This is a genomic window from Nitrosomonas mobilis, from assembly GCF_900103035.1.
Lineage (GTDB): Bacteria > Pseudomonadota > Gammaproteobacteria > Burkholderiales > Nitrosomonadaceae > Nitrosomonas > Nitrosomonas mobilis.
The window spans coordinates 1-57,671 of the sequence record NZ_FMWO01000030.1 but is presented as its reverse complement, the minus strand read 5'-3'; the positions used below and the strand labels follow the sequence as shown (position 1 = coordinate 57,671).

At 48.2% G+C, this 57,671-nt stretch carries 48 protein-coding genes, 3 pseudogenes and 1 riboswitch (1 of these 52 running past the window's edge); of the genes and pseudogenes, 21 read left to right on the top strand and 30 right to left on the bottom strand.

Annotated features, from left to right (window positions below):
* Positions 1–146 carry the 3' portion of a type IV pilin protein gene (locus tag NSMM_RS02585; protein WP_090284322.1) on the top strand. It extends 283 nt beyond the left edge of the window, so only the last 146 of its 429 coding nucleotides appear in the window; the start codon falls outside the window, past its left edge; the stop codon is at positions 144–146.
* A 333-nt stretch (positions 147–479) separates the two neighbouring features.
* Here NSMM_RS02585 and mgtA read toward each other — a convergent pair whose 3' ends face one another.
* From mgtA to NSMM_RS02555, 6 genes are all read right to left on the bottom strand, one after another.
* Positions 480–3,005, bottom strand: a complete 2,526-nt coding sequence (mgtA, locus tag NSMM_RS02580; protein ID WP_090284320.1) for a magnesium-translocating P-type ATPase — start codon at positions 3,003–3,005, stop codon at positions 480–482.
* A gap of 55 nt (positions 3,006–3,060) precedes the next feature.
* A complete protein-coding gene (gene sbcB / locus NSMM_RS02575; protein WP_245654653.1) occupies positions 3,061–4,527 on the bottom strand; it encodes an exodeoxyribonuclease I in 1,467 nt (488 codons plus the stop codon).
* 1 nt (position 4,528) lies between these two features.
* Positions 4,529–5,374 carry a methylenetetrahydrofolate reductase [NAD(P)H] gene (gene metF / locus NSMM_RS02570; protein WP_090284317.1) on the bottom strand — a complete coding sequence of 282 codons (846 nt, stop codon included), beginning with the start codon at positions 5,372–5,374 and terminating at the stop codon, positions 4,529–4,531.
* 68 nt (positions 5,375–5,442) lie between these two features.
* On the bottom strand, positions 5,443–6,879 hold the full coding sequence (gene ahcY, locus NSMM_RS02565; protein WP_090284315.1) for an adenosylhomocysteinase: 1,437 nt from the start codon (positions 6,877–6,879) through the stop codon (positions 5,443–5,445).
* Between the two features lie 17 nt (positions 6,880–6,896).
* A riboswitch (S-adenosyl-L-homocysteine riboswitch) is annotated at positions 6,897–6,979 on the bottom strand.
* Positions 6,980–7,007: 28 nt separating this feature from the next.
* Positions 7,008–8,171: a methionine adenosyltransferase gene (metK, locus tag NSMM_RS02560; RefSeq protein WP_090284313.1), complete on the bottom strand. Its 1,164-nt coding sequence runs from the start codon at positions 8,169–8,171 to the stop codon at positions 7,008–7,010.
* Positions 8,172–8,333: 162 nt separating this feature from the next.
* Entirely contained in the window at positions 8,334–9,116 is a 783-nt protein-coding gene (locus NSMM_RS02555; protein WP_218120983.1) for a class I SAM-dependent DNA methyltransferase, read from the bottom strand.
* A gap of 512 nt (positions 9,117–9,628) precedes the next feature.
* On the opposite strand from NSMM_RS02555, the gene NSMM_RS15495 reads away from it, so the two are divergent.
* Positions 9,629–9,799: a hypothetical protein gene (locus tag NSMM_RS15495; protein ID WP_176753828.1), complete on the top strand. Its 171-nt coding sequence runs from the start codon at positions 9,629–9,631 to the stop codon at positions 9,797–9,799.
* A gap of 75 nt (positions 9,800–9,874) precedes the next feature.
* Here the strand turns inward: NSMM_RS15495 and metG are convergent, their stop codons facing one another.
* Positions 9,875–12,004, bottom strand: coding sequence for a methionine--tRNA ligase (metG, locus tag NSMM_RS02545; protein ID WP_090284309.1), 2,130 nt, complete (start codon positions 12,002–12,004; stop codon positions 9,875–9,877).
* 131 nt (positions 12,005–12,135) lie between these two features.
* Between metG and apbC the strand changes: the two genes are divergently transcribed.
* Genes apbC through gatA form a run of 4 tightly spaced genes read left to right on the top strand, consistent with a single transcriptional unit; the run spans position 12,136 to position 15,633 of the window.
* Positions 12,136–13,224: an iron-sulfur cluster carrier protein ApbC gene (apbC, locus tag NSMM_RS02540; RefSeq protein WP_090284308.1), complete on the top strand. Its 1,089-nt coding sequence runs from the start codon at positions 12,136–12,138 to the stop codon at positions 13,222–13,224.
* 8 nt (positions 13,225–13,232) lie between these two features.
* On the top strand, positions 13,233–13,799 hold the full coding sequence (gene dcd, locus NSMM_RS02535; protein ID WP_090284306.1) for a dCTP deaminase: 567 nt from the start codon (positions 13,233–13,235) through the stop codon (positions 13,797–13,799).
* Between the two features lie 36 nt (positions 13,800–13,835).
* Positions 13,836–14,123, top strand: a complete 288-nt coding sequence (gatC, locus tag NSMM_RS02530; protein WP_090284304.1) for an Asp-tRNA(Asn)/Glu-tRNA(Gln) amidotransferase subunit GatC — start codon at positions 13,836–13,838, stop codon at positions 14,121–14,123.
* Between the two features lie 58 nt (positions 14,124–14,181).
* A complete protein-coding gene (gatA, locus tag NSMM_RS02525) occupies positions 14,182–15,633 on the top strand; it encodes an Asp-tRNA(Asn)/Glu-tRNA(Gln) amidotransferase subunit GatA (RefSeq protein WP_090284302.1) in 1,452 nt (483 codons plus the stop codon).
* A gap of 48 nt (positions 15,634–15,681) precedes the next feature.
* Here gatA and NSMM_RS02520 read toward each other — a convergent pair whose 3' ends face one another.
* On the bottom strand, positions 15,682–16,785 hold the full coding sequence (locus NSMM_RS02520; RefSeq protein WP_090284342.1) for an alkene reductase: 1,104 nt from the start codon (positions 16,783–16,785) through the stop codon (positions 15,682–15,684).
* A gap of 170 nt (positions 16,786–16,955) precedes the next feature.
* On the opposite strand from NSMM_RS02520, the gene gatB reads away from it, so the two are divergent.
* Positions 16,956–18,395, top strand: coding sequence for an Asp-tRNA(Asn)/Glu-tRNA(Gln) amidotransferase subunit GatB (gene gatB, locus NSMM_RS02515; RefSeq protein ID WP_090284300.1), 1,440 nt, complete (start codon positions 16,956–16,958; stop codon positions 18,393–18,395).
* Between the two features lie 50 nt (positions 18,396–18,445).
* Here the strand turns inward: gatB and NSMM_RS15025 are convergent, their stop codons facing one another.
* From NSMM_RS15025 to NSMM_RS02485, 6 genes are all read right to left on the bottom strand, one after another.
* A complete protein-coding gene (locus NSMM_RS15025; RefSeq protein WP_143001833.1) occupies positions 18,446–18,676 on the bottom strand; it encodes a hypothetical protein in 231 nt (76 codons plus the stop codon).
* A gap of 61 nt (positions 18,677–18,737) precedes the next feature.
* Positions 18,738–19,937 carry an ABC transporter permease gene (locus tag NSMM_RS02505; protein ID WP_090284296.1) on the bottom strand — a complete coding sequence of 400 codons (1,200 nt, stop codon included), beginning with the start codon at positions 19,935–19,937 and terminating at the stop codon, positions 18,738–18,740.
* Entirely contained in the window at positions 19,934–21,136 is a 1,203-nt protein-coding gene (locus NSMM_RS02500; protein ID WP_090284294.1) for an ABC transporter permease, read from the bottom strand. Before NSMM_RS02500 ends, NSMM_RS02505 begins: the two co-directional genes overlap by 4 nt.
* Positions 21,133–21,816 carry an ABC transporter ATP-binding protein gene (locus NSMM_RS02495; RefSeq protein ID WP_090284293.1) on the bottom strand — a complete coding sequence of 228 codons (684 nt, stop codon included), beginning with the start codon at positions 21,814–21,816 and terminating at the stop codon, positions 21,133–21,135. Before NSMM_RS02495 ends, NSMM_RS02500 begins: the two co-directional genes overlap by 4 nt.
* The gene (locus tag NSMM_RS02490; protein WP_090284291.1) at positions 21,813–22,970 is read right to left on the bottom strand and encodes an efflux RND transporter periplasmic adaptor subunit; all 1,158 of its coding nucleotides are present in this window, start codon (positions 22,968–22,970) and stop codon (positions 21,813–21,815) included. The genes NSMM_RS02495 and NSMM_RS02490 overlap by 4 nt, the downstream gene beginning before the upstream one ends.
* A 24-nt stretch (positions 22,971–22,994) precedes the next feature.
* Positions 22,995–23,546, bottom strand: a complete 552-nt coding sequence (locus NSMM_RS02485) for a DUF2062 domain-containing protein (protein ID WP_090284289.1) — start codon at positions 23,544–23,546, stop codon at positions 22,995–22,997.
* Between the two features lie 294 nt (positions 23,547–23,840).
* Between NSMM_RS02485 and NSMM_RS02480 the strand changes: the two genes are divergently transcribed.
* The 4 genes from NSMM_RS02480 (at position 23,841) to hrpA (ending at position 31,090) form a co-directional block, all read left to right on the top strand.
* A complete protein-coding gene (locus tag NSMM_RS02480; protein WP_245654652.1) occupies positions 23,841–25,541 on the top strand; it encodes a MutS-related protein in 1,701 nt (566 codons plus the stop codon).
* A gap of 162 nt (positions 25,542–25,703) precedes the next feature.
* Positions 25,704–26,807, top strand: coding sequence for a 3-deoxy-7-phosphoheptulonate synthase (locus tag NSMM_RS02475; protein WP_090284287.1), 1,104 nt, complete (start codon positions 25,704–25,706; stop codon positions 26,805–26,807).
* A 35-nt stretch (positions 26,808–26,842) separates the two neighbouring features.
* Positions 26,843–27,328, top strand: a complete 486-nt coding sequence (locus NSMM_RS02470; protein WP_090284285.1) for a hotdog fold thioesterase — start codon at positions 26,843–26,845, stop codon at positions 27,326–27,328.
* Positions 27,329–31,090: an ATP-dependent RNA helicase HrpA gene (hrpA, locus tag NSMM_RS02465; RefSeq protein WP_090284283.1), complete on the top strand. Its 3,762-nt coding sequence runs from the start codon at positions 27,329–27,331 to the stop codon at positions 31,088–31,090.
* 14 nt (positions 31,091–31,104) lie between these two features.
* Here hrpA and NSMM_RS02460 read toward each other — a convergent pair whose 3' ends face one another.
* The 5 genes from NSMM_RS02460 to NSMM_RS02440 form a co-directional block, all read right to left on the bottom strand.
* Positions 31,105–32,058, bottom strand: coding sequence for a polysaccharide deacetylase family protein (locus tag NSMM_RS02460; RefSeq protein WP_090284281.1), 954 nt, complete (start codon positions 32,056–32,058; stop codon positions 31,105–31,107).
* A gap of 31 nt (positions 32,059–32,089) precedes the next feature.
* Positions 32,090–32,863, bottom strand: a complete 774-nt coding sequence (locus tag NSMM_RS02455; RefSeq protein WP_176753827.1) for a class I SAM-dependent methyltransferase — start codon at positions 32,861–32,863, stop codon at positions 32,090–32,092.
* Positions 32,864–33,113: 250 nt separating this feature from the next.
* Positions 33,114–33,995 (bottom strand): ADP-polyphosphate phosphotransferase, encoded by an 882-nt coding sequence (locus NSMM_RS02450; protein WP_090284277.1) that lies wholly within the window; start codon positions 33,993–33,995, stop codon positions 33,114–33,116.
* 10 nt (positions 33,996–34,005) lie between these two features.
* Positions 34,006–35,175 (bottom strand): glycerol-3-phosphate dehydrogenase/oxidase, encoded by a 1,170-nt coding sequence (locus NSMM_RS02445; RefSeq protein WP_090284275.1) that lies wholly within the window; start codon positions 35,173–35,175, stop codon positions 34,006–34,008.
* Positions 35,172–35,924, bottom strand: coding sequence for a glycerophosphodiester phosphodiesterase family protein (locus NSMM_RS02440; RefSeq protein ID WP_090284273.1), 753 nt, complete (start codon positions 35,922–35,924; stop codon positions 35,172–35,174). The genes NSMM_RS02445 and NSMM_RS02440 overlap by 4 nt, the downstream gene beginning before the upstream one ends.
* 114 nt (positions 35,925–36,038) lie before the next feature.
* Here NSMM_RS02440 and NSMM_RS02435 point away from each other — a divergent pair, with 114 nt between their 5' ends.
* The 4 genes from NSMM_RS02435 (at position 36,039) to NSMM_RS02420 (ending at position 41,409) form a co-directional block, all read left to right on the top strand.
* On the top strand, positions 36,039–36,662 hold the full coding sequence (locus tag NSMM_RS02435; RefSeq protein ID WP_090284271.1) for a hypothetical protein: 624 nt from the start codon (positions 36,039–36,041) through the stop codon (positions 36,660–36,662).
* 194 nt (positions 36,663–36,856) lie between these two features.
* Complete coding sequence (locus tag NSMM_RS02430; protein WP_090284338.1) at positions 36,857–37,855, top strand: YecA family protein; 999 nt, start codon at positions 36,857–36,859, stop codon at positions 37,853–37,855.
* Positions 37,843–37,980: a helix-turn-helix domain-containing protein gene (locus tag NSMM_RS16840; protein ID WP_090284336.1), complete on the top strand. Its 138-nt coding sequence runs from the start codon at positions 37,843–37,845 to the stop codon at positions 37,978–37,980. Before NSMM_RS02430 ends, NSMM_RS16840 begins: the two co-directional genes overlap by 13 nt.
* Before the next feature lie 408 nt (positions 37,981–38,388).
* Positions 38,389–41,409, top strand: a complete 3,021-nt coding sequence (locus tag NSMM_RS02420; protein WP_090284269.1) for a hypothetical protein — start codon at positions 38,389–38,391, stop codon at positions 41,407–41,409.
* 209 nt (positions 41,410–41,618) lie between these two features.
* On the opposite strand, the pseudogene NSMM_RS16345 reads toward NSMM_RS02420, so the two are convergent.
* Positions 41,619–41,723 (bottom strand): annotated as a pseudogene (locus NSMM_RS16345) (endoribonuclease YicC domain-containing protein); the annotation flags it as partial.
* A gap of 420 nt (positions 41,724–42,143) precedes the next feature.
* Between NSMM_RS16345 and NSMM_RS02410 the strand changes: the two are divergent.
* Positions 42,144–43,058, top strand: a pseudogene (locus tag NSMM_RS02410) (baeRF3 domain-containing protein); the annotation flags it as partial.
* 275 nt (positions 43,059–43,333) lie between these two features.
* On the opposite strand, the pseudogene NSMM_RS16340 reads toward NSMM_RS02410, so the two are convergent.
* The 4 genes and pseudogenes from NSMM_RS16340 to NSMM_RS02390 all read right to left on the bottom strand — a co-directional run.
* Positions 43,334–43,605, bottom strand: a pseudogene (locus tag NSMM_RS16340) (integrase core domain-containing protein); the annotation flags it as partial.
* A gap of 37 nt (positions 43,606–43,642) precedes the next feature.
* A complete protein-coding gene (gene gap / locus NSMM_RS02400; protein WP_090284265.1) occupies positions 43,643–44,650 on the bottom strand; it encodes a type I glyceraldehyde-3-phosphate dehydrogenase in 1,008 nt (335 codons plus the stop codon).
* Positions 44,651–44,773: 123 nt separating this feature from the next.
* Positions 44,774–44,905, bottom strand: coding sequence for a hypothetical protein (locus tag NSMM_RS16725; RefSeq protein WP_281200867.1), 132 nt, complete (start codon positions 44,903–44,905; stop codon positions 44,774–44,776).
* Between the two features lie 124 nt (positions 44,906–45,029).
* Positions 45,030–45,437, bottom strand: coding sequence for a TraR/DksA family transcriptional regulator (locus NSMM_RS02390; protein ID WP_090284263.1), 408 nt, complete (start codon positions 45,435–45,437; stop codon positions 45,030–45,032).
* 126 nt (positions 45,438–45,563) lie between these two features.
* Between NSMM_RS02390 and NSMM_RS15490 the strand changes: the two genes are divergently transcribed.
* From NSMM_RS15490 to NSMM_RS02380, 3 genes are all read left to right on the top strand, one after another.
* Positions 45,564–45,704, top strand: a complete 141-nt coding sequence (locus NSMM_RS15490; RefSeq protein WP_176753825.1) for a hypothetical protein — start codon at positions 45,564–45,566, stop codon at positions 45,702–45,704.
* Positions 45,705–46,168: 464 nt separating this feature from the next.
* On the top strand, positions 46,169–47,803 hold the full coding sequence (locus tag NSMM_RS02385) for a FecR family protein (RefSeq protein ID WP_090284261.1): 1,635 nt from the start codon (positions 46,169–46,171) through the stop codon (positions 47,801–47,803).
* Entirely contained in the window at positions 47,800–50,652 is a 2,853-nt protein-coding gene (locus NSMM_RS02380; RefSeq protein ID WP_143001831.1) for an EAL domain-containing protein, read from the top strand. The genes NSMM_RS02385 and NSMM_RS02380 overlap by 4 nt, the downstream gene beginning before the upstream one ends.
* Positions 50,653–50,905: 253 nt before the next feature.
* On the opposite strand, the gene NSMM_RS02375 is transcribed toward NSMM_RS02380, so the two are convergent.
* The gene (locus NSMM_RS02375; RefSeq protein ID WP_090284257.1) at positions 50,906–52,195 is read right to left on the bottom strand and encodes a DUF2254 domain-containing protein; all 1,290 of its coding nucleotides are present in this window, start codon (positions 52,193–52,195) and stop codon (positions 50,906–50,908) included.
* 69 nt (positions 52,196–52,264) lie between these two features.
* On the bottom strand, positions 52,265–52,660 hold the full coding sequence (locus NSMM_RS02370) for a DUF6680 family protein (RefSeq protein WP_090284247.1): 396 nt from the start codon (positions 52,658–52,660) through the stop codon (positions 52,265–52,267).
* A gap of 143 nt (positions 52,661–52,803) precedes the next feature.
* Between NSMM_RS02370 and NSMM_RS02365 the strand changes: the two genes are divergently transcribed.
* A complete protein-coding gene (locus NSMM_RS02365) occupies positions 52,804–53,055 on the top strand; it encodes a phage integrase N-terminal SAM-like domain-containing protein (protein ID WP_245654651.1) in 252 nt (83 codons plus the stop codon).
* 116 nt (positions 53,056–53,171) lie between these two features.
* Here the strand turns inward: NSMM_RS02365 and NSMM_RS02360 are convergent, their stop codons facing one another.
* Both NSMM_RS02360 and NSMM_RS02355 read right to left on the bottom strand, forming a co-directional pair.
* Positions 53,172–53,579, bottom strand: coding sequence for a DCC1-like thiol-disulfide oxidoreductase family protein (locus NSMM_RS02360; RefSeq protein WP_090284242.1), 408 nt, complete (start codon positions 53,577–53,579; stop codon positions 53,172–53,174).
* A 94-nt stretch (positions 53,580–53,673) separates the two neighbouring features.
* Positions 53,674–54,501: a hypothetical protein gene (locus tag NSMM_RS02355; protein ID WP_090284240.1), complete on the bottom strand. Its 828-nt coding sequence runs from the start codon at positions 54,499–54,501 to the stop codon at positions 53,674–53,676.
* A gap of 329 nt (positions 54,502–54,830) precedes the next feature.
* Here NSMM_RS02355 and NSMM_RS02350 point away from each other — a divergent pair, with 329 nt between their 5' ends.
* Positions 54,831–55,376: a hypothetical protein gene (locus tag NSMM_RS02350; protein WP_090284238.1), complete on the top strand. Its 546-nt coding sequence runs from the start codon at positions 54,831–54,833 to the stop codon at positions 55,374–55,376.
* Here NSMM_RS02350 and NSMM_RS02345 read toward each other — a convergent pair.
* Positions 55,366–56,496, bottom strand: coding sequence for a damage-control phosphatase ARMT1 family protein (locus NSMM_RS02345; RefSeq protein ID WP_090284235.1), 1,131 nt, complete (start codon positions 56,494–56,496; stop codon positions 55,366–55,368). The genes NSMM_RS02350 and NSMM_RS02345 overlap by 11 nt on opposite strands.
* Positions 56,497–56,718: 222 nt before the next feature.
* On the bottom strand, positions 56,719–57,669 hold the full coding sequence (locus NSMM_RS02340) for an IS1595 family transposase (RefSeq protein ID WP_090284233.1): 951 nt from the start codon (positions 57,667–57,669) through the stop codon (positions 56,719–56,721).
* Positions 57,670–57,671 lie beyond the last annotated feature (2 nt).

The following is a 57,671-nucleotide window of genomic DNA, read 5'->3' as shown; positions in this document are numbered from 1 at the left end:
TTACGGCAGGCCCAGCACAAAATACCTATACCCTTGGCGCCGTACCAACAGGTGCAATGACAGGAGATGCATGTGGCACATTGACATTGACCCAAACCGGGGCAAGGGGCGCAGATGGAGTAGTCGCGAATTGCTGGCAGCGCTGATCAAATAAAATTTGAGCAAGTCTTTCCAAAATTTCTTTCTTTTTTCCTTTGATTGTTGCCAGTTTCTGCTGACAACAAATTTCGGTTTCTCGATAGCAATCATTTCTACCTGTAATTGCTGTTTTTTGTGTTATTTCCTGCATAGCGCAATAGTCAGGATGATTGCCTTTGCGTAGAGCACATCCTGTGGCAGACCAATGCCGCCTGGAAAATACACATCGATTTTAACCACAGAGGAGTCGCGCCGCCTACGCAGAGCGGCGTTGACTTTTTTAGCAGCACATACCCTCCGGCAACGATGATCTGGTTCGATTTATCCAGCCGCACGCGGCATCACTGATAGAACGTACGTTTCAGTACCTCGGCTGAACCGATGTAAGCTGCGACAATCATGCCCATCAATGCGAGAAACGGCCATGGCAATGGCGCGAAGCCAAAGAGCGTGCCGACAGGTGTATAAGGCAGCGTAATCGTGACAATGATCACCGCAAGCGTTGCCAGACCAAGCGGCAGTGATGGACGGCTACGCCAGAATGGACCACGAGTACGTAGTACCAGCACTACCATGGCTGCGGAGACGACTGATTCAACGAACCAGCCACTACGGAATAACTCTGGCGAGGCGTCCAGCAGAAAATACAGCACCCCAAAGGTAATGAAGTCGAACACTGAGCTCAGCAGGCCGAAGCGAAACATGAAACGGCGGATAAACTGGACATTCCAGCGCTGCGGACGTTGCACTGCTTCAGCGTCGACACGATCGGTGGCAATGGCCATCTCCGGCAGGTCGGTGATCAAGTTGGTGAGCAGGATCTGTTTGGGCAGCAGTGGCAGAAAAGGCAATAATAGTGAAGCGCCTGCCATGCTGAACATGTTGCCAAAATTGGCGCTGGTAGCCATGAACACATATTTCTGAGTGTTGGCAAACGTGCGGCGGCCTTCGCGCACGCCATCGGCCAGTACTGCCAGGTTGGACTCCAGCAGCACGATGTCGGCAGCCTCCTTGGCGACATCAGTAGCCTCTTGCACTGACAATCCTACGTCAGCAGCGTGCAGCGCGGGTGCATCGTTGATTCCGTCTCCCATATAGCCCACCACATGCCCCGCCTTGCGCAGGGCGCGAATAATGCGCTCTTTCTGGTTAGGTTCGACTTCGGCAAAAATATCGGTATCACTTGCCAGCTGTGGCAAGGCATCATCGCTTACCTGCATCAGGGCAGGTCCATTGACGATTTTTATTCCAGTCAGGCCGATCTGCCTGGCCACGGCCTGCGCTACCAGGGGACTGTCACCGGTGATGATCTTGAGTGTCACGCCTAGTTCCCGTAGTGATCCGATAGCGGTCGTTATCCCGGCCTTGGGCGGATCGGTGAACAGCAGAAAACCCATGAAAGTCATGCCTGCTTCATCGTTACGGGTAATGGCCGTCCGTTCTGGCAAGTATTTTACTGCCAGACCAAGCGTGCGTAACCCGCGAGCGCTGAATGTCATATAAAGTGATTCGATCGTCTGTCGCTGATTTTCGATTGGTACGATCTTGCCATCACGGGTTTCCACATGTGTGCAAACTGCCAGAACCTGGGTCAATGCGCCTTTGGTAATCATGACAGGTTGGGTATTTATATCCACTGCTGCCAGCACACTCAGACGTTTGCGGGTAAAATCGTACGGAATTTCATCTAGCCGGATAGCATTTGCTGTCGACTGACCAGCGAGGGTCACGATGGCCGCATCAAGGGGGTTGGTGAAGCCGGTTTGGAAAGTGGCGTTGATTCCAGCAAATCGTAATACTCGTTCGCTTGGCTGGCCTTCAATATCAAAGGTGCCCTCCAGCCGGACCTTACCTTCGGTCAGCGTGCCGGTTTTATCCGAGCACAGCACGTCCATGCTGCCGAAATTTTCAATTGACACCAATCGCTTGACAATCACTTTCCGTACCGCCATACGGCGTGCGCCGCGCGCCAGATTGATACTGATAATGGCAGGCAGTAGCTCCGGCGTCAGCCCCACGGCGAGTGCCAGCGCGAAGAGAAAGGAGTCCAGAACCGGACGTTGCAGATAAACATTTAGGCCAAAAATGATGATCACCAGAATCAGCGTTACCCGGACCAGCAGCATTCCGAACTGGCGCATACCGCGTTCAAAATCGGTCTCTTCCGGGCGGATCCTTAACCGGCCGGCGATGGCACCAAATTGGGTATTCCGTCCGGTACGCATTACCAGCGCACGACCGGTACCACTGACGACGTGCGTACCCTGAAATAAAACGTTGGTACGCCTTGCCAAGGGCGTATCCGCTGGCAAATCGCCGGGTGATTTCTCAATCGGAAATGTCTCACCGGTCAGCGTAGCTTCATTGACGAACAGGTCACGCGCTTCCAGGAGACGGCAATCTGCTGGAATGCTCGTCCCCGCAGACAGGATGACCACATCCCCCGGTACGATTCCCGAAAGAGGTATCGGCATGGTCACGCCATCGCGTAGCACATCCGTCAGCACTGCGACCATTTTCTGCAAACTGGCTACCGCAGAAGCAGCGCGGTATTCCTGCCAGAATCCGAGCATACTGCTTGCCATTACGATGGTAAGGATGATCATGGCATCAATCACATCATGCATCACGAGCGATAAAATAGCCGCTGCGATCAGGATTAATACAATGGGCGAACTAATCTGCCGCCACAACAGTGGCAAAATACGAGAGGTTTCCTCGCCCCTGAAAACATTGGTCTTGTCGCGCTGCAGACGGCGAGCTGCGTCGGCTTTGCTCAGCCCGTTTGGTGATGAGGCCATGTCCCGAATGACCTGTTCGACGCCGTTTGCCCACCAGGGTGTATCGGGTTTGTTTTGACTGGTCATCAGAAATGTCTCAAAGATTTACCCTAACCGATTCCGGGTTCAGGATACAAGTGTTTCACAAACAGATGTCAATTTCATTTTCCCGTGCCAGCATCGTGCCCCAGGCTTCCAGATCATCGAGTATTTTTTTGCTGGATGAAGATAATTCTCCCGGTAGTTGCTGGCGTAACTGTATCAGTAATGCCTGATAGCTTGGTAGCGTATGATGGTTTTCTGTTTTTTGCTCGTTAAGTTGCTGCTGACAATAAGCCCGCCAGCGTATTTTTTCCTCGTGCGACAGAGTGTGTGGCCAGTAGCGAGCGCGATAACGAAACAATAATTCTGGATAGCGGTCATCCTGAAATCTTTTGACGTAATCGGCAAGTCTGTCCGGTTGTGCTTCCCGCACACCAGGCAGCAGTGCACGATCATCATTGCTGATGAATCCGTCGTAAAGGGCGAGTTCGGCATCGCGGACAGCCTCAAAGCTACGATTGGTATAGATTTGCAGCACGCGCTGCATGAAATCCCGTTCTCCGGATAATAATTGTGCATGTTTCAGGCACTGATCAGTATCCAGTTTGATGCGACTGGCAGTCTGCTCATCGAGAATATTCTGTGGAGCCAGTGCAGGGCATTTGTTGAGCCTGATGGACTTTACCGGCAAGCGTGGAGCACCAAGTGGCAAATTCGCATTCGATGTGAACAGCCGCTCTGCCAATGTGGTCGTATCCATCATCAGGAATTCGGAGGGGTCGTGGCGCAGATCGTACACCAGAATACTGTTCATATTGTTGGTATCGGGCAGCATCGGCATGACGAGCGTGGTGCAACCGGTTTCAGCCGGATACATGCGAGAGGTATGAACCAGAGGCGTATGTGCTGTTACATCAATCAGTTTGGCCGCTTCACGTTTGTCACGTAGCCGCAATAGCCATTTATAGAGGCGTGGCTGTTGCGTCTTGATCAATTTCGCAAGGGCAATGGTCGCGCGCACATCAGAGAGTGCGTCATGCGCGCTGTCATGGATGAGCCCATTGGCTTTAGCTAGATCTTCCAGCCGGAAACTGGGTTTGCCGTTTTCATGATATGGCCAGCTGATCCCTTCCGGGCGTAATGCATAAGCCATACGCACCAGATCGATCAGATCCCAGCGTGAGTTACCCTGCTGCCATTCACGTGCGTAAGGATCATAAAAGTTGCGATAGAGTGCGTAGCGGGTTACTTCATCATCGAAGCGTAGCGTGTTGTAGCCAAGTGCGCAGGTTCCCGGTCGCACAAGTTGTTCATGAATGCGTGCGATGAATTCAGGTTCGATCAACCCTTGTGACTCGGTAAGCTGGGGGGTGATGCCAGTTAGCAGGCAAGCTTCCGGCTGTGGTAGACGGTCATGAGGTGGCTTGCAATAAATGACGAGTGGCTCATCAATTTCATTGAGCGCACTATCTGTGCGGATACCTGCAAACTGGGCTGGCCGGTCCCAGGCCGGATCTGCGCCAAAGGTTTCGTAATCGTGCCAGTAAAAAGTAAATTCTGATTGCAATTTATAATGATAGGCGTTGCCAGATCTTGGTCGATAGCACCGCAGAGTTGAGGGTGTAGAAATGCAGCCCGGGTGCGCCGGCTTCCAATAGACGGTTACACAATGCCGTGACGACATCGAGTCCAAAAGCTTGAATGGAAGCCGTGTCATCCCCAAAACCTTCCATCTTGCGACGGATCCAGCGTGGAATTTCCGCACCACAGCTGTCGGCAAAGCGGGTCAGCTGCGAAAAATTTCCAATTGGCATGATGCCCGGAACGACAGGAATATCGAGGTTGATTCTTTCACACATATCGATGAAATGAAAATAGGCATCGGCATTATAAAAAAATTGCGTGATGGCGGCACTCGCACCTGCTTCTACCTTGCGTCTGAAATTGGCAAAGTCTTCCTGTGCTGAACGCGTATGCGGATGATATTCCGGGTAGGCAGCAACCTCAATTTGAAATATGTCAGCAAACTCTTTGCGAATAAACGCTACCAGTTCGTTGGCGTACCGAAATTCACCGGCTTGCGCCATGCCGGAGGGCAGATCACCGCGTAATGCTACTAAATGAGTCACGCCATGTGTGCGATAGGTTTCAAGAATGTTACGAATATTCTCACGTGTCGATCCAATGCAGGAGAGATGAGGGGCAACCGGATAGCCTTCGGCCTGTATTTCCAGTACTGTTGCCAGGGTACGGTCACGTGTGGAGCCACCCGCACCAAAGGTAACTGAAAAAAATTTCGGACAAAATTGCGCAAGCTGAATTCTGGTCGCTCGAAGTTTCTGCTGTCCTTCTTCTGTCTGTGGCGGGAAAAATTCAAAACTAAAAGTGGGTGGGAATTTTTTTTGGGACTGCATGCGACGCCTTTATAAACAGACACCAGCGCCTGGATTATGCGCTGGTGTGGTTTCTACCAATAAAATTATCAGTAACGATAGGTTTCCGGTTTATAAGGGCCGTTCTTGTCCAGATTCAGATAGCTTGCCTGCTCGTCGGTCAATTCCGTTAAATTGACACCAAGTTTCTCCAAATGCAAGCGAGCAACTTTTTCATCCAGATGCTTAGGCAGCACATACACTTTTTGATGATAATTTTCCCCTCTGGTCCACAGTTCGATTTGTGCAAGAACCTGATTGGTAAAAGAATTTGACATGACAAACGAAGGATGCCCTGTTCCACACCCCAGATTCACCAGCCGCCCCTGCGCCAGCACAATGATGCGGCGACCAGAAGGAAAGATGACATGGTCAACTTGCGGTTTGATATTTTCCCATGTGTATTTCTGGACGGAAGCAATATCGATTTCCGAATCAAAGTGCCCAATATTGCAAACAATCGCCTGATTTTTCATCTTGATCATGTGATCATGGGCGATGACACGCAAATTACCCGTTGCGGTCACGAATATGTCGGCTTTATCACAGGCATCATTCATGGTCACCACGCGAAAGCCTTCCATCGCTGCTTGCAGGGCACAGATCGGATCGATTTCCGTGATCCATACGGTCGCACCCAGCCCGCGCAGTGACTGTGCACAGCCCTTACCAACATCACCGTAGCCGCAAACGATTGCTATTTTTCCGGCAATCATTACATCAGTCGCACGCTTGATACCATCAACCAAAGACTCGCGGCAGCCATACAGATTGTCAAACTTGGATTTAGTCACCGAATCATTGACATTGATCGCCGGGAAAGGCAACTCACCTTTTTTCTCCATCTCATAGAGACGATGCACGCCCGTGGTGGTTTCTTCAGTCACGCCTTGAATATTGGCGAGATTGCGTGAATACCAGCCAGGTTGATTTGCCAGTCGTTTTTTGATGGAGGCAAATAGCGCTTGCTCTTCTTCATTGGCAGGGTTCGCAATCACGGATGGATCCTTTTCTGCTCTGCTGCCCAGAATAAGCAGCAAGGTTGCGTCTCCACCATCATCCAGAATCATGTTGGCAGTGCGCGAGCCATCACTCGACCATTCAAAAATCTGGTGTGCATATTCCCAGTAGTCTTCCAGCGATTCACCCTTATAAGCAAAAACTGGAATATTCTGCGCAGCGATAGCGGCAGCGGCGTGATCCTGCGTGGAAAAAATATTGCATGAAGCCCAGCGAACTTCCGCACCTAACGCGGTCAGTGTTTCGATCAACACTGCCGTCTGTATCGTCATATGCAGCGAACCGGCAATTCGCGCCCCGGCCAATGGCTTCTGGCCGGCATATTGTTCACGTAATGCCATCAGACCCGGCATTTCAGTCTCCGCGATGGCTATTTCCTTGCTGCCCCACTCCGCCAGAGACAAATCAGCAACTTTGTAGTCAGTAAATTGGCTGTTAACGGGTTTTGTATTGATTACTGCACTCATTCCATATCTCCATCAATGATAAAAGAGCGCCGTTGTTACTTGAAGAATAATTCTGTACGAGCCTCACGTTAATAACACGCTGCAGCGCTCCTCGGTACAGGATAAAAATTGGCTGGATTAGTCAGGTATTAAATTCCGACATCGGCTCGCAATTGCTCGGCAAGGTCAGTTTTTTCCCAAGTAAAATCTGGCTCTTCGCGACCAAAATGACCATAGGCTGCTGTTTTGGCATAGATCGGGCGCAGCAAATCTAGCTCGTGAATGATGGCGCGCGGGCGCAGGTCAAAATGACGGCTTACCAGCTCCGCCAGTTTTTCATCGCTGATTTTGCCGGTGCCGAAAGTTTGCACCATTAGCGATACTGGTTTTGCCACTCCAATGGCATAAGCCACTTGAATTTCACATCTTTTTGCCAGCCCGGCAGCAACGATATTTTTGGCGACATAACGGCCGGCATAAGTCGCAGAACGATCCACTTTGGAAGGATCCTTGCCGGAAAATGCACCGCCACCATGATGCGCGGTACCGCCATAGGTATCGACGATGATTTTACGTCCTGTCAGGCCACAGTCGCCCATTGGACCACCAACGACAAACCTGCCGGTTGGATTGATGAGGTACTGAATCTGGTTGCTGAGCATTTTTGCTGGCAGTACCGGTTTGATGATTTCTTCGATGACGCCTTCCTTGAGATTGTCATGACTGATATCGGGGTCATGTTGGGTGGAAATCACAACGGTTTCAATTCCTTGTGGGACGCCATCTCTGTAACGCACTGATACCTGGGATTTGGCATCCGGCCGGAGCCAAGGCAGCTTGCCATTTTTTCGCACTTTTGCTTGTTGCTCAACTAAGCGATGCGCATAAAAAATCGGCATGGGCATCAACTGCGGTGTTTCATCACAGGCATAGCCAAACATCAGCCCCTGGTCTCCTGCTCCCTGCTCCATCTCTTTTTCCTTGCTGCGATTCACTCCTTGGGCAATATCGGGAGATTGCTTGTTGAACGCTGTTAATACCGCGCAGGTCGTAGCGTCAAAGCCGATCTCGGAGCTCGTATAGCCGATATTGCGTACGGTTTCCCTGGGAATGACGTTGTAATCAACAGTTGCATGAGTTGTTATTTCACCAGATAGAACAATCAGTCCGGTGCTGCACATGGTTTCACATGCAACCCGGGCATGAGGATCCTGCGTCAAAATTGCGTCAAGTACAGCATCCGATATCTGGTCAGCTACTTTGTCTGGATGGCCCTCGGATACGGATTCAGAAGTAAAAAGAAAGTCACTCATAATTTTGTTTTACTAAAACCTCATATAATTAATATGGATTAAGGGCAATAATTTTCCTTGATCATTAACTGCAACACTTGAAGCAATCAAAAATTTTGATCAGGAGTAGAAACGTTCATCAGCCTATACTGGAATTTTATGCTAAATGATAAGATTCAAAGTCTACAGCAAAGACTTTTCCGCCAGAAAGTCTAGCGGAACATCGTTGTTCTTCAATCCGGCAACAGCGTAATAGTACAGCGGCAGCCCTTCGGTCGACAGCCTATGTTGATAGCGTTCGATATGATAGATATGCAGATATTCGGAAAAAATCAGTTCGCGAATCAGCCTTGAAAATCCGGTTTTATCACTCTGATCCATGAATGTTTCTTTGATGTTAAAGGCAACCCAGCCGGTTTTTTCAATAATATTAAATGCATTAATAAAAGCTTTTGGGGGGATATCACCAAAACCCAACGCGGCAACAACTGTCATACAGTCAAGGCGCCAGGAGGAGATTTCCTCTTCTTTATCACTATCCAGATTGGTGAAGTCATTAACATAATAAGCATCATAAACATCGGGGCGATCACGAATCATCGCTTCGTATGCTTCATTAATAATGTCGACACCAACCAGTCGGGAAATACCTTGTTTTTTAAGTTCTTCCCCCATCATGCCATTTCCGGCCCCAAGATCGAGGACACGAAGCTCGCTGAGATTCCTTCTGGACTGATCCATCGTAGATTGTAAAATGGAAGCGACTTTACGCGGTGAGCTGCATTTCAACCTATCGTAAAACAATTGCTCATACAAACCCTGAATGCGGTAGATCTCGTGGTAATCATGAAAATGTATTTTTCTCGCTGGTCCTCCTGTTTCTTTCAGGTAAAAATAGGATTCGTCCTGCGCCAAGTCAAAATTATGATTTTTAGGAAACTGGATTCTGTGCTTTTTCTGAATCATTTAGTAGTTTAGTTTAAAAATATTATGTGGAAAGTAAAATGCCATGTTTTAAAGAGGTGTTTTTACAGGCCGGGGTATGAATGTTGCTGACCGTTTACCCCAAACTCGGAATGAGAGTTTCCGAAGCAGATGTCCATTTTAACATAGTCGGTATATCAGCACTCAGCATCAGGCAGCAGCCTAAAACCTGCGGTTTGCAGGGAAAGTTTGAAGATGATTCATGGTGTTTTCAGCAAAGACTTAATATTCAACTTGTAGGATATTTGTTTATTTGTGTTATACAATTCTATACTGCAACATGGTTTAGGGCGTTTCTAAAAAAACTGTATTTCATCTAATGCTTCGTTGCTCATAAAAAATATTACTTATCTGTCAGTTACATGCAGTGCTAAATATTTTTTGTCTGCACTGAGTCTTGCTCGGTTTCATCTGGAGAAAGTTTAGAAGAATGCCGAATTTTTTAGAGCTGCCCTTATTAATTTAAGGTAAATCTAACAAAGGAGCTTAACGTGATGAAATTATCAATATTTGCTGCCACTTTAGTAGCATTAACATTAACCGCTTGTGGAGGTGGTTCAAACATGGGTGATCCAACTGCAAGCAACAAAGACTGTGAGTTTGGCGTAGACGGTAACGGAAACTGCTTGAAAGAAGGGCAGGATCCAACTCAGCTTATGCACTAGTTTTTTGGAGTATCAGCAAGGCAGAAGATCATTCTTTCAGGTGGTCTTCTGCTTTCTGACTGCAGTCGAAATATTTTATTTCACCCGCATTCCCGGCTTAGCACCATCGTCTGGCGCAAGCAGATACAGCCCACTCTTCCCATTGTCGTCACTTGCTGCGAGCACCATCCCTTCCGACAGGCCAAATTTCATTTGGCGCGGAGTTAGATTAGCCACCATTACAGTCAATCTGCCTTCCAACTGCTCAGGTGTATAAGCCGATTTGATGCCGGCAAATACGGTGCGTCGCCCTGATCCGATATCCAGCGTCAATTTCAACAGTTTTTTCGCATCTTCTACCTGTTCGGCACGAATAATACGCGCAATACGTAAATCCACCTTGCTGAAATCTTCGATGGAAATGGTCTCGGCAATGGGGCTGCAGGTATTTTGCAGTTGTTCCTGCGATTGCTGTGCAGCAGCATGCCTGGTCTGGGAATGCGCGCCTGTATCAGGCTCAATAGTCTGTTGATTAGCCGCTACCAAAGCCCTAATTTGCTTGGGGTCAATACGTGTCATAAGGTGTTGATAGGGATTGATCCTGTGTTCAGCAGGTAACAGCATGCCGGATAATGCAGTTGCTGTGGTTTGTGCTTGCCAGTTGCATAATGGAGAATTAAGAAAGTGTTCGATTTTTTCCATCATCGCTGGCAGAACCGGTTTCAGATAGCCAGAGAGTAGATAAAACATCTGGATTCCCAGACTGCAGGCACGATGGAGCTCCTGGCTACGTGCACTATCCTTGGCGATTTCCCATGGTGCCAATTCATGAATCAATTCATTGACTTCATCTGCATATTTCATGATCTGGCGCATGGCTGCGGCAAAATCGCGCGCTTCAAATGCTGCTTCGATGAGATGGGGTTGCCAGTGACCGAAGTGCTGATCAACCATGACTTGCATTTTCTGGTGATTCTCTCCAGCCACTAATTCGCCGTTAAACTGCTTGTGAATGAAACCAGCGCAGCGGCTTGCGATATTGATGTATTTTCCGATCAGATCGGCATTGACGCGTGCGACAAAATCATCCAGATTGAGATCGATGTCTTCCATGGATCCGTTGAGCTTGGCAGCATAATAATAGCGTAACCATTCAGGATTCAGGCCTTGTTGCAAGTAGCTTTCCGCAGTAATGAACGTGCCACGCGACTTACTCATTTTTTCACCATTGACGGTGAGAAACCCATGCGCAAAAATTTGTGTCGGCGTGCGATAACCGGCATTCTTTAGCATCGCCGGCCAGAATAAGGCATGAAAATACAAAATATCCTTGCCAATGAAATGATAAAGCTCAGTAGTAGAATTTTCTTGCCAGTACTCGTCAAAATCCAGTCCCTGTTGCTGACAAAGATTTTTGAAGCTACCCATGTAACCCACTGGCGCATCCAGCCAGACATAAAAATATTTGCCGTTTTCACCCGGAATTTCAAAACCAAAATATGGTGCATCACGTGAAATATCCCAGTCGGAAAGCTTGTTTTCCCCAGCATCTCCCAACCATTCGCGCATTTTGTTGGCAGCTTCTGGTTGCAGATGGTCTGCTTCACGTGTCCATTGCCGCAAAAAATCAACACAGCGACTATCTGATAAATTGAAGAAGAAATGCCGGGATGCTTTTTTAACCGGAGTGGCACCCGAGATAGCGGAATATGGGTTCTTCAGTTCCGTGGGAGTATAAGCTGCACCACAGGCTTCACAAGAATCGCCATACTGATTGGCAGCGCTACATTTTGGGCATTCTCCTTTGACATAGCGATCCGGCAGAAAAATATTTTTGACCGGATCAAATAACTGATCGATGTCGCGTACACTGATCAGGCCTGCAGCCTTCAGCCGCTGGTAGATTGCTTCGGCGTATTCGCGTGTCTCAGGGGAGTGCGTGCTGTAATAATTGTCGAAGTGAATATGAAAGCCGGTAAAATCACGTAAGTGCTCACCGTGTACACGAGCGATCAAGGTTTCAGGCGTCACGCCTTCTTTCTCGGCGCGCAGCATGATCGGTGTGCCGTGGGTATCATCCGCACATACGTAATGCACGGTTTGCCCGCGCATCTTCTGGAAGCGTACCCAGATATCCGTCTGGATATATTCAACCAGATGGCCGAGATGAATGCTGCCGTTCGCATAAGGTAATGCGGAAGTTACGAGAATTTTACGTCTGGTCATAGCAGGCCGGTTTAGTTAGAATCGTCAGTCAGAAGCGTTATCATGCGGTGATTGTAACAAACAACTGAAAACAACATCGTCGCCCGATATTTGCTAACATCCATCATTTACTATATTTAGGAAAATCTGACTTGGTTATTACGCGTCCGCAAATCGAAACTGCGCTCAAGACAATCATCGACCCCGTCACCAACGAAGACTACATCACCAGTAAGGCGCTATGTGACATTCAAATCAAGCAAAATGATGTTACCGTTATGATTGAGCTGGGCTATCCGGCCAGAAGCGTGCTGGAAACAATAAGACAGCAAGTTAAACAAGCCTTGCAGGCCATTCCGGGTATTGGCGCCATATCTGTCCGGGTTGACATCAATATTGATGCACATAGTGCACAACGCAGCCTGAAACTGCTTCCAGGCGTCAAGAACATTATTGCGGTTGCTTCCGGCAAGGGAGGAGTCGGCAAATCGGCAACTGCAGTTAATCTTGCGTTGGCGCTTGCTGCCGAAGGTGCGACGGTCGGGCTGTTGGATGCTGATATTTACGGACCATCCCAGCCGCAAATGCTGGGGGTCACCGATCGTCCTGATTCGCCTGACGGAAAAACTATCGAGCCAATCCGGGTGCATGGTATTCAGATGATGTCGATTGGCCTTTTGATTGACGTTGAGACTCCAATGGTCTGGCGTGGTCCGATGGTTACGCAAGCGCTACAGCAGTTACTTAACGATACCCGTTGGCAGGATCTGGATTATCTGGTCATCGATCTGCCGCCCGGTACTGGCGACATTCAGCTCACGCTTGCGCAAAAAATACCGGTGACTGGAGCAGTCATTGTCACGACACCTCAAGACATCGCACTACTCGACGCGCGCAAGGGGCTGAAGATGTTTGAAAAGGTTGGTATTCCGATTCTGGGAATCGTTGAAAATATGAGCCTGCATACTTGCTCACAATGTGGTCACACCGAACCGATTTTTGGTACGGGTGGAGGCGAAAAAATGTGCCGGGATTACAACGTTGAATTGCTTGGCAGTCTGCCACTTGATATCAGAATCCGCGAGCATACCGATTCCGGCAAACCAACTGTGGCTGCGGAACCGGATAGCCAGATCAGTGAAATCTATCGGTTGATCGCACGCCGGGTTGCTGCCAGGATCTCACGGCTCACCAAGGATAACTCGGCGGTTTTCGCCCAGATTATCATGGAAGACGACTGAGAACCGGCATGACGATCAAGTCCGACAAATGGATTCGAAAAATGGCTGCCGAATTTGGCATGATCGAGCCATTCGAGCCTTACCAGATCAAGCAGAAGAATGGCTGCAGTATCGTTTCTTATGGTACGTCAAGCTATGGTTACGATATTCGCTGCTCGGACGAGTTTAAGCTGTTCACCAACCTCAATTCTACAATTGTCGATCCGAAATGCTTTGATTCAAACTCGTTCGTGGACGTCAAGGGCGATATCTGTATTATTCCGCCCAACTCGTTCGCCCTGGCGCGTACCGTAGAATATTTTCGTATTCCGCGCAACATTCTGACGATCTGCCTTGGTAAATCGACCTATGCACGTTGTGGCATCATCGTCAATGTCACGCCATTCGAGCCGGAATGGGAAGGTTATGTCACTCTGGAATTTTCCAATACTACTCCGCTGCCAGCTAAAATTTATGCCAACGAAGGTGTCGCACAGGTCATTTTTTTTGAATCTGATGAGGTTTGTGAAACATCCTACAAGGACCGTAGTGGTAAATACCAGTTTCAGCAGGGCGTTACCTTACCCAAAATATAGTCTTCAGAATGATCCTACAATCTTCAATTGAAAAAAATGACGCTATCCATTGATGACATCAAACGTACCGCTAAGCTTGCGCAGATTGAAACCAGCGAGCTGGAAGCGCAGCAGACACTGAAGCAGTTATCCGCCATTTTCGATCTGATCGCACAAATGCAGCAGGTCGACACGACTGGCGTTGATCCCATGAGCCATGCGCAGGACATGGTGCAACGCCTGCGGGAGGACCAGGTTACGGAAACCGACCAGCATCAGTTGTTTCAGTCCATTGCCCCCCAGGTTGAAGCAGACCTCTATCTGGTGCCTAAAGTAATTGAATAGTATTTGAGCCTCTAAGTTTTCTTTCCACAATATTATCCTGATTTATTGATCGACCACCATGCTCAATGCCAGTCTCAAGCAATTATCCGCATTACTCGCTGCACAAAAAATTTCCAGTGCCGAGTTGACTCAGATTTTTATAGATCGTACCAAAGCCCTCAATCCGAAACTCAATGCTTTTATTACGCTGGATGAGGAAAAAAGCTTGACTCGGGCAAAACAAGCAGACGAAATGCTGGCTTCTGGGCGGAGCACGCCGCTCACCGGCATACCGATCGCCCAAAAGGATATTTTTTGCGCTCAGGGCTGGCTGACTACCTGCGGTTCAAAAATGCTGTCCAACTTTGTATCTCCCTACGATGCGACCGTGGTGGCGCGACTTAATCAGGCGGGCATGGTAAATCTGGGTAAGACCAACATGGACGAATTTGCGATGGGCTCTAGTAACGAGACTTCTTATTACGGGCCAGTCAAAAACCCCTGGGATGTTGCTGCTGTGCCCGGCGGCAGTTCTGGAGGTTCTGCCAGTGCAGTTGCTGCCAGAATGGCCCCTGCAGCTACAGGTTCGGATACCGGAGGTTCTATTCGTCAACCAGCCGCATTTTGTGGCATCAGTGGTATCAAACCTACTTATGGTTTGGTCTCGCGTTACGGCATGATCGCATTTGCCTCCAGCTTCGATCAGGGTGGCCCGATGGCGAAATCAGCGGAAGATCTGGCACTGTTGTTGAACGCTATGGTCGGATTTGATGAGCGTGATTCGACCAGCTTGCAACGTGAACCAGAAGATTACACCCGTGCGCTTGAGAAACCTGTCAATCAGTTACGTATTGGGTTGCCACGGGAGTTTTTCAGCGAGGGGCTGAGCGCCGATGTCGCCCGTGCCATCGAAGCGGCCTTTGCAGAATATCGCAAGCTGGGCGTAACATTCGTAGATATTTCCCTACCAGTCAGCAATCTTGCCATACCGGTCTATTATGTTCTGGCACCTGCCGAAGCCTCAAGCAACCTTTCGCGTTTTGATGGCGTGCGTTATGGTCATCGTGCAGCCGAATACCGTGATCTTGAGGACATGTACAGTAAAACCCGTTCGCAGGGATTTGGCGCGGAAGTCAAGCGCCGAATCCTGATCGGTACGTATGTGTTGTCACATGGTTACTATGATGCCTATTACTTGAAAGCACAAAAATTGCGTCGCCTGATCGCCAATGATTTTCAGGAAGCATTCAAGCAATGTGATCTGATCATGGGACCAACTTCACCCGCTGTCGCTTTCGATCTTGGTGAAAAAAATGACGACCCCATCCAGATGTACCTGTCGGATATTTACACCAGTGGCGTCAATCTGGCCGGATTGCCTGGTATGTCGATTCCTGTCGGGTTTGGTGAGAAGAACCGGCCAGTGGGACTGCATATAGTTGGCAACTATTTCCAGGAGTCCCTCATGATGAATGTCGCGCATGCCTATCAGCAGGTGACTGACTGGCATCAGCGCGAGCCTGCTATCTAAGTCCCCATCTTTTTTTCATAATAGGCCGCCGATCTTGCCTCTGGTCACTTATTCCAGTGCAGGGTAATCGGTGTAACCGTGTGCATCGCCTCCATAAAAAGTGGCGGGATCAGGCAGGTTTAGCACGGTATTTTCACGCAAGCGTCGTGGCAGATCGGGATTGGCAATGAATGACCTGCCAAAAGCTACGGCATCTGCCTGATTACCAGCAACCGCATCGATTGCCATGGTTCGGTCATAGCCATTGTTGACTATCCACGTGCCGGGAAATGATCCGCGCATGGCAGCATAATCAAACGGTTGTGGATTGCGCTCGCCCCCTGTTTCACCTTCAATGACGTGGACAAAAGCAATCTCCAATTCCGCAAGACGTGCCACTACTCGATTGAATAAGGTCTGAGGGTTGCTGTCAGCAATATCGCCAAATGAAGTCAATGGCGACAGTCGTACACCGACTCGATCAGCACCTATCGCATCGGCTGCGGCCTCACAGACTTCTGACAATAACCGGATACGATTTTCGATATTGCCACCATATGCATCATTCCGCTGATTGGTACGATCACGCAAGAATTGATCCAGTAAATAGCCGTTGGCCGCATGAATTTCGACACCATCGAATCCGGCTTCTTTGGCATTGTTCGCTGCTTGTCGATACGTTTCAACTAAAGTTGGAATTTCACTCAAAGCCAGCGCTCGCGGCATGGAAACATCGACAAACCCTCCTGCGGCAAAAACCTGGGCATTGGCACGAATTGCCGAGGGCGCAACCGGCGCCTGACCATTAGGTTGCAATGAAGTATGGGAAATACGGCCTACATGCCACAGTTGCAGTACAATTCGCCCCCCCTTGGCATGAACAGCGGCGGTTATTCTCTTCCAACCAGCGATTTGCTCGGAGGAATGAATTCCTGGTGTGGCACTATATCCCTGCCCCTCGGGGCAAATCTGCGTGGCCTCGCTGATGATCAGACCAGCGGTCGCGCGCTGGGCATAATATTTGGCCATAAGATCGGTAGGCACATTGTCGGCACCGGCACGATTACGGGTCAGCGGCGCCATTATTACGCGGCTGGGTAATTCTATTGCACCCACACGTATTGGTGTAAACAATACTTCATCATTCTGATTAATGATATTTTGATCTTTCATGAATATCCCTTCGAGTTTTCCAAGATTGGCTTTTCTATTTTTTCGTTTGAAAATAGGAATGAAATACTGTACGCTCGCAGCCACTTAACATTTCATATGCTACATGCACGCCAGGTTATTACCGATATTCGCAGGTAGGTAAAAAAGAAATAAATAAGGATACAAATAATATGCAATGGGAAATTGTCATCGGTCTTGAAGTACATACGCAGCTTTCAACTCAGTCCAAAATTTTTTCAGGGGCTTCCATTGCATACGGCGCACCACCCAATACTCAGGCCTGCGCGGTAGATTTGGCGCTGCCAGGCGTACTGCCAGTGCTGAACAGGAGTGCGGTCGAGCTGGCAATACGCTTTGGACTCGCAATTAATGCCAGAATCAATTCGCCGTCCATTTTTGCACGCAAAAATTATTTTTATCCGGATTTACCGAAAGGCTATCAAATCAGCCAGCTCGATTATCCCATTGTCGAGGGAGGGCACGTCAAAGTTTTATTGGCTGATGGTGAAAAAACTATTCGGCTGACACGCGCGCATCTGGAAGAAGATGCCGGTAAATCGCTGCATGAGGATTTCCACGGCATGACCGGGATCGATCTGAACCGTGCAGGCACACCTTTGCTGGAAATCGTTTCCGAGCCAGATATGCGCAGCAGCGCCGAAGCTGTTGTCTATGCCAAATCTCTGCATTCTCTGGTACGCTGGATAGGTATCTGCGATGGCAATATGCAGGAAGGCTCGTTCCGTTGTGATGCCAACGTCTCGGTACGGCCGAAAGGAACGGAAAAGCTCGGTACCCGTTGTGAAATTAAGAACCTCAACTCTTTCCGCTTTCTGGAGAAAGCGATCGATTACGAAGTTGCCAGGCAAATCGATATTCTGGAAGATGGTGGACGCATCATTCAGGAAACGCGGTTATATGATTCGACAAAGGATGAGACTCGTAGTATGCGCAGCAAGGAAGAGGCACATGACTACCGCTATTTTCCTGATCCGGATCTATTGCCGGTAATCATTCCTGATGAATGGATCAACCGTATTCGACAGGAATTGCCAGAATTGCCTGAAGCTCGACACAATCGTTACTGCCAGGAGTTGGGGTTATCTGATTATGACGCGGCTGTGTTGACTGGCAATCGCGAAATTTCCAATTATTTCGAACAGGTTCTTGCTGCATTACCCGATCAAAGCAAGCTTTGTGCAAACTGGGTGATGGGAGAAGTCAGTAAGCGACTGAATCAGGAGAGCATCGAGATCAGCGAGTGTCCAGTCGGCAGCCAGCAATTGGCGGGTTTATTGATGCGTGTAGCCGATGGTACGCTCTCTGGCAAGATTGCCAGAACCGTTTTTGACGATTTATGGGAAGGCAGTGGCAATAGTGCAGACGAGATTATCGCTGCCAAGGGATTGAGCCAGATATCCGACAATACACTAATCGAAAAAATGATCGACGATGTTTTGGTGGCACATCCCCAGCTGGTAACGGATTTCCGTGCCGGCAAGGAAAAGGCTTTCAATGCACTGGTTGGCCAGATCATGAAACTGTCCAAAGGCCAGGCAAACCCTGTACAGGTGAATGTTGTTCTCAGGAACAAACTCGAAAACCAATAAATCCTAGCCATGGCTTTTTAGCGGCCTGGCTATTGGTTTCTGTGAAACCTTTATTTTGCTGCGCAAAACCACTTGCCACCATCACTACCATCCCTGGATTTGTGGTGATTACGACTTTTATATCCAATATAGAACGGCTGGCTATCGATCCGGCCACCATCGATAAACTTACTGAACAAACTTTCAATCCAGATCAACAAAATATCAGTTTTTCGCGGCATCTTGTTCTGATGGCATTGTTCTATTAGCAGCTTATCGCGAGCGTATTGCTTCTGTTTCATTTTTATAAAATTCTTGAGCTTAAATTTCTAGATATGCCCTTTAGAAACTCCCTTGAGAACTTTATTCATTTCGCAGCGCATCCACTGGATTCAGTCTTGCCGCACGTATCGCGGGCACGATCCCGGCGGCAAGGCCGATAAAGCCGGATAAAATCAGTGCGGTGAGTACATATAACCAGTGAATACTGACAGGCAGGTCACTTACCAGCCACTTTATGAGAGATGCCAGCAGTGTGCCAAAGCTTAGGCCAATCGCGCCGCCAACTGTGGCGAGCAGGGTGGATTCCAGCAGGAATATCAGTCGAATACGCACGGGAGTAGCACCAAGGGCGTTGAGCAGACCGATTTCGGCAACCCGTTCCGTCACTGCGATATGCATGAGTGTAATCATGCCGACTGCGCCAACCAGCAAGGAAATCCCACCCAGCGCCGCCACGGCGAAGGTTAAAACATTCAGCACAGTAGAGAGGGTACTCAACATCTGCTGTTGCGGGGTCAATGTGAAATCTTCCCGCCCATGGCGTTTGATCAGAATTTGTTTGATGTCGGAGATAACTTTATTCAGTTCAGCATCCGGTGGATAAACTATCTGGATTTCCATCACACCTTCGCGGTTGAATACTTCCAGTGCGCGAGCAGTGGGTATATAAACCGTATCATCGAGATCAAAACCCAATACCTGGCCCTTGGGTGCCATTACGCCGATGACGCGAAAACGAGCGCCGCCAACCTGTAATACCGAGCCGAGCGGGTTGATCGTGCCATAAAGCTCCTCGTGAACTTTCGCTCCCAGCACGGCAAAGGCACGCGGCGTGCGTGGATCATCCTCCGGCAGGAATGCACCGATGGCGACCTGCATATTGAAAGCCTTATCGAAGTCCGGTCCTTGTCCGTAAACCGTCACCCGCCGACTGCGGCCGTTGGCGCGTATTTCTGCGTTACCAGTCACGGTGGCATTGGTATAGACCGCATAATGTGATGTCTGTAGCGCCAGCGAGTCTTCAATCGTCAGCAAGCGAGCGCTGCCAATTGCGCCCGCCGGCGAACCCCTGGCATCGGTTTTTCCAGGATTGATATTCAGAATATTGGTACCAAATTGGGTAAATTCGGCCAGGACAAACCGCTGGATACCTTCTCCAATCGCAGTCAACAAAATGACTGCGGCCATTCCGATGGCTATGCCAGAAGTAGATAGCAGCGTGCGCAGTGGATTGCTGATCAGGGCATTCCAGGCATAGCGAAAGGTATCGAGCAAACTCATCGTTTATTGAGCGCCTGAACTGGGTCCAGTCTGGCTGCTCGTGCTGCAGGCAGTAATCCGGCAAGCGTACCGACCAGAATTGCAACGGCAATACCTGCAAAATTTGCCCAGATCGGTGGCCATGCAGGTAATTGCGGGTAAGCGATGCGCAGCAACAGGCTGCCGGCCTGTCCAAGCGCAAAACCCAGGATGGCCCCTGCAACCGACAACAGGATAGCTTCGGTCAGAAAAACTAGCCTGATGGTCAGGGCAGGCGTGCCGATTGCCTTGAGCAGACCAATTTCCCCTGTGCGTTGACTGACAGCTACTAGCATCACGTTCATTACCAGTATTCCTGCTACCAGCAGGCTGATGATGGCAATGCCGGCCACACCCAATGTCAGCGCGTGCAAAATTCGGTCGAATGTTGCCAGTACCGCATCCTGAGTAATGACGGTCACATCGTCCTCACCATTATGGCGACGAACAATAGTTTCGTGGATGGCCGCCTTGGTTGCTTCGATTTCACTGCGATGCCGGGCTTCAACCATCAGTCTGAAAAGTGAGTGAGTATTGAATAAGGCCTGTGCGTGCTGTACTGGAATAATGACAATTTCATCACTATTGAATCCCATTGATTCACCCTGCATCGCGAGGATGCCTGCTACCAGAAAGCGCCGATCACCCAGTCGAACACGTTGCCCCAAAGCATTGCCATCCGGAAAAAAATCTTGTGCCAGCTTGTCGCCCAATATAATTTGTGCGCTGTTCTCGAAAATGCCCGCGATAATATTGCCCTGTACCAGCCGCATATGCCGGATCGGCAGTATTTCAGCGCTACTGCCGAGTACGGTGACTTCACGTAATACGCCAGCGGCAGAAAGTTCCGCTACGCCAACATTGAGTGGTGCATAGCGTCTTACTTGGGGCAGCCGTCCGACCCAGCGGGCATCATCCAGTGTGAGATCCCGCGGTGTTTGACCAAGTGCGGCGCCTGGAAAACCACCAGCGGTTTCAGCGCGCCCGGGCAATACAATGATCAGATTGGTCCCGATTGATGAGAACTGATTAATGACATAACGGCGCGCACCATCGCCCAGTGCTGTCAGTACGATCACGGCAGCGACGCCCAGCGCCATTGCCAGCATGATCAGCATAGAGCGAGTAGGGTAGCTGCGCAGGGTTTTTACGGCAAATAGCAAGGTATCTTGCGCTCTCATTGCTTTTCATTTCGTGTATCACTTTCGATCCGACCATCACGCATGCCAATTTTGCGCTGCGCGCGCAGACCGAGTTCACGATCATGGGTGACAATGAGAAGTGTAGTGCCGCCTTGATGCAGCGCCTCCAGTAAGGCCATTACTTCCGCGCCGATTCGATGGTCGAGATTGCCTGTGGGCTCATCCGCGAGGATAGCGGTCGGACGCATGATGGTCGCCCGGGCAATCGCCACGCGCTGACGCTGCCCGCCTGATAGCTCGGCTGGGCGATGCTGCGCACGGTCACTAAGATTAAACGATTGCAGCGTCTCCAGGACGCGGGTTTTGCGTTCACTGAGCGGTATGCCGCTCAGAGTCAGGGGCAACTCAATATTTTCGGCGGCAGTCATGCGCGGGACCAGATGAAACGACTGAAAAACAAAACCGATTTTTTCCCGACGAACTTTCGCCTGCTCGGTTTCACTCAAATCTGTGACATTTTTCCCATTCAGCAGGTATTGCCCGCTATCTGGACGGTCTAGTAGACCGATAACGTTTAATAGCGTTGATTTTCCCGAGCCAGATGGCCCCATGATGGAAACATATTCGCCCGGCAGTATCGTCAGATCAACCTGATCCAATGCACGAACCGCCTGTTCCCCCATGTAAAAAATTCGACTGATAGCTGCTAATTGAATCATGGCTGTAAAGGTTTGGCGATTATCCGGGTGCCAGCGGTAACGGTCCCATCATCTGCTTCCAGTAATACCTGATCGCCTTCACTGAGTCCTTCAAGAATCTCTGTGTATACCCAATTGGCCAGTCCTGTTATCAGCTTGCGCTCTTCCAGTCGGTTATCTGTTCCAACCACCAGCACCTTGTTGCCCTGACGAATCACCCGGGTAGGAATGCGTAACACCGCTTCATGGCGTTGCGTGATGACTTCGACATCAGCACTGTAGCCAACCAATAGCATGATGTTGGTATCCAGATCGATAAATTCGGCTTCGACCTCTACGGTACGTGCCTGTTTTTCGATTTCAGTCACGTAAGGGGCAATTCGGCGCACTTTCCCTGCGAACGTTTTCTGCGTGATGGCATCAAGCGTGATACGCGCGGGTTGTCCCACTTGTATTTTGGGCGCATCAACCTCATCCATCGGGGCGCTGACATATAAACAGGAATCATCAATCAGATCGATAGCCGGAGGAGTAGGGATGCCTTGCGGTGACGGGGTAACGTATTCGCCAAGCTCTCCCGTCACTTGCGCAATAATCCCTGCAAATGGCGCGACCAGAACCGTGCGTTCCAGATTGGCGGAAATCACCGACATTTGTGCTTGCGCACGGCTGACATCGGCTGCAGCTGCTGCACAGGCTGCCTGGCGTGATTCGGCTGCCGCTCGCGTATCGTCAGCGTGTTGCGGGCTGACAAATCCTTTTGTAACCAGTTGCTGGGTTCTCCTGAATTCCCGCTCTGCATTCTTGGCCAGAATACAGGCTTCCTGCTTTCTGTTTTTGGCAGTTATATGTTGCTGCTTTGCCAATTCATATTGCGCCTCCAGATCAGTATTCCACAGCTTCAGCAAAACCTGTCCTGGCACAACCCGGTCGCCCTCTCTGGCCGGTAAACTGATGATCTGCCCGCCTGCGGCTGGGGATAATCTTGATCTTCGGCAAGGCTTAACCGTGCCTGCGCGTGTATTGACCACAGTGGCTTCAACTACACCGCGTTTCACTGCTGCCAGTTCGACTTCCTGCTGATCTTCCGGCCATATTGCCCAGCCTGCGTAAACCAGTGTGGCGGCAAATAGCAGTATGACTGCTGTACGTGTTATTTTTTTAATGCGAAACATTGATAATCCGTATATCTTGCGGTTTCATTTCTGTTGGCGGGCGCGCTTGCGCCGAGCATGAATAATATAGATGCGCCACGCAACTCTGACCAGCATATAACCACACATTGCCAGCAAGGATGCGAGCAGCACCAAACCGGTAATCAGGGGTTTGCCATAGGTTGTCAGATATTCCGTCAGGATGGGTAACCATTCAGAAATATTTTTATCCAGCAGGGCCGGATCAAGCATTTGCAGGTTGTCAAGTTCGCTGCCGGTTACCCATCTACCCAGCGTAAAAGCCAGTAGATACAACGGTACGATAGTTAAGGGGTTGGAATAGAGAGTAACAAAAGCAGCAAGTGGCAAGTTAACTTTAAACAATACGGAAAATAATGTTGCGAAGAAGAATTGTACCGGATTGCTGCCCGGAATCAGGCCGGCAAATAGCCCGGCAGCTACGCCACCCGCTACCGAGCGACGATGTAAGTGCCAGAGGTTGGGGTGATGTAGCAAAGTGCCAAAGCATCTGACAAAACGATTTTGTCGGATGCTTTCGTGAGAAGGTAGGTGTTTTTTAAGAAATTTACGCGGCACGGAGAAATAGTTGGTGTTGTGGTGTCTAGGAAAAATTAGGTTGGGAAATTTCTGCTATCGCGCAGTTGTCCGATAAAAACCGGTAAAATCAGTATAAGAGTGCCCTTAAAAATTCAGAGTTCTAAGCAAGACCAGACGCGAATAAAAAATGTTTATGCAGCATACAATTTATATATGTAAGGAAACATTTTTTGTGAGCAACGAGGTATTTATTGTGACGAAATATAGATTTTTAGAGATTCTCATAAGCTGATCTGCGGGTGTAAACAAAATAAATCAAGGATACAAATTATCATGGCTTTCTGCGAACCAAAGCAATACGTGCCATCCAGCAATGATACACAGCCACCCAGTGAAATGTTTATTTGGCGGGCAAGTTTCATTTTGTCTCCTGACAAGCGACCAGCGCAAGTGCGTGATTCGCAGCCAAGTCTGGAGGATTATGGTGTGGTGGATACGCGAACCTTTGCGGCTATTGAAGCAGATGCCTTGTTTGCGGAGATCAATTATGCCAAAACACATATTGGACAATGTGTGCTTTATCGGTCACTGGCCAGACCAGTCATCGATACCGGCATGTTACAAACCAAGCAGCAGGCGCTAAGAGAAATAGCGGAAAATCCAGATTTACGCCAAAAACTGGAGCACTATCTTGTTTCCATGGCAGCGAATGAGGCTTCGCTTTATCATTTTCTTTATGGTGAATTTGCGGGTGGGCTGACTACGGATAAGCCGAAGGAAAGCACTGATAAACTGGAATTTGGTGGATATGGTTATCGCCAATTTATCGATGCAACCCAATTTGCGGTGGATCTGACAGAAGACGCAAAGGACCTGCCAATGCCAGAAAGCATGTACTTACGCGAATTGATGCAAGCCATACATGAATTCGGGGAATCTCGAACCTTTGCCCTGATGCGCGGACCAATTTACGTTTCTGATGGAAAATTTCTAACCGGAGATGAAAAACCACGTTTGCAGCCCATCGCACGTTTTCGTCCTTCCATACTCAAGTGGCTGCCGATTTCGGTTACGCTCGCCATCGTGCTGGGACTACTCTATTTCTTTCAGACAATGTTGGTTGAGCTGGGCGCCAGTTATATAGGTTATGGACTTCTGGTGCTTGCTATTCCGGTTTTGCCTATCATTGTGCAAGCCGTAAGTGCAACCGATCGTGATCATATTATTTATCCATTACAAAAGATATTTCGTAAAAGCAGGGAATTGGCAAAATCGATGGAGGCGCTGGGGATGCTCGATGAGTTGTTGGCTTTACACACACATGCTCAAACTTCGACTGGCAGTATGGTATTGCCGCATATAAAGGCGGATGGCCATCATCAATTGACTGCGAGCAATGCACGCAACCCTTTGCTGGCACGCACCCACTCTGACTACGTACCGAACGATATCCGACTAGATGCAACTCACCGCCTGCTGATCGTAACTGGACCAAATAGTGGCGGCAAAACTGCTTATTGCAAAACTGTGGCACAGATTCAGTTGCTGGGTCAGGCCGGGGCCTATGTGCCTGCTACCGAGGCGAGTCTGGTACCAGCCGAGCATATTTACTATCAGGTTCCCGATCCTGGTCAGTTGGATGAAGGAATGGGACGGTTTGCGCATGAACTGAAACAAACTCGCGAAATTTTCTTCAATTCGACACCACGCAGCCTGGCGATACTGGATGAACTGGCGGAAGGAACGACTTTTGAAGAAAAAATGACGCTGTCGGAATACGTGCTGAAAGGATTTCATCAATTGGGAGCGACCACTATTCTGGTCACACACAACCATGAGTTGTGTGAGCGCCTGCAGAAAGAGAATATTGGCGATTATCTGCAGGTTGAGTTCGGCGAGCAAGGGCCAACTCATCGATTGATACCGGGCGTGTCGCAGGTCAGTCATGCCGATCGGATTGCTAGTGCGTTGGGGTTCAGCAAAGAAGATGTCGAAAAACATCTGGCCTCATTAGAAGGCGAGGCTGCGAAGTGACCGGGAATTATTAGTCGTTACGGCTGCCTGAAGTGGGAAGATAGCGGTAAAATTGCATGTTGAGTACATCTAAATCATGAAACGATTAATGACAAGCCGCTATTACTGCCACGCCTTCTTATTCCAAATAGCTGTGGTCAATCAAAAAATCAGGGAATTGTTGTGAAATATCAGACTGACGATCTGCGCATCATTGGTATGCACGAGTTGACACCACCAGTAGAGCTGCACCGTGAATATCCACTCAACGAACAGGCAACGGAGGTTGTTTTTCAGGCACGACAGGCGTGCCACCGTATTTTGCGTGGTGAGGATGACCGGTTGCTGGTCGTCTGTGGCCCGTGCTCGATCCATGATGTGGATGCTGCGCTGGAGTATGCCTCGCGTCTGAATCATCTCCGCCATGAACTCAAGGATCAGCTGGAAATCATCATGCGCGTTTATTTTGAAAAGCCGCGCACCACCATCGGTTGGAAAGGATTGATCAATGATCCTGATCTTGATAACAGTTTCCATATCAACAAGGGTTTGCGGCTTGCCCGCAAACTGTTGCTGGATTTGAATAATATCGGCGTGCCTGCTGCTACCGAATTTCTGGACCTGATCAGCCCGCAATATGTTGCTGATCTGATCAGCTGGGCGGCAATTGGTGCGCGTACCACCGAAAGCCAGGGACACCGTGAGCTGGCATCCGGAGTTTCCTGCCCAGTCGGATTCAAGAATGGTACTTTTGGTAATTTGAATATTGCTATTGACGCCATTCGGGCGGCATCTCATCCGCATAATTTTCTATCGGTAACCAAAGCAGGGCATACCGCGATTTTTGCAACTCGGGGGAATGAAGATTGCCATATTATTTTGCGCGGTGGACAAGCGCCCAATTACGATGCCGAAAGCGTTGCCATGGCGATGGAAGCGTTAATTAATGCACATTTGCCGCCTTATCTGATGGTGGATTGCAGTCACGCTAACAGTTATAAGGATTATCGGCGTCAGCCAGAAGTGGCGGCCGATATTGCCCGCCAGATTGGGCAAGGCAACCCAGCCATTGTCGGCATCATGATCGAAAGTCATTTACAGGCAGGGAGGCAGGACATCGCTGATAAAAAACTGGAAGAGCTCATATATGGGCAGAGTATTACCGATGGCTGCATTGGTTTTGATGCCACTGAACAAGTGCTGTATCGACTGGCCGAAGCGGTGACGCAGCGACGCCAGCATTCTGATAACACTAGCAGTGCATCTGCCAGTAATTTTGTTGTATAACCGTAAGATTAGCTTTCATACAGGGATAACCATGCATGACAGAGAATAGCACTATCTGGTTCAAGGATTACACACTCGAATATCTGGAAGGGCTGCGTAACGCTAACATGGGCGTGCATATTGGCATTCACTTTACCGAAATCGGTCCAGATTTTCTAATAGCAAACATGCCGGTTGATCATCGGACAACGCAGCCATTCGGCATCCTGCATGGTGGCGCCAGCTGTGTCCTGTCTGAAACACTAGGCAGTGTTGCTGCGTGGATGACAATTGACCCTGAAATTCATCGGGCAGTCGGCATTGAGATCAATGCCAATCATGTTCGTGCAGTCACGCAAGGCAATGTCATCGGAATCTGCAAACCGTTGCATGTCGGTAAACGCACTCAAGTCTGGCAAACTGATATTAGTGAAATTGCTACTGGTAAGCGTGTCGCCATTTCCAGATTAACTGTGGCCATTATCGAGCAAGGCTCGCTGAGCACTCAAAAAGAAGCGGTGCATTTAAAAAATAGTGAATGAATGGCCGACAGGTTTTCTGGCCAGACAAGTTTGAACATTTCCCTGCAATCCTCTCCCGCGTTCCACTACCCCCCGGAATTACCTGTCGTAGCTCGACGCGAGGAAATCAGCCGCGCGATTCTGAATCATCAGGTCGTCATTGTTTGCGGCGAAACTGGCTCCGGTAAAACGACACAGCTCCCTAAAATCTGTCTGGAGCTGGGATTTGGCCAGAACGGACTGATTGGTCATACCCAGCCACGCCGACTTGCTGCCAGAACCGTGGCTGCTCGTATTGCCTCCGAGCTCAATAGCCCATTAGGCGCATTGGTGGGTTACAAAGTCCGCTTTTCCGATCAGACCGGCCCGCAGACCCGTATCAAACTGATGACGGATGGCATCTTGCTGGCAGAAACGCAGCAGGATGCCTTATTACAGGCCTATGAAACCATCATCATCGATGAGGCGCATGAGCGTAGCCTCAATATTGATTTTCTGCTTGGTTATCTGCAGCAATTGCTTCCGCAGCGCTCGGAACTCAAAGTGATCATTACCTCGGCAACCATCGATGCGCAGCGCTTTTCCACACATTTTCATCAGGCGCCGGTAATCGAGGTTTCCGGCAGACTTTACCCGGTAGAAATTGTGTATCGCCCGTTCAATCTTGAGCCTGAGGATAGGCGTGATTTGCCGGAAGCGATACGTGATGTGGTCGGTGAAGCCTGCAGAATGGGGGAGGGGGATATTCTCGTTTTTCTACCTGGCGAGCGGGAAATTCGTGAAACTGCTGAATGTCTGCGCAAACATCATTTTGGTTTATCGGGCATCAAACATAGCATTGAGATACTGCCGCTGTTCTCCCGACTTTCTCATAGTGAACAGGTGCGGATTTTCTCAACGGGTGGGCAGCGGCGGGTTGTGCTTGCCACCAATGTTGCCGAGACATCATTGACCGTCCCGGGAATTCGTTTTGTGGTTGATTCTGGGCTCGCGCGTCTCAATCGTTACAGCTATCGCAACAAAGTTGAACAGCTGCTGGTAGAAAAAATTTCGCAGGCATCTGCCAATCAACGTGCCGGTCGTTGCGGACGGGTAATGAATGGTACCTGTTTTCGTCTCTATTCAGCAGAGGATTTTGCTGCCCGCCCACCATTTACCGATCCGGAAATTCTGCGTTCTTCGCTGGCGGGAGTGATTCTGCGCATGCAATCTCTGAGAATCGGTGAGGTGGAGAGTTTTCCGTTCATTCAGCCGCCAGCGCCGCGCATGATCGCTGATGGCTACCAGTTGTTAACCGAGCTGGGAGCAATTGATCAAGACAGAAGCCTGACATCCATTGGCCAGCAGTTGGCCAGATTGCCGCTGGATCCCAAAATCGGACGGATGATTATTGCCGCCCGGCAGGAAAACTGCTTAAGTGAAATGCTCATTATCACTTCAGCATTGAGTGTGCAGGATCCACGTGATCGTCCCTTTGAGCACCAACAAGCAGCCGACCGAGCACATTTGCCATTTCGAGATGAGCGCTCAGATTTTATGGGATTGCTGAAATTATGGGATTTCTTCGATGCACTACTCAAGCATAAAAAATCCAATAAAAAGCTGATTGCGCAGTGCCAGGCGAGCTTTATTTCCTACCGGAGAATGCGTGAATGGCGGGAAATTCATGGTCAACTAACCATTTCGCTGCGGGAAATGGGGTGGCGGCCAAATCAGACCCCAGCTGGCTATGATGAAATACACCGAGCGTTGCTGGCAGGATTGCTGGGTAATATCGGTTTCAAATCCGAGACGAATGGGGACTACTTGGGCGCACGTGGTATCAAATTTACTGTTTTCCCGGGTTCTGTGCTTCGTAAAAATAAAGCTAAATGGATTGTTGCTGCTGAACTGACAGAAACTACGCGGCTTTATGCACGCTGCGTTGCTACGATCGACCCATCGTGGCTGGAAAGAATTGCTGGTCAATTGTGTAAAAAACATCACTTTGATCCCCACTGGGAGAAAAAACGCGCACAGGTAATGGTGTTCGAGCGCGTCACACTCAATGGTCTTACCATTGTGACACAACGCCGGGTTGGCTATGGCGCGATCGATCCTAGACATGCTCGTGAAATCTTTATCCGTGAGGCACTGGTTGTGGGAGAATTTAATGGGTATGCGCCATTCCTGCAGCACAATCAGAAACTGATCGAGGAAATCAAGGGGCTGGAAAGTAAAGCCAGGCGGCAGGATATATTGGTAGATGACACCCAGATTACTGATTTCTACGCAGAGCGCATTCCGGCGGGAATTTACAGCGGTCAATTGTTCGATAAATGGTATAAACAGGCAGAAAGAGATCGACCGGGATTATTACTGCTTACCCGACAAGAGCTGATGCGGACTGCAGTTAATGTTGAAGCAGAGGTGCAATTTCCTGAATCGCTGGTCATAGAATCGCATAACTTGCCACTGCGTTACCGGTTTGACCCAGGGCACCCACTGGATGGCATGACGGTCAGCATTCCAATTGCCTTGTTGAATAAATTTTCTGATGATCAATTCGACTGGCTGGTACCAGGCATGATTCGTGAAAAAATTACCTGGTATCTTAAATTGCTGCCGAAAACCGTTCGTCGCCATTTGATTCCATTGCCGGATTCTGTGACACAATTTTTACTGTCAAGTGACAAACAAGCTGCTAACACTGCACTGACGGCAAGCCTTGCTGATTTTATCTATACTAAAACGGCTATCAGAATTTCACGAGACAGCTGGGAAGATAAGTCACTACCGGCACATTTGCAGATGAATTTCAGCGTGGTGGACGACGTTGGTAACGAATTGGTTGCGGGAAAAAACTTAAGGGAGCTGCAGGCGCAGTTTGGACAAGCCGCACAGCAGGTCTTTGCGCAAACCGCAAACGCAGAGGAAAGTCAGATTGAACGCGATGGCATCACACAATGGGACTTTGAATCATTACCTGCCACGGTTAAGTTTGAACGTGCTGGCGTACCAGTTACGGCTTATCCCGCATTGGTGGACCAGCAGGACAATGTAGCCATTCGTTTGTTCGATACGCGGGAAGCCGCCTGGACCAGCATGCGAGCAGGTGTTCTCAGATTGCTGAAACTTGCACTAAAAAAACAGATCAAGTTATTGGAAAAATATCTGGCAGCGAGACAGCAAACTTTGATGCTGCAACTTGGCAACCTGGTAGCAAAGGAAGTTCTGGGACAGGACATACTGGATGCCATATTAATGTGTGCGTTGTTGGGAGAGGACTCCATACCTTGTACTCGGGAAGAATTTTTTACTCAGGTGGAACGAGCAGGATTACGGTTAGGGACAGTCGCCAATGAACGAATGGAAATACTGGATGCAGTTGCTACAAATTATCAGGTTTGTAAACAGAAGCTTCCTGCTGTTAATGCCGAAATACACGATAGTGTGCTTGCACAGCTTCATCAACTCATTTATCCCGGATTTCTCTGTAAAACATCCTGGTATTACCTGCAGCAATATCCTCGCTACCTGAAAGCCATAGCGATACGTATCGATAAATACCATAAAAATTCAGCCAGAGACCGGGAACACGAGGCAATCATCAGTGCTTTGTGGCAGCAATACAGTCGGTGTCTGCAAAAACATCAACAAGCCGGTGCCCATGATCCTAATCTGGAAACATTTCGCTGGAAAATTGAAGAATTACGCGTTTCCCTGTTTGCACAGGAATTAAAGACACCCGAACCGGTCTCGGTCAAACGGCTGCAAAAATTGTGGGAGGCAGTACGGGTATGAATGATTCGAAAAAACTATACGGTTTGAATTTGCTGATAACTATTGCGCACCATGCGCAATACATATGCCCATTCTTTCTGGTCCCACGGGGTAAAGCGCGGTAGCTGAAACAGATCATCGCCATGACGTGCAGTTCCCCATGCGGTGGAAACTGCCGCTTCAAATCCCAGCTGATTGAGCATTTCTACATGTATCGACAGGTAATCCCTGCCAGGTTTACCGTTCGGGTAAGCAAAGAAACGTATGGGCGTACCAGTAATCGCTTCCAGGCGCGCCTTACCTTCGCCTATTTCAGTGCGAGCGGTGGTTTCATCTGTCGAAGCAAGTATCGGATGATTGACGGTATGCCCTCCAATTTCCATACCATGGTCATGCAGCAATTTAACCTGAGCACTTGTCATCATTAGGTCGTCCGGCAACTCTGCCGCAATTGTCTGTGCCAATTTGTCTACTTTTGATTGCCGAGTGGTTGGTTCCAAATACTTAAGCTGGTCAATGACACTGAAAAGTACCTGGCGACGTTGCTCAAGGGTAGCAACGGTATATTGTTCCAGCCCGATTTCCCGCAAATCGATCGTATCTCCCCTGGCACGCCGGAAAGATTCAATTACCGTATCGTTCCACATCCTGCCACCATCAAGAAAGCCAGTCGCAATAAAAAAAGTAGCGGTAACACCATATTTCTGCAGCAAAGGTAATGCAATTTCAGCATTGTCCGCATAGCCATCATCAAAAGTAATGCAGACCGCGCGTGCGGGCAGGGTAGCTGCTCGTAAATGTGCAACGGCTTCAGAAAGAGAGAGTACATTGAAGTTACGGGTTAAGTAGCATAACTGCTGATCAAAGCTGCTGATATCACCTCTCCCACCCAAAAAATGATCTGCTTCCGGCAGCACCCGATGGTAAATCACAATGGAAAGTTTTGCCCGCTTGCCGGCCGGCAAGCATAATGACGCGATAGTTTTCATGAGATTGGGGAAAATGGAGATTCTTGACGGATTATGCCTGACCGCGTTTGGCGCGAAGTATCAGTGCGTGACTAAATAATACCCCGACTCCCGGTATATGTCGGAATATCCATCTGCTTTCTGCTGTCTCAAGCAGATATTGATACCGGCTCCAGCGGGCGGGTAGCATCGGTAGCCAGAATAATGTTATCTCCGTGAGATGACGCGTTTGCATGATTTGCTTGAGATTAGCGAATGATTCATAGCGCAGATGATGGGGGCGCCTGCCGAGCCAGCGAACAAAACGTTCCCAGGCATGGGGAAGGCACTTGCCGTTTAACGCATCAATCCATATTTCCCCCCCCGGTTTGATGCAGGCAACTAGCTGCGCAATTACGTCATCAGATTGGCTAAGTGCCTGTGTTACACCAAAGCATAATGCACCGTCAAATCTCTCTGGTTTAACCGGTAATTTCGTGACATCCGCTGCACACCAGTGAATTAAATCACCAGTATTTTTCGTGCAGGCTTTTTGTAATGCCGGTAATGAATAGTCCATTCCGATCACCTGCATTCCCTGATCGGCCAAGTGTCTGGAATAAGTGCCTGCACCACAGCCTGCATCAAGCCATAATCCACTTTTGCCATATGAATTTTGTTTCCATAAGCGTACGAAATACCGCAGCCTTGTCTCTAGTCCGGTTGGCGACCAACCGGCTACACCTGCATCATCATCCGATTTGGCAGCGAATTTCTCGAATCTTTTACGCCAGGATTCTTCGAATGGGGATCTGGGGGAAGGATTAGCCATTTTTTGTATCGTCAAATATTCATCTGCCAGACGAAGATAATACCAGTTGAGAGAGTTTTGCAATTCTTGGTGATTTTCTTAACGGCAGAATCATGACCAATGCTAAACCAATTTCAGCATTACCGGAAATAAAGCTGCCTCTTCTTCCGCAAGAGGAATGTCTCTATTTACAAAGTAAAGGCTTTTCTTTGTGTTCCGGGTCATCTCCAAGGTCCGTCGAAACGCCGATGTTATTTCTATGATCTATTCAATTCGCAGGCACACTTCATTTGTCGCTTTTCAAATAAGTCTGCATGCGCGCCAGCTCGGCGCGGCGTACATCTGAAGATTGAGGAAAATCCATCTTCAGGCTTTGCAGGGTTTCGAGCAGGATTGAGGACACAATCAGGCGCGTGTTGCGCTTGTCATCAGCGGGCACGATGAACCATGGAGCGATTTCTGTGCTCGTCGTGCCTATACATTCTCCATAGGCATGCTGATAATCATCCCATTTACGGCGCGCTTCGATATCAGCACCGGTAATTTTCCAGTTTTTCGAAGGTTCATCGATGCGGGCAAGTAGACGTTTACGCTGTTCTTTCTTCGACAGATGCAGAAAAAACTTGATGATACGCGTGCCATTGCGGTGCAGGTAATTTTCCAGATTGACAATATCGCTGAAACGCTCCTGCCAGATATGTTTGGGATCAACGAATTCAGCCGGAATACGCTGTTGTTCGAGAAGTTGAGGTTGGATGCGCACCACGACGACTTCTTCATAATAGGAGCGGTCAAAAATACCGATGCGACCACGTTCCGGTAGCGATTTGTTGGCACGCCACAGAAAATCGTGTTCCAGCGCCTCAGGACCGGGTGCCAGAAAGCTGAGGACCTGACAGCCTTGCGGATTGATACCAGACATGACGTGCTTGATGGCGCTGCCTTTACCAGCGGAATCCATTCCCTGAAAAATCAGTAATACTGCATAACGGTCATGTGCATACAGCACTTCCTGCAATGCACCGATCTTCTGGCGAGATTCATCCAGCAGCGTCAGGTAACTTTCCTTCGACTGATAGAAAGCTGGTACTTCAGTTCGCCATTGTGACAGATCAATTTTGCTATTCGGGTTGACCAGGAATTTGCTGGTATCAATTGTAACTCTCATAGCGCTCTTTTTATTGAAGTTCAAGAGATAATTGAGAAACATCCGCTTTGGCGATTCGTGCTGGCAGTGATGGTTTAATCAGACGCATGACTTTCTGGGCGGTGGCACGGCTGGTAGTCAGTTTTCCGCCATAAATACCGACGACACGCGGATTTAACGACCGGTCACCCTGCAAGTGTATTTCGCGCGAGCGCCGAAAAATTGCACTGCTATCGGCAGGTAAAACGCGCAAACCGGCAAAACGAGACAGCACTGACACGCTGTGTCGCGGGAAGTAGTGCTGGAAACAATCCAGCAAATAACGTTCTTCTATTGCCAATGGTGCAGTGTTATCCGGTGTGCCGTGATAGATGGTTTCGGTAGTACCAAGCAGAATATGGTGCTTCCATGGCAGAGCGAAGATCGCCCGTTGGTCCTGGGGGGATTCCATATAGTAGCAGCCCTGTTTTAGTTCACCATCCAGCACCAGATGCGTGCCTTGTACCAGCTCGACCGGAAAAGGCGCAAGCCTTGGTGAGACTCGTTCTGCAACCTGTTCAACCCAGGGGCCGGCAGCATTGATTAATACACTTGCACTACAGGCGTGAATTTGTCCGTTCTGCCTGAATTCGATGTCGCACTGATCATCGGCAATGACTGCCTGTGTGAATTCAGCCGGACAGATAAGCATGGCGCCAAGTGACTGTGCGGATTGCATGATGGCCTGTGTAAGTGCCTGATCATCGGTTTGCGCATCCCAGTACCGGAAAACATGCTGTAAGCCGTCGGTAGACAGACCATCGAGCGTACCCCATTGCTTGCGGGCGACGGAAGAAAAACCGGAGCCAGTGCCGAATCTTGCAAGCAATGCATATAGACTCAAGCCGAGGCGCAGCATCCATGGGCTACGGGTAGTATGGCGATATACCGGAATATGAAATGGCTGCAACTTGACGAGGGAGGGCGCTAGACGTAACAGATCAGCACGTTCTCTGAGACTTTCAGCAACGAGCTTAAAATGACCACTCTCAAGATAGCGCAGCCCGCCGTGTACCAACTTGCTTGAGCGGCTGGAAGTACCTGCTGCCAACGCGGTTTTTTCCAGAAGCAGAACACTGTATCCCTGTGCAGCAGCAGCCTGTGCAACTGCTACGCCTTGGATACCGCCGCCAATGATGGCTATGTCGTAATATCGATTCATGTTTGATCACGCTTTGAGGATGCTTTACCAAGCATGGCGCCGATATCATCGGTTTCAATCAGCGTGAATCCCGCGTTGGCATGGCGAGCAGCTTCTATCGGGTCGTTGATGCTGTAAATGACCCATTGCCATGGCCCTCTCCACATTTCCTCAATTGTTGCGGCCAGTTTACTGACATCACAAAAAAGAAAATCAGGAGACAGGCGGGACGCAATTACCTGAGTTGTTTCGTCGCGCTGCTCAATCACCCAGCCAATTTTTGGCATACCCATTTTGCGAATCAGTATGAGTGCTTCCGAGTCGAATGAAATCATGGTGCACTGCGATCTCACCGGGTAAACCTCATCAAAAATTGCTGTTACGGTTCGCTGCAATCCAAAGCGCACAATACTCTCTACTTTGATTTCAACAAATGCAAAAACTTGTGGATGGTTTGCCAGATATAAGCAGAAGTCTGCCAGACGAGAAATGGGTTCAGACTTGTTTGCAAACGGCGATAAAGTTGGATAGGGTACTGCCAGGTTTTCAATTTCAGCATTACTTAGCAGCGTCAAATTGATATCCTGGCCGATCAATCGTTGCAGATGGTCGTCATGGCATAAAAAAGGAGTCAGGCTATTGCTGAGCTGGATATCGATTTCAACATGGCGCACACCTGTGCAGATCGCCGCCTCAATTCCTGCCAACGAATTTTCCGGATACAATGCGGGGTAACCCCGATGGGCGATAAAAGTAGGTTTGATCGTCATAAAAGTAATGAATAATTATCTGATATCACTAAAGTCTACTCCTGCTTTCGCAGGAACGCGACTTGTCATATGCCCGAATCAGGAGAACCCTGACTGGATATAACTGGAGATAATATGCGTAGACCCCTAATCAGTTTTTCCCTGCTATTACCATGTTTGCTGGTGGCCATCCTCTTTGTACCGTACACCATGAATCTCATCGCGCATGCCTGGTTTGGTGATAAACAATTTAACTCACTCGTCATGACAAAACTGCCGGTGGATGGCTCGGTTGTGAGTCTGCCTGCCGAAATCAAGCAATATGAGCCCTTCACTATTACCCTGCAGCTGGATACGGACAAACTCGCGCAACGTATTAACAGGATTGTGGATAAATCACCTGCCGGGGTATCAATACAGCACATAGAAGGGAGAGTGTATCCAGAAATGCAGGCAGAGCTGACGACAGCACTGCTGTCATTTGAGCCACATGGCCCACAGCCACAGATTTATACCAGCTATGATGAAACCAGCTGGGCGTGGAGCGTTACACCAAATGAATCCGGACGCCACACAATATCGATAAAACTGCATCTTCAAACGGAAAATGAGGGTCAAACAGGAGCAAAAATTGTCGATCTTGCTGAAATCCAGATTTTTGCACAGAAGAACCCGGCAGAATGGATGCGGCGTTATGGTAACTGGCTAATCGTGATACTACTGATAGCAGCCGGCTTCTGGTGGAAATTCAGAAGATGAGAGCATTTCCGTTTTTGAAAATATGATTTGATTTTATTCAATATTTTGGTTTTGCTCGTTAAATAACAGGCGATATCTTAATAGACTCAATAAATTAGCGTATGAATGCCCGTCAAAAACGCCGCCTTGCCCACCAAACTGCCCATCACTTGCCCTTGGCTATTAACCAATCTTAGCAGTTAGCATTGGAAAAAATGAAACCTGGCCGGAACGATCCTTGCCCCTGTGGCAGTGATAAAAAATACAAACATTGTTGTATTGACAGCGTTTCAAAACAGCACGCTGAAGTGTTCGATGAGATTGCACAAATCGTGGCAATGAACCCCAATCTGACCCTTGATGAACTCAACTTGGTTGCTGAGCAGCAGATGCACGAGCGTAATACTCAGCCTGACCCCGATTTTTGTGGCCTTTCGTCAACCCAAATGGCCAACTGGCTGTATGCGCCGTTCAATGAATTGGCTTGGGTAACAATCAGCATACCGGACAACTTATCAAGCAGTCCCGTCATGCGTTATTTAGCGTTAATTCTTGATGAAGCCATGCAGCAGGAGGGTTCATTTAAAGCAACCAGTGGAGGTAACTTACCGGCAAAGCTGGTGAAACAAGCCTGTGATTTGTTGCCTGAATTTGCGGTGGCTGAATATGAGACTATGCCCAGCATCAGTGAGTATATGGGCAGTAATGAGGATAGATTTAACGCACTGCACTACACCCGTATCCTGGCGGAAATTGCCGGCATTATTTGCCACAGAAGTGGCCGTTTTCATATTAAAAAAGAGGCGCAAAAGCAGTTTCAAACTCATGGCGTTAAAGCCTTTTTCCTGCCCATGTTAGATGCGGCAATTACCAAGTATAACTGGGGTTACCTCGATGGCTGGGAAGACGATGTTGATTTACGCACATACTGGCTGTTTATGCTATGGCGACTGCAAAGCCATAGCTCAGTTGATCAATTGATTGAAGAGGTTGCTACCGCATTCCCTGATTTAGTTCGCCAGTACCCAAGTAGCGAATACCGTACACCGCAAGAGCAACTCGGCATGCGCATTGAGTCACGCTTTATAGAACGTTTTTTACAGTTCTGGGGATTTGTTACGGTTGATCCGAGGCGGATGTTTGCTGGAGAGCGTGTACCGAGGAAGGTAGACATACAGCCGCTGCTGATGCAAACCTTCCGATTCGGAATTTAACGGGCGCTACTCTGTTTGCTCTAATTTTCTGGATACCAAAAAAGGTAAACCTGGAAGCGCTGGATAAACTGTGCGAGTTATTTAACTGTCCGCTGAGCGATTTGCTTGAGCACATTCCTGATTAAAAATATTACAAAGGAATGTTATGAAGTTTAACAAAGATTCTCGCGTCAAAATCCCCACCATTTTGTATTTAATGCGTTTGAGACAGAGCCCTATATAAGGCAGAAGTCATACGGCATCGTGCTCCATGGCGCAACATCAATGAAGTGGAATTTGCCACCCTGAAGTGGGTTTGACTGGTTAAACAATGGCAGGCTGCTGGAGCTGATTGAAAATATCCCACCAACAAAATTGAAGTGGCATATTATTGCTAATTGGGGGAGTCAGCTGATAACGCTTACTCAAACTAAAAAATCTCCGGAAAAACCGGGCCAAGCTCACTACATTGATTTTGTTATGCTTGGTGGATTAATGGTCGTCTGATCACGCCGCCGTGCCCAATATCTGGCGATACTCAGGAGCTATACAAAATGATGCCTCCAATAAAAGAGCCTGACCTAGCCCTCGCGGGAGTGGCTTTGCTCGTTATGTTTACATTTTTGATGTGGCATGACAGCCCAATCAAGAACTCACGCCCTCTTGATCCATACGTCCAACATCAAGACCCACGTATTACCGGGTACGGTTATGAAAGCTGGCTATGGCAGGATCCTTTCGAGTACGATTTAAATTCTTGTACACAAGGTGATCAATCTTCTACTACATGCGTTAGTGACAAAGCAGAAGATATGCAAAATGGAGAAACAGTCAAAAAAGATTACGTAACAATATTGGCTCCGGTGTTAAAAGCTCCCAATACATTGGAAAATAAGGAAATTAGAACCAGGTATCGTTACGCAGTCATTGCAGGACTAATAGAATCAGGCTATCGCCCTCGCGAACCAAACCGTTTGCATTTCTTCTCTAGTCAAAAGAATAGTAGCGGTAATCAAAAGAATGTTAGTGGTAATGAATATGATGCGCGCTGGGAACGTTTCTATAAGGAATCTAAACCAGATATTGTTGTTGTCTGGATGAATAGCGAGATATTTACTAATAAGGATAAGCTCACTTATGTGTCAGAGAATCTACGAAAATTTATAGATAAAAGTAATAAGGTCTATATTTATGATCTGAACAACATCATTTATCAGAAGCAGATAAAAGCACCAGTAGCATTCATTAATAATATCTCTTTTGTCCCATATCTCAACAGCGACGAAGCACTTGGAGCACTTACTGAAAATCTAACTCAAAATCTAGCTAAGGAACTCAATCTACGTAATATCTTCAGATCATCTGAAGTCGGTATTATTACAGAACAAGGTTCAGAAGATGCACGCAATTTGGCGAACAACTTCCTTGAACATATAAGTAAGCATTTCGTCGAGCGCTCCTCTTGCCATATACCTGTTATGAATGCGCGGTTACCTGTTATGAATGCGCAGCCACCTGTTATGAATGCGCAGCCACCTCCTTGTAAAATAAGCGAAATAATAAGCGAAATAAAAAACGTTTTCTATCTAAAAGGTCTGGATGCCAACCAGACAATAATTGATAAACAAGATAAAAATGGGGATTATCAAGCAGCCAGCAAACAAGCTGAACGCCGTGCTGTTATCGATCTACATAATCCATCGCCATTACCCGTTGGCCCAAGTCAAGTGGATTACTTGCATCGATTGGCAAAGGAAATTAAAAATTCTCATAATGACATAAATATAGACAAGCGCGATAGCGGGATAAAGGCTGTAGGCATTTTTGGCAGCGATTTTAATGACAAACTGCGAATCCTTGAAGCATTGCGGGCAAAAATGCCTGAGATTCTGGTTTTTACAACCGATCTGGATGCGCAAATGTTTTCTCCGCAGCATTGGCAAGCGGTCAGAAACCTAGTGGTCGCCTCACACTTCAATCTGCGGCTTGGTCCAAAATATCAGGAACATTTTCCGGGCTTTCGGGATAGCCAACAGACCAACATTTTTTACCATACTATCAAGCTCTTCAAGGATGATGTTAAAAACGATGACAAAAAACCTGAACCTAAAATTTTTGAAATCGGTCGTAACGGTCCTGTTCTTCTGGCGCAAGAGAAAGATGAGCAGAAGAAAGATGACGAAAGTTCTATTGACCCTCTCGATAATGCTCAGGAACAAGCCACAGAGCAACTAGGGCTGCTGGGTGGGATTACCCTTGTTCTTATCTTTTTTCTTTGGCAAGTACGTCCCAATTCCAATTATTTAATTGGATGGTTGTTCTTTGGTTCGCTCATAATATTTCCCATCGCTTACGCTGCTACTATAGATACGTTAGGAGAGCCGCTCAGTTTTAAGGATGGCATCAGTCTTTGGCCTACCGTATTCATACAAATCATTGCGACCTTGCTGGCATGCGCATTTATCTTTTCTACGAAACGTATTCTTGAGGACAATTCTAAATACATAAATAGACAATACTTTGATACTGTTTCAAATACAGTGGACGGGGGGGTAGCTTGGTGGCCTAGCCTGATTTTTATACTATCTGGTTTCTTTTATGCAAAAAATGACGTATCTCCATCAGAACTTCAGCTCGACGCTTGCCTCGGGGTTCTTTTGCTTCTTACCATCCCCTATTTAGTGACATCTGAGGATGAAAAAGGAAATTTTCGAGATATCAAAAATTGGGCAGAAAGAAATCCTAATATCCTTGGGTTAAAGGACCTATGGCAGGAATATTGTGCCTACGGCCAATTCGAGCACCGTGCATATCGTGTTGTCGCAATATGGCTATGCTTTGCAATTATTGAAACCCTCCTTATTTACTTACTGCCGCCCTGGCCATCACCATGCCGGGGCGACACTTGTGACTGGGCTGCCTGGGTAGGGGTAATTAGTTTTGTAGTGATCATGATACTGCTCTTTTTTATACTGGATGCTGTGAGGCTGAACTATTTCTGGATTCAAAAGCTGCGTACGAAGCATCCCCTGCTCGTTGATAAAACTACACTAAAAAAAGAGGATGACTTAAAGACATTTGATGACGCAAGAATAAATAAAGTTGATTCACTTAGGTCACTCGAACAGATTATCGACCTGGTCGCAGGAAGAACGTTGAAAGTCGACAGGCTTATTTATTTTCCGATGCTTTGTATTATGTTGATGTTATTTGCCAGAACTGCATATTTTGATAATCAGGAGTTCCCGCTTAGCAAGGGCATCACCTTTGCTGCAAGCATCTCATTACTCTTTTTTGCAGGTTTTATGCTTCGAAATGAGGCAGGACACCTTAAGCGTTCCGTCATTAAGTGCGCCGAAAACCTGGGTAAAGATTGTTTTTCTTGCAAGACAGAAGTCGATGCAGCTATTAATAGGGCAAAAAAAACAGAAGTCGATGAAGTTATTAATAGGATAAACAACGTCAATAAGGGTGCTTTTGAACCCATGTTCGAGCAACCTGTCATGCGCGCAACTTTAATAATATTGGCATCTATTGGTATTTTCGCTGCCAAATATCTAAAGTTATTTGAATAATCCGTTGGCATCTAATAGCGATATAAATCGCTCAGGATGGTGACCTTTCTACAGCGAATTTTTACCTCATTGGTTCATGTCCATGCTGGGCGTGCACAAATCGTTGCAGCGGACAGCTGCCAGCTTGTTTGGATGGGGGGAATAAAAAAATCCCTGTATTTACAGGGAAATAACATATTTTCTTAGACGTTCTTGGATGGGCAGAAAATCTACTCGATATTTTGAATCTGCTCACGCATCTGCTCGATCAGCACTTTCATTTCAACGGCTAATTGCGTAACGGTACTATCGACAGATTTGGATGCGAAGGTATTCAAAAAAAGGCAAAAAAGGGGACGCCACCCTTTTTTTCGTCTTCTATCTTGATGCTCACGGTGTCTTTTCTCCATTATCATCTGAGCAGGTTTTTACTGGATCGTTACACACACCCATAATCAATATTGATGAATGCCAATTACTTTCTTGAGATTCGACTTATCATTAATTGACACAGAGACAGCTTTTATTTTTCTCAAGGCAAAGAAATCTTGAAAAATCCTGTTACATCCCCATATTCTTCAATTAGCTTCACAAAATCCTCTTCATTGTTGGTATTCTGTAATCTAACGTATTTTTTATAAAAAAATAGTATTGACGATTTAAATTCTAGTTATTTTGACTGTAAAATCTGTCTACCCATTCATGCTGCAGCACTTCAAAGCTGTTTTTTAATTCCATTTTTGAAAGGTTCCACAATGAATTCTTTGAGCCATGACTACCCAGACGTTCTGCTGCATAACAAGGAGGTGCCTTGTCTGTCGCTGTACCAGACGACGCACCGGCTGCATCCCGACAACGTGCAAGACCCGATCCGCTTTCGCAATCTGGTAAAAGAGTTGGAAGAGTCGCTGCGCCAGAAGTACCCCAAGCGGGAAGTGATGCCGCTGCTTGAGCAGTTTCATACTCTGGCCGACGATGCTGCGTTCTGGAACCATACGACCGATGGCCTGGCGGTGCTGGCTGCACCGGGGATGTTTCGCGTCTATCGTCTGCCACGCCCGGTGGCCGACCTGGTCGTGGTGGCCGACAGCTTTCATACCAAGCCATTGATGCGCATCACGCAATCGGCCGACGATTACCAGATTTTGGGACTGAGCCGCAACAGCTTTAAACTGTTTGAGGGTAACCGCGACAACCTGATTGATGTTTCTCACGTGGATGGCGCGGCAGGGACGGCTGAAGAAATGCTTGGCAAAGACGCAGGCAGCCGTGAAGGCGCGCACCGAGCTTATGGTCCTTCTGGCAATTCCGCCTGGCAAGGCACCGACGTTAAGCAGTCGCTGAGCGATCGCGACACCGAGCAGTTTTTCCGTGCTGTTGATCAGGCTGTAATGCATCGCTATGATAAGTCTAGCGGAATGGGCCTGATCTTGGCAGCGCTGCCCGAGCACCACAACTTATTCCGCTCGATCAGCAAGAATCCACACCTGCTGAAAGATGCTCTGGATGTGCACCCCGATGCCATGTCGACCGACGCACTGCGTGAGCGCGCATGGCAACTGATCCAGCCGTTTTACCTCGATCGCTTGGCGGGCTTTGTCGACGCTTATGGCGTCGCTACTGGCAAGGCCCAAGGCTCTAATCTGCTGGACGATATTGCCAAAGCCGCCGTAGAAGGGCGCGTAGCCACGCTGTTGATCGAGGCCGACCGGATCGCTCCAGGCCACATCAATGCCGACACCGGCAAAGTGACTGTTGGCAAGTTGGATGACCCCGAAGTAAATGATCTGCTGGACGATCTGGGCGAGCTGGTGCTCAAGACCGGCGGTGAAGTGGTGATGGTACCTGCTGAGCGCATGCCTACCAACACAGGTGCAGCAGCAGTTTTCCGCTTCTAAACGGCAAGACGCCCGAGGGGATATCACTCGGGCGTCTTACTGCGGATTCAGTAGTACCTATCCTGTCCCGGATGATTGTTTGGTTTTTCATGAAAGAGATGGGGATGAGTTTTATACCAGTCTTTCATGGCCCGAATTGAATTTTTACTCTTGAGAGCAGACTGCGGTAGTTGCTGGTTATACAGACTGACATAACGCATCAAGGTCTGTTTCAGATCTTCAGTGCTATTGAATCGATGCGTCTCTTGAATACGTCAGCAATACGCCCGTTGAAACGTTCGACCATCACATTGGTTGGCGGAGTGCGTGGCCAGCTCAGGCTGGTCGATAAATGGAATACCAGTGGCAATCATGGATTATTTCCGCTTGTTGTCAACAAAAAGAAGCGCGTCGATCATGCGAGCCGAATAACCCCATTCATTGTCGTACCACGAGATGGTCTTGGCCATATGTGTGCCGATCACCATGGTCGCTCTCGAATCGAAGATCGATGAATGAGGGTCATTCATCATGTCTGTCGAGACGACCGGGTCTTCGGTGTAAGCAAGGATGCCGTTCAAAGTCGTTTGCGCGGCTTTTTTCATTGCAGCGTTGATGGATTCGACCGTCACAGGCTTTTCGAAGGTAGCGACAAGATCAACGCACGAAACATTGGGCGTTGGAACGCGAACCGACATGCCATCAAGTTTGCCTTTGAGCTCAGGCATCGCCTTGGTCACGGCAACGGCTGCGCCAGTGGTGGTGATGACCATGTTCACTGCGGCTGCGCGAGCACGGCGGAAGTCTGACTTATGCGGTGCATCCAGGAGGCCCTGGTCGTTTGTGTACGAGTGAATTGTTGTCATGAGGCCGTTCTGGATACCGAAGTTTTCATGCAGGACCTTTGCAACTGGAGCCAGGCAATTGGTGGTGCAGCTCGCGACGTCGATCACAGTCATATCAGGAGTGAAACATTCTTCGTTCACGCCCAACACAAAAGTCATATCGAGGCCTTTACCGGGAGCCGACATGAGCACAAATTTTGCGCCAGCTTCGATGTGTTTCGAAGCCTGCTCTTTGTTGCGGAAAATACCCGTGCATTCCAGCACATAATCCACACCAAGCTCGCCCCATGGAATATTGGAAGGGTCTTTTTCAGAAAAAACGCGTATCTTGTCACCGTCGACAGTGATCGAGTTTTCGGTGTTGCTGACCACGCCCGCGTATTTGCCGTGCGTTGAGTCGTATTTAAAGAGGTACGCGAGCTGCTCGGCGCTTGTCAGATCGTTAATTGCGACAAGGTCGACACTAGGGTTCTGAGCCGCAATGCGTGCAACGCAGCGACCGATTCGTCCGAAGCCGTTGATACCAAATTTGATCGCCATGATGTCCTCGTGGTGGTTAGGTGTATAGGAAAAATAAACAGTTCTGTCGCATTAGACGTAAAGCGTATATTTTGGATGAGCATGCCGCAGCCTTCGTGAGTGTCGGGCATAATGGCGAGATGATTAAAGGCAAATAGCGAGTTGGCTAGATTGTACGCCTGCTCCAACGCTCCCTTCTCTAATTTGATCGGCTCCCAGCCACAGCTTTATTGGCAGTTTTTCTGTTGCAATAATTGCTTTTTCAATACTGTGCATAGTGCCTCCATTTTTTACTAAAAATGAGTCTTGCCTTATCGTTTGGTAAAACAACTACCAGTGTTTTGGGAGTAAATTTATCCAGATTTGCCCCAAAAGCAGATCGATCCCACTCGTTAACTATCTATCGACCTGTGTAAGGAGATGGTGCCAGCAATTTTTCACGGCGTACCTGACAAGTAAAGCAGCGCTTGGCAGTCGGATACGCATCCAGCCTTTTGTAGCGGACAGGTTCTTCACAGTCGATGCACAAGCCGTACTTCCCGGCTGCGATACGATCCTCAGCAGCAACGATATCGCGCACCTCACCTATATCGCGAATGACTTCGGCCTCGGTGATGTCGCGGAGTAAGGAAGCTGTCGCCGTATCGCCAGAATCACCGGTTCCGCCAATAAGATCGACATAGTATTCGTTGCGGGAGCGTGCCAGTACCTGGCGAATTTCACCAAGCAAAAGGCTCTTGCGTGCATCGATCCGTTGCGCAAAGTGTGTGATCTGTTCTTTTGTCAGAGAATTTTCAGGAGTATTCATAGCATCATCCTTAGCAGGTTTTGGGTGGAGGTACGATCATTTCTGGTGTATGCCAGTATAGGAGAAAGCGGTGTAGCCTGTTGGTAAAGATCTAGGTAGATCAACCAATAGACAGGGAAACACCGTATGACAAATAGTAATATTTTCAAGCTGAATAAACCAGAGCAAAACGATCTATTGCAGGAAATACTTCGAGAAGGCGCGAGAGAAAAGGGGGCGATACCCTATATTATTCTTTCTCGCCAGTTTCCTCGCTGCGTGATGTGATGCGGTATTCCGGCAAATGCAGTTCTGTTTAGTCTTGGTATTCATGGTTATAACTGAATGCAATAAGAAGGGGTAGCATCCCCTTTAATACCGAAAATTATGATTGCGTAGATGGTAGGGTTGGACGGTTACAATGCCTTGGTTTAGTCACAATTTTTCGCAACAGCCCCAGCATTTTGAGTTGGCATGACACAAGCATTTCTGATTAACGGAGCATTTATATTGTGGGCTTTTCCGAATGATTAAATTAGATATCGATTCGCTTCCTTTAATCAACCTGATGGAGATAATGTCGTGGTAGCTTAACTTGCTAGTAGCGTTCAAGATTATATCGGGTTAGAATCGTCTCTCAATGACGACAGCATTACTATGCGGTCGAGTACGGGGGCTCCGATGATAATAATGCAAAGAAGCCTGCTGAGGATTCTTGATAACTCAGTTGACGAGACCGAAAAAGGTGGCTTATGCGAAGACGTGTGGTGATGGTCTTGAGACTGCTGACAATTTGTCTGTTGTTGCAGGGTTCTTGTTTGCTGGCAGATGATTGGGTTTATACAGTTCGACCAGGTGACAATCTGTGGAATCTCGCTGAGCGGCACCTGAAAAGTTTTAAGTATATACGGCAGTTGCAGCAACTCAATGGCGTGCAGGATCCTTATCATATTCCGCCCGGGAAAAAAATTCGTATTCCGCTGGAATGGACTATCCGGCAATCCACCAGCGCGCGCATTGCCAGTCTCCATGGCAATGCAGTGGTCAAACGTGGTAATTCTCAGAGAATTCTGCAGGCAGAGCCTGATTTGCAGCTTTTTGTCGGTGATGAAATCCAGAGTGAAGCGGATAGTTTTGTCACTATCGAGTTTACCGACGGCTCACGCCTACGGGTTCAGGAGAATAGCTGCATACGTTTGCATGATTTGAAAATTTTCGGTGATCTTGGTTTGATCAATACTGCCGTGGAACTTAAGTATGGGCGCGTTGAAAATATCGTTCCGAAAAACTCCGAGACAGACTCACGTTTCCGCATCAAAACTCCTTCTGCGATCAGCTCAGTACGTGGCACCGAATTCCGGGTTGGCGTCCTGCAAGAAGGTGCGGTCACTGCCAGTGAAGTATTGACGGGTGCGCTCCAGGTGAGTGGCGAACAGCAAACAGTTAATGTTGACAAAGGGCAAGGCTCGGTCACTTCGCAGGGGATGCCGCCTTTGCCTCCAGTAAAGCTCTTGCCCGCACCTGATTTGTCAATGACTCCTGAATTATTCGAGCAATTGCCCCTCATCATTCCCGTCAAAGCGATTACCGGTGCGCAGGCCTATCGTGCACAAATTGCAAGAGATGCTGAATTTGAACATATGCTGACCGAATTTACGACCACCACGCTGCCATTTCGTGAAGGGAATCTGCCAGATGGTAACTACTGGTTGCGTGTACGTGCAATCGATATATCCAGCCTCGAAGGCTATGATGCGGTCAAAGCATTTACCCTCAATGCCCGGCCAGAACCACCTTTTGTGATTACTCCTCAACCCGGCAGCATTCTGCCCGGCGAGCAACCCGTATTAAAATGGGCGACACAATCAGCAGCATCACATTATTTGGTTAATATCAGCCGTGAGTCAGAATTTTTGTCACCACTGATATTTTCGGGTGAAGTTGTGGAAAACAGCCTGCACTTGCAAGATAATCTGATTCCAGGTGAATATTTCTGGCGAATTGCCTCTGTTTCCGCTGAAGAAGGAGCTGGGCCATTCAGTGATCCAATGACATTCCGGGTACCCGTTCCAGGCCCATCTCTGGAAAAGCTGGAAGTAGATAAATCCAGTATCACTTTTTCGTGGCGCGCTGCCGCCGAAGGGCAGAGATTTCATATCCAGTTAGCGCGTGATAAGGAGTTCAGCCAGGTATTGCTGGATCAGGAAACAGCGGATACCTTCATTACCCTGCCGCGTCCACAAGGTGGCAAGTATTTTTTGCGGACCAAAACAATCGAGACAGATGGATTTGAAGGACCTTATGGTGCTGCCCAATCTGTCGATATTCCGTATGCCACGCCTTACTGGCTGATGATTTTACTGCTGCCATTACTGCTACTGTTGTGATATTTCCTCTGGATCGCTCCGTCCTCCCTCAGTCTATGGTGTGGCGTGCGTTGTTACTACTGGCAATTGTCTGGTTGTTATCTTTCTCTGAAACGTTACAACGGCTGGATTGGGCTTTTTACGATACGTACATTTCACTACAGAAAACCGTCCCAGATAAAGAAATTGCGATTGTTGCCATCGATGAAAGAAGCCTGCAGGCCTTTGGTCATTGGCCATGGTCGCGTGAGATCCATGCCGAATTGATCAATCGGCTCGCGCAAACAGGTAACAATATCATTCTGCTGGATGTGTTGTTTGCTGAGCCGGAATCTCAAAATCCGTTGGCTGATACGCTGCTGGCAGCTGCTATTGCCACGCATGGCTCAGTGGTTCTGCCGGTCGTGCCAGCGGCGGATCCCGTGGCACAGCAAACCTATGCCATCGAACCACTAGCAGCTTTCCGCCTCAGTGCCGCGCTTGGACATGCTGATGTTGAACTGGATCGTGATGGTGTGGCGAGACGAGTTTTTTTGTATGCAGGCATCAACGCTCCCCAATGGCCGACTATTGGGCTGGTATTGCTGCACAAAATTCTGCATCGGGGCGAATATTCGGCTTCACACTTGATCACAGAATCGCCAAAAAGTATCGGCAGGTGGGTTCGTTCACAGGAAACGTTGATACCGTATATCGGCCCACCAGGGACTTTTCAGCAGTTTTCCTATGCACAGGTATTCTACGATACGTCTCTTCTAAAGCAACTTGAAAATAAAGTCATCCTCGTGGGAGTGACGGCAAATGGCCTGGGATCAAGGTTTGTTACGCCGATTTCTTCCGGCGACCATCAACCGATGAGTGGTGTGGAATGGCATGCAAACGTCTTTGAAATGCTGCGACATGGCCGGATGATATATCCGGTATCTGCTACTGTCGCCAGTTTGGTTTCAGTCGCCTGGGTGTTGGCGATGCTTATCCTGGCCGTGCTGTTGAGCAGGGTCTTTTCGTCGCCACTACTGCTGGTCATGCTTGCGAGTAGTCTTGCTGTTGCCGGTGTTGTGCTTGGCTGGCTGCAGGTATGGATTCCTCCTGCAGCCGCATTGCTGGGCATATTGGCGATTTATCCGCTGTGGAACTGGCACCGTATCAATAAATACATTCACACATTGTTTGCTGTCAATGTATACGCCAATACTGCCCTGGAATCCGTTAATGATGGGGTGATTACGACTGATGCCGATAACCGGATTGTTACCGTGAACAGTAGTATTGAAAGAATTCTAGGAGTTCATCAAAGTTTGTTGTTGGGAGAATCGTTACAACAAGTGCTTCCATTCAAAGCTGCAGGCCAAACCACCACTTTACAGTCTGGTAAAAACGATTTTATATCTGATAAACCGGATGAGTTTGCCATGCAGGGTTATCTGGAAACAGCAGACAACCAGAAACGAACGATACGTCTGACTCGCCAACCGATACGTGATGAGCAGAACAAACTGATGGGGTTTGTGGTTTCCATCAATGACATGACCGATAATATTGAGTTGACGCAGAAAGTGACCAATCTGGGAAGCCACGATCTACTGACCGGGTTACCGAATCGATTGTTACTGCTAAGCCAGTTTGATGAATTGGCATCGGCAGCAAAAGCCCGTAATGGGGGCGTTATCATTCTGTTCGTGGCACTGGATAATTTTAAAAAAATCAATAATGCACTCGGTCACCGTGCAGGAGATGCGTTGTTGCGCAAAGTGGCGCAGAGAATGCAGGAAATACCGAATAATTCTGATTGTGTGGCACGCTGGAGCGGCGATGAATTCGTGGTATTAGTGAGTTGTCAGCAAGTCAGCACGGATACTGCGGTGCAACTGGCGCAGCGGTTACTGGAAGTGATCCGACGGCCGTTTGTAGTTGATGATCAGGATGTTTTTATGACGGCAAGCATAGGAATCAGCTTCTGCCCCCGGAATGGCGACGAGGGCGAGACGTTATTGGAACACGCCGCAGCCGCTATGTATCACTCCAAACATTCCGGTGGTGATAATTTCAGCTTTTATTCTCCGGAATTATCTGTTGTCTGGACGCGTGATCGGCTCGTATTTGAGAAGGAATTACGAATAGCTCTGGCTGATGACCAGCTACAGGTTTTTTATCAGCCGATTATGAATGCTAGACAACAGTGCGTATTACATATCGAAGCACTGGTTCGCTGGTTACACCCGGTGCGTGGATTTCTGACCCCGGGCGATTTTGTACCTTTTGCGGAACAAATTGGCGTCATTGAACAACTAGGAAAACAGGTGTTGCTGACCGCGTGTCTTGCTGCCCATAACCTGTCGCAGTCACTGGGCAGACCGATAAGCATCTCGGTCAATGTCAATCCGCGTCAACTGTTGTTTGGAGGTTTTGCGCAGGTGGTTTCGCAGGCATTGCAGCAGACTGGATTACCCGCGAGTTCACTGACTCTGGAAATTACCGAAGATGCAATCGTCAACAATATTCCACTCGCCCGAGAGGTGCTGGGCAAAATCAAGAAACTGGGCGTGGTAATCGCGCTGGATGATTTTGGTACGGGTTACTCGTCGCTCAGTCTGCTGCGTGATCTGCCTATCGACACCCTGAAAATCGACAAATCTTTTATTCGCGCACTTGGCCAAAACTCACATGACTTCATGATCACGCAAGCGATCATAGGATTAGGAGAAAATCTCAATCTGGAAATCATTGCAGAAGGCGTGGAAACAAAACGACAGATGCAAATCCTGCTCGATCATCATTGCGATTTGCAGCAGGGATATTACTTCAGCCGACCGGTGTCGTATACGACGCTTTTAAAATGGATGCATAGTCCAACTTATGGACGTCTCTAACAATTTAGAGCGCTAAACAAGACCAGATCAAATAAAAAATATTGGCACCGCACATGACCGTCAGATTCAATTCTGCAGTGCGAATTTTATCAACACGCATTCAAAAGGAACGCCACCCCATATTATTCTTTCTCGCCGGTCTTTTTACTGCGTAATGTGATGCAGTATCCCAAAATGGCGCTCCGCGTATTAGCATTTATATACGGAGCGCTTAGGGAACGCCTGAATTATTTGTTGGGCGTCATTTTTTGAATTACTTTCGAGCTGTCGTAATCGAAAGCTTTTTGACCAACGCATATTCTGCCGGCAGTTGTAGCGAGTGTTTCGCGTACTTGAGGGCATGGTCCGCATGCGCGATTGCCGCCTGTTCCATCTCCTTATGCCCGAGTTTCGCGAGCGACTTAAATGCTTTCTGTAGCCTGATTGCTACCTCGATTGAACCCGCGCCATCCCGAGCAATCGCGTTGAACGCATCGTCGAACATATCGTTGAGAGAAACTATTGGAACCGCGACTCGATCAAACTCCACAGTGTGATCGTCCTCTCTCTCACACGCCTGCGCCCAGCGGACGAAAAGACGAACAAGCGTTCCAATAATGCCGATGGCGGTGCCGGCATCGTTTACGGCGGGCGATAGAGCTCTACTAGCAATCTCTGACAGGACGATAAGGCCAAATCGAGGGTCCGATTCAAAAGTTCGATTCCCGCCTATTACAAAGGCTTCCGCAGCATCGTCCAAAACCTGGGCCTCTGAGAGATCAGCTTTGGATATATACGCAAGCGGCTCACCCGGACTTACAAAGGAACCTAGGATCAAACAGACGCTGATCTCACTATCAATCTGCTCAGCCACAGATTGCAGCTTGGCGAGATCAATGTTCTGTATGTATCCGACGGACTTTGTAAAAACGGGTGTCCCTTCTTGCTCAATTCTGGTAGCAACTTTCGCGCCCAGGGCCGGCAGTCGAGCACGTGCTCTAAGCGCAGCATCAGTCGCTGCCTCAACCTTGTCTACGGTGTTGCCGAGACGACCTAACCTTGCGATGCGATCTACCCACCGAACGAAACTGATAATCACGAGAGAAAATACGAAAATCGTGACAAGAAACAGCACAAATCGGCCAGAGTGCTCGTAAAAACCATTGAGAAGCGCGCCCAAGGCTACGATACTGTAGATGAATGCACCTATGAAGGTCGATAGGGCATTTTGCGACATATCATCAGCAACAACCAAAGGAAATGATCGCGGAGTGGCAGAGGTGCTCGCTGAAGCGTAGGCTGACAACATTGCTCCAACAGCGAACATGGCGATTACAAGCATACTGGCCGAAATAACAGTGAGAAGAACTTCAATCGATTTCTCACTAATATCCGGTAATGCCCCAGTTACGTCAATTTGATCAGCAAGCCCTGCAACTAATGCAGCCAAAATCGAAAAAACACAACTTAGGGCGGGCTTCCACCAAAGATGCTCTCGCAATCGTGCCAGATAGAATCTCGCAACACCACGAACCCCCAGAGTGAATATAGAAATTTTGTTCATGACGCCCAACGCCTGAGCTCAGCGGCCGAGCGCCGCAGGCGCGAGGTCCGCTTTAGCGCTGGGTTAGGGCTAAAGACTAGACATCCTTGTATTGAAGGGTTTGAGGAAGAATGAATCATTGAATTGTTCATAGCCAACTCCGAGATCCGTGCACATCGACTTTAGCAAGGCGAGTAAAGCGTCCTCGACATCTTGCCGTGTTACAACTTTCCCATGAAATGCAGCCAGCGCTTTCATCACGGAAGGTGACTTGTTGAACACGAGGACAATCTCATTAAGGCCTCTTGAGAATTCATCCCCTTGGAGGTCGTATCGGTTTGAAATGACTTTCTTGAGCGTGTCCAGTTTTGCCTTTCGTACTTCGAAGCGGCGATAGTGCCAAGTCGAAATGCCGAGACCAATAAGGCCAGACAGTAGTGACGCACTCAGTGTTACGAAGATTTGCGCAGTCGTCGGATCAGACATGATTACCCTTATTGAACGCGAGCCCTAACGTAATATATACGGCATTTCCTGTCTGATAAAATCGATAAAAAGTCTTATAGCCATATACCAACTGTCTATAATTATTGTTAAACATATTTAATATTATAACAACCTGGCAAATCGTGCAGACAAATACGATGCAATCATCTGCCAGAAAACTATTGGATCAGGTGCGCGATAAAATTCGTTTCAAACACTATAGCCTGAGTACAGAAAGTACCTATATTTTATGGATCAAGCAGTTTATTATTTTTAATGATGTGCGTCATCCAACGGAGATGGGTGTTGCTGAGGTTGAGAGGTTTCTGACCTATCTGGCTACCCGGCGTCATGTTTCCAGTTCTACCCAGAATCAGGCGTTGTCGGCAATTTAGAAAAAAGGTACGCTGTCCTATATTATTCTTTCCCGCCGGTTTCCTCGCTGCGCGATGTGATGCGGCACCCCGGCAAACTTTACTGCGTCTGGTTGCATGCGTTTGTTATGAGGCAGTTAGAACTTATCATTGCCTTCTATATTTAGATTATTGATTTTTGTTTTACCCAGTATTTTTAGTAATAGGTTTCTACAAAACCTAAGTATGGGATACAGAACTGATGAGACAGTTTTTGACTTGAACATCCAATAGTTCATTCGATTTAATATCCCTGATCTGCTGCCAATGAGTGCCAGGGCATGAATAGCGTCCGCACCGTAGTAAAGTTGCCCGCCCATCTTTAGTACCATTCCTTGATCGATGTCGAGACCTTGGGATGTAATCTCTTCCATAACCTTGCTGTCTTCTCGCGCATCGACTATGCGCAAATCCCCTACACTTTCACGAATATTGACTACTTGGCAGTAAGCGTTACAGGCAGGACACTCTCGGTCATAAACAAGCAGTATTTCTTCTCGTTTCATTCGGTTAATCCTTCCTCATAACGTTGAAGTAAACGGACCGGAGCGGAGCAGTGCGCCGTTACGGATCCGATTGAGCGAATGGTTGGGTCTCAGTTTAGGCATCCTTGTCAGCGTGATAACGGCCAGAACAATAATAGCAGCGGTACTCGTAGTTGCCATCCTCCAACCCCCAGCCTTCCAGCTCGCCCTGGGTGGCTAGTACTCCGCATATGTCGCAACTTGACGGAATGTTGTCACCATCTTCGTTATCGCAGACTAAGCAGCGATATCCGGTCGTTGACTTCTCGTTTCGTATTAAAGTTGGATTGCCACAATTTTCACAATCTAGGCGCGGAGGCAGTGCGTCTGGACTATCAAGATCAGGATCAGGTGGATTCGCTTCCTCGAACTCTTCCGCTTCCTTTAAAGCTGTTCGAAGCTTGAACTCGTATTCATCAGATAGTAGCTGGAAAGTTTCCAGGAGTGATTCGGGAATTAATGACTCGAGCTCAATATCTGTATGATCTTCCAGGAATTCAGATACAGATCGGAATAGCCGACCAATTGTGGAGCGGACTTCCGGCACTTCCATCTTGAACTTATGGTGCTCGATATCGTTTCGCAGGCGCTTAAGCCACTCCAAGTCTTTTTTGAGTGTGGGCGACACTGTGTCGGCCGTTTCGTTGTTGATGAAATTTATGGCATCCCAAAGCGTTATGGTCTTGTTCTTGTCTACTTTTGCGGCGAAAATGTCCTTATAAATTAGTAAAGGATGCTTACTCGCGATGTGATGTTTGAATATCAGCTCGATGAAGTGAGCCATATGCAATACTGCAAATTTGTACGCTTTGGGCTCGCCATTATCTCCTTCTTCAAACTTGGCGAGAGCTTCAGTTAAGCTATCTAACGCGTTGTCCAGAAGATCGAGTTCGTGCGTAGTCATGGCGGGCGGTGGATTTTTGAAGCCTAAAGCAATATATAAGACATTTCCTGCCTGATAAAGTCGATAAAAAATATTCTAATCATATAGATGCTATATATGCTTTTGTTAAATTTATTTAATATTATAACAACCAGACAAATCATGCAGACAAATACGACGCAATCATCTGCCAGAAAACTATTGAATTGGGTGCGATAAAAAAAGGGGACGATACCTTTTTTGTTCCGAGCTGACACTGTTTAATATGATTTAGCCTGTTTCACTTGCCCGTGTTCAGCAGGTTGCCGGTATTCAGGTAAACTCATGACGATCTGCTTTTGGGGAATGATATGAACCGGGAAGAATTGTATTTGAAGATTGCAGAGCTGCATCTCAAGCGTGTAGAAGTGCTGCAAACGGTTGAATGGAGACTCACATTAAGTGTCTGGACATTTGTAGCGGGTATTGCGATGGTGAGTCTGGCCAATGCCAATAAAGTGAAGCAGGTAGCAATGGCTATGGGGAGCTTTCTCGGGCCTCTTGTCATATTATTTCTGATAAGTGCCATTTATGGGGTGCTCTGGTACTCGTATGCCATCAGCTTTTGCAAGAAGAATTACAACAGCCTCGTAACGGAACGTAATCGTTATCAGCGCATGCAGAATGAAGCGATAAAACTGCTTTTGAAAGCCAAATCCAGGGATTTTCTGATTAAAGCCGAGACCAAAGACAAACAGGTTGCTGAATCAGATTTTCAGGAACCATCCTTCGAGCATCTTTCGGGTGATGGTTTTAAAAAATCAGGTATATGGCAGTTCAAAGCGGTTGTGACAGCGACATTGATGTTCTTTTCGTGGCTGCTTGTTGCAATGATTGTTGTTCCTGCTATTCGGTAAAAACCTGAATGATGCCGTAGTGGCCGCAGGTGAGCCAGTCTGGTTGAAGCGTGGAGGTTTTCGCGACAACTTCAGGTGTGAGGCCAGCCAGCACTTCTGATTTGAGTGTGCGTAAAAACAGGGCTGACCGGCCAAAACGCTGCAAAAAATAATCTTTTTCTGTGGTGTGCGGCCAGCGTCGATCACCAGCAAAATAACGGTAATTCAAGTCTCCCTTGAAAATAACCAATTCTGCATTCTCAAAAGTTTCGCGGGTAAGTGTTTCATCCGCATAAAAACTGGCAGGTAATCCCAATGCAGGACTGGTGCGCAGTGTCAGCTGATTTTGACGTAACAACTGCGTAATATCTGCCCCCAGTTTACGTGCTGCCGGAATAGATGAAATTCCCAGTTTTTCGATCAGATTTTCCATATTGATCATAGTCATGTCCGAAATAAACATCGGATAAGGTCTGACATGCGCAACGATGTGTGAACAGTAGCTGCTGATCCTGCGAATCAGCAGCAGGTCTGTCAGTACATCCATTCCGGCATTATCAAACACCAGATCAATCCGCCGCATTCCGGAAGCAATTAACTTTGTTGCGGTATCACTCTCATCAACCAGCAGCGAAACCTGATCAGCTTTCGGGATGATGTGCTGACTGAGATCAGCTGTGTTTCCAATGACTGACCGGCGCAGCAGTTTGTGGATATCGCAGTCGGGATCACAATACTCAGCCAGTGTGGCAAGCGATTCGATGGCCTGTAAGTTGGCTGCTTCTTTAGCTGGCTGGAAAGGATCGGCCGGCGTGGCCGTGCTATGACCGAAGGCCAGCAAAATCCGTGCGTAGAAATAGAGCTCGACGGTAAGAAACGGCATGTTTGCCCAGCGCCGCCCGCTGTACGGCTTGATTATCTGATCAAGTGTGCCAAAAATTACTGGCGGTAAGGTGGTGATTTTTCCTTCCCGCATCTCTGTTGCCAGTTGCTGCAAAGCGTGTAAGACAGGTGTGTCAGCGTTATCTATAAGCTTGCCAAGAATGACAGGTAACCGCTTTTCCAGTGAAAAAGCAGCGAAGGAGTCGGGTTCTTCAGTAGTTAGACGGGGTGGGGGCAGAATTGACTGATGAGATGGCATGAGTGGTATTCTTGGAAAAAAAGGGGGAAGCTACTCTATATTATTCTTTCTCGCCGGGTTTCTCGCTGCGTGATGTGATACGGTATCCCGGCAAATACAGCTCTGCTTAGTTCTGGCATTCATGAATTATAGCTGAGTCCAACGAAAAAGGGTAGCGTCCCCTTTTTTAAAATACCTATTCCTGTGGAGATTTCTTCACGGGATTTGTAAAGCCATTCCTGATTAGTTACCTATCTCAGAAATTCTCAATATACCGATCGGAAGAGGTTCTGTCGTTGCGGCGGCGCGCAGCAATCGCGGCACCATGGCAGCCAAATCAAAACGGCGATTGAAGCGATAGGAGAATTCTGCAAGATAGCGCTGTGCATACTTGGCGTGATTGAATGCATGGTAGGTTCCGCTGAAGGCAGTCTTGAGATTGCCAAGAAGCGTATTGACCCAGCGAAACTCGGCACGCTGCACAGCAGATTTGCCACTTCCCACAATATGGCGCTCATGCTGCGCGGCTGTATGCGTAACCGCCCCGAAACACCCCAAACCATCAGATACGACTCGTGCAGTAGATGACAGACATTCAGCCGACCACTGTTTGAGCGCTTCATATGTAAAACCCGCTACGGGAGTCAAGCGTATATAAAGTGGCTTCCCCTCGCTGTTTGTTTGTATTGCCGCTACAAATGGCGTCTTACTTGCCGCGCCCCGCCCGCGCTTTCCCGGCCTTTCACCTCCCAGATAAGCATCGTCAACCTCCACGCGTCCATCCAGACGGCGTTGCTCTTCGCGCAGCAGCATGGTCTGTAACAGCTTATGCTTGATCGACCATGCCGTTTTGTAACTTACCCCCAGCTGACGTTTGAGTTCCAATGCACTGACCGCATTCTTGCTTTGCGTCATCAAGTAAATGGCCAGAAACCAGGTTCTTAGCGGTAATTTAGTATTTTCAAACACGGTGCCGACAATTGAAGAACATTGGTAGCCACAATCCAGGCATTCCCATAGCTTGCGGCCGTTATGGGTACAGGAATATCGCTCCCCATCGCAGCGCAGGCATCTCCAGCCATGTGGCCACCTCGCAGCAAACAATGCTGCTTCACATTGTGCTTCCGTGCCATATTGATGCAGAAATTCATGCAGTGACAGGCCTGCCTGAAACTGAATTTTATTCATCGCCATTG

Excerpts from the sequence above, each read along its gene's own strand:
- mgtA (WP_090284320.1), bottom strand. The coding sequence starts at position 3,005 with ATGACCAGTCAAAACAAACCCGATACACCCTGGTGGGCAAACGGCGTC.
- metF (WP_090284317.1), bottom strand. The coding sequence starts at position 5,374 with ATGCAGTCCCAAAAAAAATTCCCACCCACTTTTAGTTTTGAATTTTTC.
- ahcY (WP_090284315.1), bottom strand. The coding sequence starts at position 6,879 with ATGAGTGCAGTAATCAATACAAAACCCGTTAACAGCCAATTTACTGAC.
- metK (WP_090284313.1), bottom strand. The coding sequence starts at position 8,171 with ATGAGTGACTTTCTTTTTACTTCTGAATCCGTATCCGAGGGCCATCCA.
- NSMM_RS02555 (WP_218120983.1), bottom strand. The coding sequence starts at position 9,116 with ATGATTCAGAAAAAGCACAGAATCCAGTTTCCTAAAAATCATAATTTT.
- NSMM_RS15495 (WP_176753828.1), top strand. The coding sequence starts at position 9,629 with ATGAAATTATCAATATTTGCTGCCACTTTAGTAGCATTAACATTAACC.
- metG (WP_090284309.1), bottom strand. The coding sequence starts at position 12,004 with ATGACCAGACGTAAAATTCTCGTAACTTCCGCATTACCTTATGCGAAC.
- dcd (WP_090284306.1), top strand. The coding sequence starts at position 13,233 with ATGACGATCAAGTCCGACAAATGGATTCGAAAAATGGCTGCCGAATTT.
- gatC (WP_090284304.1), top strand. The coding sequence starts at position 13,836 with ATGACGCTATCCATTGATGACATCAAACGTACCGCTAAGCTTGCGCAG.
- gatA (WP_090284302.1), top strand. The coding sequence starts at position 14,182 with ATGCTCAATGCCAGTCTCAAGCAATTATCCGCATTACTCGCTGCACAA.
- NSMM_RS02520 (WP_090284342.1), bottom strand. The coding sequence starts at position 16,785 with ATGAAAGATCAAAATATCATTAATCAGAATGATGAAGTATTGTTTACA.
- gatB (WP_090284300.1), top strand. The coding sequence starts at position 16,956 with ATGCAATGGGAAATTGTCATCGGTCTTGAAGTACATACGCAGCTTTCA.
- NSMM_RS15025 (WP_143001833.1), bottom strand. The coding sequence starts at position 18,676 with ATGAAACAGAAGCAATACGCTCGCGATAAGCTGCTAATAGAACAATGC.
- NSMM_RS02505 (WP_090284296.1), bottom strand. The coding sequence starts at position 19,937 with ATGAGTTTGCTCGATACCTTTCGCTATGCCTGGAATGCCCTGATCAGC.
- NSMM_RS02500 (WP_090284294.1), bottom strand. The coding sequence starts at position 21,136 with ATGAGAGCGCAAGATACCTTGCTATTTGCCGTAAAAACCCTGCGCAGC.
- NSMM_RS02495 (WP_090284293.1), bottom strand. The coding sequence starts at position 21,816 with ATGATTCAATTAGCAGCTATCAGTCGAATTTTTTACATGGGGGAACAG.
- NSMM_RS02490 (WP_090284291.1), bottom strand. The coding sequence starts at position 22,970 with ATGTTTCGCATTAAAAAAATAACACGTACAGCAGTCATACTGCTATTT.
- NSMM_RS02480 (WP_245654652.1), top strand. The coding sequence starts at position 23,841 with ATGGCTTTCTGCGAACCAAAGCAATACGTGCCATCCAGCAATGATACA.
- NSMM_RS02470 (WP_090284285.1), top strand. The coding sequence starts at position 26,843 with ATGACAGAGAATAGCACTATCTGGTTCAAGGATTACACACTCGAATAT.
- hrpA (WP_090284283.1), top strand. The coding sequence starts at position 27,329 with ATGGCCGACAGGTTTTCTGGCCAGACAAGTTTGAACATTTCCCTGCAA.
- NSMM_RS02460 (WP_090284281.1), bottom strand. The coding sequence starts at position 32,058 with ATGAAAACTATCGCGTCATTATGCTTGCCGGCCGGCAAGCGGGCAAAA.
- NSMM_RS02450 (WP_090284277.1), bottom strand. The coding sequence starts at position 33,995 with ATGAGAGTTACAATTGATACCAGCAAATTCCTGGTCAACCCGAATAGC.
- NSMM_RS02445 (WP_090284275.1), bottom strand. The coding sequence starts at position 35,175 with ATGAATCGATATTACGACATAGCCATCATTGGCGGCGGTATCCAAGGC.
- NSMM_RS02440 (WP_090284273.1), bottom strand. The coding sequence starts at position 35,924 with ATGACGATCAAACCTACTTTTATCGCCCATCGGGGTTACCCCGCATTG.
- NSMM_RS02435 (WP_090284271.1), top strand. The coding sequence starts at position 36,039 with ATGCGTAGACCCCTAATCAGTTTTTCCCTGCTATTACCATGTTTGCTG.
- NSMM_RS02430 (WP_090284338.1), top strand. The coding sequence starts at position 36,857 with ATGAAACCTGGCCGGAACGATCCTTGCCCCTGTGGCAGTGATAAAAAA.
- NSMM_RS02420 (WP_090284269.1), top strand. The coding sequence starts at position 38,389 with ATGATGCCTCCAATAAAAGAGCCTGACCTAGCCCTCGCGGGAGTGGCT.
- gap (WP_090284265.1), bottom strand. The coding sequence starts at position 44,650 with ATGGCGATCAAATTTGGTATCAACGGCTTCGGACGAATCGGTCGCTGC.
- NSMM_RS16725 (WP_281200867.1), bottom strand. The coding sequence starts at position 44,905 with ATGCACAGTATTGAAAAAGCAATTATTGCAACAGAAAAACTGCCAATA.
- NSMM_RS02390 (WP_090284263.1), bottom strand. The coding sequence starts at position 45,437 with ATGAATACTCCTGAAAATTCTCTGACAAAAGAACAGATCACACACTTT.
- NSMM_RS15490 (WP_176753825.1), top strand. The coding sequence starts at position 45,564 with ATGACAAATAGTAATATTTTCAAGCTGAATAAACCAGAGCAAAACGAT.
- NSMM_RS02385 (WP_090284261.1), top strand. The coding sequence starts at position 46,169 with ATGCGAAGACGTGTGGTGATGGTCTTGAGACTGCTGACAATTTGTCTG.
- NSMM_RS02375 (WP_090284257.1), bottom strand. The coding sequence starts at position 52,195 with ATGAACAAAATTTCTATATTCACTCTGGGGGTTCGTGGTGTTGCGAGA.
- NSMM_RS02370 (WP_090284247.1), bottom strand. The coding sequence starts at position 52,660 with ATGTCTGATCCGACGACTGCGCAAATCTTCGTAACACTGAGTGCGTCA.
- NSMM_RS02360 (WP_090284242.1), bottom strand. The coding sequence starts at position 53,579 with ATGAAACGAGAAGAAATACTGCTTGTTTATGACCGAGAGTGTCCTGCC.
- NSMM_RS02355 (WP_090284240.1), bottom strand. The coding sequence starts at position 54,501 with ATGACTACGCACGAACTCGATCTTCTGGACAACGCGTTAGATAGCTTA.
- NSMM_RS02350 (WP_090284238.1), top strand. The coding sequence starts at position 54,831 with ATGAACCGGGAAGAATTGTATTTGAAGATTGCAGAGCTGCATCTCAAG.
- NSMM_RS02345 (WP_090284235.1), bottom strand. The coding sequence starts at position 56,496 with ATGCCATCTCATCAGTCAATTCTGCCCCCACCCCGTCTAACTACTGAA.
- NSMM_RS02340 (WP_090284233.1), bottom strand. The coding sequence starts at position 57,669 with ATGGCGATGAATAAAATTCAGTTTCAGGCAGGCCTGTCACTGCATGAA.